The organism is Kribbella sp. NPDC050124 (assembly GCF_044460355.1).
Classification (GTDB): Bacteria; Actinomycetota; Actinomycetes; order Propionibacteriales; family Kribbellaceae; genus Kribbella.
Window position 1 is genome coordinate 1 of sequence record NZ_JBITJU010000042.1, and the last position, 42,422, is coordinate 42,422.

General features: G+C 68.8%; 44 protein-coding genes. 24 read left to right on the top strand and 20 right to left on the bottom strand.

Going from position 1 to position 42,422, the window contains the following annotated elements; genetic code table 11:
* Window positions 1–402: 402 nt before the first annotated feature.
* The gene (locus tag ACIBL3_RS45060; protein ID WP_396360187.1) at window positions 403–900 is read right to left on the bottom strand and encodes a MarR family winged helix-turn-helix transcriptional regulator; all 498 of its coding nucleotides are present in this window, start codon (window positions 898–900) and stop codon (window positions 403–405) included.
* 96 nt (window positions 901–996) lie between these two features.
* On the opposite strand from ACIBL3_RS45060, the gene ACIBL3_RS45065 reads away from it, so the two are divergent.
* The gene (locus ACIBL3_RS45065; RefSeq protein ID WP_396360188.1) at window positions 997–1,785 is read left to right on the top strand and encodes a methyltransferase domain-containing protein; all 789 of its coding nucleotides are present in this window, start codon (window positions 997–999) and stop codon (window positions 1,783–1,785) included.
* 3 nt (window positions 1,786–1,788) lie between these two features.
* Window positions 1,789–2,136 (top strand): VOC family protein, encoded by a 348-nt coding sequence (locus tag ACIBL3_RS45070; protein WP_396360189.1) that lies wholly within the window; start codon window positions 1,789–1,791, stop codon window positions 2,134–2,136.
* Between the two features lies 1 nt (window position 2,137).
* Here ACIBL3_RS45070 and ACIBL3_RS45075 read toward each other — a convergent pair whose 3' ends face one another.
* The 8 genes from ACIBL3_RS45075 to ACIBL3_RS45110 all read right to left on the bottom strand — a co-directional run bounded on the left by ACIBL3_RS45075 (window position 2,138) and on the right by ACIBL3_RS45110 (window position 10,834).
* Window positions 2,138–4,600, bottom strand: coding sequence for an ABC transporter permease (locus tag ACIBL3_RS45075; RefSeq protein ID WP_396360190.1), 2,463 nt, complete (start codon window positions 4,598–4,600; stop codon window positions 2,138–2,140).
* Window position 4,601: 1 nt separating this feature from the next.
* On the bottom strand, window positions 4,602–5,381 hold the full coding sequence (locus ACIBL3_RS45080; protein WP_396360191.1) for an ABC transporter ATP-binding protein: 780 nt from the start codon (window positions 5,379–5,381) through the stop codon (window positions 4,602–4,604).
* A gap of 98 nt (window positions 5,382–5,479) precedes the next feature.
* Window positions 5,480–6,148 (bottom strand): response regulator transcription factor, encoded by a 669-nt coding sequence (locus tag ACIBL3_RS45085; protein WP_396360192.1) that lies wholly within the window; start codon window positions 6,146–6,148, stop codon window positions 5,480–5,482.
* Window positions 6,145–7,329: a sensor histidine kinase gene (locus ACIBL3_RS45090; RefSeq protein WP_396360193.1), complete on the bottom strand. Its 1,185-nt coding sequence runs from the start codon at window positions 7,327–7,329 to the stop codon at window positions 6,145–6,147. Before ACIBL3_RS45090 ends, ACIBL3_RS45085 begins: the two co-directional genes overlap by 4 nt.
* 610 nt (window positions 7,330–7,939) lie before the next feature.
* Entirely contained in the window at window positions 7,940–8,581 is a 642-nt protein-coding gene (locus ACIBL3_RS45095; RefSeq protein WP_360525273.1) for a TetR/AcrR family transcriptional regulator, read from the bottom strand.
* Between the two features lie 57 nt (window positions 8,582–8,638).
* On the bottom strand, window positions 8,639–9,640 hold the full coding sequence (locus ACIBL3_RS45100) for an acyl-CoA desaturase (RefSeq protein ID WP_396360194.1): 1,002 nt from the start codon (window positions 9,638–9,640) through the stop codon (window positions 8,639–8,641).
* Between the two features lie 446 nt (window positions 9,641–10,086).
* Window positions 10,087–10,410 (bottom strand): hypothetical protein, encoded by a 324-nt coding sequence (locus ACIBL3_RS45105; protein ID WP_396360195.1) that lies wholly within the window; start codon window positions 10,408–10,410, stop codon window positions 10,087–10,089.
* A 76-nt stretch (window positions 10,411–10,486) separates the two neighbouring features.
* Window positions 10,487–10,834 carry a VOC family protein gene (locus tag ACIBL3_RS45110; RefSeq protein ID WP_396360196.1) on the bottom strand — a complete coding sequence of 116 codons (348 nt, stop codon included), beginning with the start codon at window positions 10,832–10,834 and terminating at the stop codon, window positions 10,487–10,489.
* Window positions 10,835–11,028: 194 nt separating this feature from the next.
* Here ACIBL3_RS45110 and ACIBL3_RS45115 point away from each other — a divergent pair, with 194 nt between their 5' ends.
* A complete protein-coding gene (locus ACIBL3_RS45115; RefSeq protein ID WP_396360197.1) occupies window positions 11,029–11,529 on the top strand; it encodes a GNAT family N-acetyltransferase in 501 nt (166 codons plus the stop codon).
* A gap of 73 nt (window positions 11,530–11,602) precedes the next feature.
* On the opposite strand, the gene ACIBL3_RS45120 is transcribed toward ACIBL3_RS45115, so the two are convergent.
* Complete coding sequence (locus tag ACIBL3_RS45120; RefSeq protein WP_396360198.1) at window positions 11,603–11,962, bottom strand: YciI family protein; 360 nt, start codon at window positions 11,960–11,962, stop codon at window positions 11,603–11,605.
* Window positions 11,963–12,101: 139 nt separating this feature from the next.
* Here ACIBL3_RS45120 and ACIBL3_RS45125 point away from each other — a divergent pair, with 139 nt between their 5' ends.
* Window positions 12,102–12,752: a GNAT family N-acetyltransferase gene (locus tag ACIBL3_RS45125; RefSeq protein ID WP_396360199.1), complete on the top strand. Its 651-nt coding sequence runs from the start codon at window positions 12,102–12,104 to the stop codon at window positions 12,750–12,752.
* A 335-nt stretch (window positions 12,753–13,087) separates the two neighbouring features.
* Here the strand turns inward: ACIBL3_RS45125 and ACIBL3_RS45130 are convergent, their stop codons facing one another.
* Window positions 13,088–13,603: a hypothetical protein gene (locus ACIBL3_RS45130; RefSeq protein WP_396360200.1), complete on the bottom strand. Its 516-nt coding sequence runs from the start codon at window positions 13,601–13,603 to the stop codon at window positions 13,088–13,090.
* A gap of 153 nt (window positions 13,604–13,756) precedes the next feature.
* On the opposite strand from ACIBL3_RS45130, the gene ACIBL3_RS45135 reads away from it, so the two are divergent.
* Window positions 13,757–14,497, top strand: a complete 741-nt coding sequence (locus tag ACIBL3_RS45135; RefSeq protein WP_396360201.1) for a DinB family protein — start codon at window positions 13,757–13,759, stop codon at window positions 14,495–14,497.
* 72 nt (window positions 14,498–14,569) lie between these two features.
* On the opposite strand, the gene ACIBL3_RS45140 is transcribed toward ACIBL3_RS45135, so the two are convergent.
* The 4 genes from ACIBL3_RS45140 to ACIBL3_RS45155 all read right to left on the bottom strand — a co-directional run bounded on the left by ACIBL3_RS45140 (window position 14,570) and on the right by ACIBL3_RS45155 (window position 16,531).
* Complete coding sequence (locus tag ACIBL3_RS45140) at window positions 14,570–15,223, bottom strand: uridine kinase (protein WP_396360202.1); 654 nt, start codon at window positions 15,221–15,223, stop codon at window positions 14,570–14,572.
* A gap of 31 nt (window positions 15,224–15,254) precedes the next feature.
* Window positions 15,255–15,503 (bottom strand): hypothetical protein, encoded by a 249-nt coding sequence (locus ACIBL3_RS45145; protein ID WP_396360203.1) that lies wholly within the window; start codon window positions 15,501–15,503, stop codon window positions 15,255–15,257.
* A 4-nt stretch (window positions 15,504–15,507) separates the two neighbouring features.
* Window positions 15,508–15,840, bottom strand: coding sequence for a VOC family protein (locus tag ACIBL3_RS45150; RefSeq protein WP_396360204.1), 333 nt, complete (start codon window positions 15,838–15,840; stop codon window positions 15,508–15,510).
* 76 nt (window positions 15,841–15,916) lie between these two features.
* Window positions 15,917–16,531 (bottom strand): hypothetical protein, encoded by a 615-nt coding sequence (locus tag ACIBL3_RS45155; protein WP_396360205.1) that lies wholly within the window; start codon window positions 16,529–16,531, stop codon window positions 15,917–15,919.
* Between the two features lie 175 nt (window positions 16,532–16,706).
* On the opposite strand from ACIBL3_RS45155, the gene glmU reads away from it, so the two are divergent.
* The 3 genes from glmU (at window position 16,707) to ACIBL3_RS45170 (ending at window position 20,028) form a co-directional block, all read left to right on the top strand.
* Window positions 16,707–18,182: a bifunctional UDP-N-acetylglucosamine diphosphorylase/glucosamine-1-phosphate N-acetyltransferase GlmU gene (gene glmU, locus ACIBL3_RS45160; RefSeq protein ID WP_396360207.1), complete on the top strand. Its 1,476-nt coding sequence runs from the start codon at window positions 16,707–16,709 to the stop codon at window positions 18,180–18,182.
* Between the two features lie 13 nt (window positions 18,183–18,195).
* The gene (locus ACIBL3_RS45165; RefSeq protein WP_396360208.1) at window positions 18,196–19,176 is read left to right on the top strand and encodes a ribose-phosphate diphosphokinase; all 981 of its coding nucleotides are present in this window, start codon (window positions 18,196–18,198) and stop codon (window positions 19,174–19,176) included.
* Between the two features lie 90 nt (window positions 19,177–19,266).
* Window positions 19,267–20,028 (top strand): NAD(P)-binding domain-containing protein, encoded by a 762-nt coding sequence (locus ACIBL3_RS45170; RefSeq protein WP_396360209.1) that lies wholly within the window; start codon window positions 19,267–19,269, stop codon window positions 20,026–20,028.
* Here ACIBL3_RS45170 and ACIBL3_RS45175 read toward each other — a convergent pair.
* A complete protein-coding gene (locus tag ACIBL3_RS45175; protein WP_396360210.1) occupies window positions 20,021–20,674 on the bottom strand; it encodes a hypothetical protein in 654 nt (217 codons plus the stop codon). The two genes, ACIBL3_RS45170 and ACIBL3_RS45175, sit on opposite strands and share 8 nt — an antisense overlap.
* A 302-nt stretch (window positions 20,675–20,976) precedes the next feature.
* Between ACIBL3_RS45175 and ACIBL3_RS45180 the strand changes: the two genes are divergently transcribed.
* Genes ACIBL3_RS45180 through ACIBL3_RS45200 form a run of 5 tightly spaced genes read left to right on the top strand, consistent with a single transcriptional unit; the run spans window position 20,977 to window position 27,537 of the window.
* Window positions 20,977–21,630, top strand: coding sequence for a 50S ribosomal protein L25/general stress protein Ctc (locus ACIBL3_RS45180; protein ID WP_396360211.1), 654 nt, complete (start codon window positions 20,977–20,979; stop codon window positions 21,628–21,630).
* A gap of 40 nt (window positions 21,631–21,670) precedes the next feature.
* A complete protein-coding gene (gene pth, locus ACIBL3_RS45185; RefSeq protein ID WP_396360212.1) occupies window positions 21,671–22,246 on the top strand; it encodes an aminoacyl-tRNA hydrolase in 576 nt (191 codons plus the stop codon).
* Window positions 22,247–22,259: 13 nt separating this feature from the next.
* Window positions 22,260–25,886 (top strand): transcription-repair coupling factor, encoded by a 3,627-nt coding sequence (mfd, locus tag ACIBL3_RS45190; protein WP_396360213.1) that lies wholly within the window; start codon window positions 22,260–22,262, stop codon window positions 25,884–25,886.
* A 31-nt stretch (window positions 25,887–25,917) separates the two neighbouring features.
* The gene (locus tag ACIBL3_RS45195; protein WP_396360214.1) at window positions 25,918–26,538 is read left to right on the top strand and encodes a hypothetical protein; all 621 of its coding nucleotides are present in this window, start codon (window positions 25,918–25,920) and stop codon (window positions 26,536–26,538) included.
* A 9-nt stretch (window positions 26,539–26,547) separates the two neighbouring features.
* Window positions 26,548–27,537 (top strand): MazG family protein, encoded by a 990-nt coding sequence (locus ACIBL3_RS45200; protein ID WP_396360215.1) that lies wholly within the window; start codon window positions 26,548–26,550, stop codon window positions 27,535–27,537.
* 6 nt (window positions 27,538–27,543) lie between these two features.
* Here ACIBL3_RS45200 and ACIBL3_RS45205 read toward each other — a convergent pair whose 3' ends face one another.
* Both ACIBL3_RS45205 and ACIBL3_RS45210 read right to left on the bottom strand, forming a co-directional pair.
* Window positions 27,544–28,218, bottom strand: a complete 675-nt coding sequence (locus ACIBL3_RS45205; protein WP_396360216.1) for a hypothetical protein — start codon at window positions 28,216–28,218, stop codon at window positions 27,544–27,546.
* Window positions 28,218–29,816 carry a helix-turn-helix transcriptional regulator gene (locus ACIBL3_RS45210; protein WP_396360217.1) on the bottom strand — a complete coding sequence of 533 codons (1,599 nt, stop codon included), beginning with the start codon at window positions 29,814–29,816 and terminating at the stop codon, window positions 28,218–28,220. The genes ACIBL3_RS45205 and ACIBL3_RS45210 overlap by 1 nt, the downstream gene beginning before the upstream one ends.
* A gap of 590 nt (window positions 29,817–30,406) precedes the next feature.
* Here ACIBL3_RS45210 and ACIBL3_RS45215 point away from each other — a divergent pair.
* From ACIBL3_RS45215 to ACIBL3_RS45225, 3 genes are read left to right on the top strand one after another with little or no spacing between them, the layout of a single operon-like run.
* On the top strand, window positions 30,407–31,546 hold the full coding sequence (locus ACIBL3_RS45215) for an OmpA family protein (protein WP_396360218.1): 1,140 nt from the start codon (window positions 30,407–30,409) through the stop codon (window positions 31,544–31,546).
* A 12-nt stretch (window positions 31,547–31,558) separates the two neighbouring features.
* Window positions 31,559–32,938: a hypothetical protein gene (locus tag ACIBL3_RS45220; RefSeq protein ID WP_396360219.1), complete on the top strand. Its 1,380-nt coding sequence runs from the start codon at window positions 31,559–31,561 to the stop codon at window positions 32,936–32,938.
* Window positions 32,939–32,979: 41 nt separating this feature from the next.
* The gene (locus ACIBL3_RS45225) at window positions 32,980–33,816 is read left to right on the top strand and encodes a phosphotransferase enzyme family protein (RefSeq protein ID WP_396360220.1); all 837 of its coding nucleotides are present in this window, start codon (window positions 32,980–32,982) and stop codon (window positions 33,814–33,816) included.
* On the opposite strand, the gene ACIBL3_RS45230 is transcribed toward ACIBL3_RS45225, so the two are convergent.
* The gene (locus ACIBL3_RS45230; RefSeq protein WP_396360221.1) at window positions 33,733–34,248 is read right to left on the bottom strand and encodes a hypothetical protein; all 516 of its coding nucleotides are present in this window, start codon (window positions 34,246–34,248) and stop codon (window positions 33,733–33,735) included. The two genes, ACIBL3_RS45225 and ACIBL3_RS45230, sit on opposite strands and share 84 nt — an antisense overlap.
* 69 nt (window positions 34,249–34,317) lie before the next feature.
* Here ACIBL3_RS45230 and ACIBL3_RS45235 point away from each other — a divergent pair, with 69 nt between their 5' ends.
* The 6 genes from ACIBL3_RS45235 to ACIBL3_RS45260 all read left to right on the top strand — a co-directional run bounded on the left by ACIBL3_RS45235 (window position 34,318) and on the right by ACIBL3_RS45260 (window position 39,136).
* Window positions 34,318–35,160 carry a LysR family transcriptional regulator gene (locus ACIBL3_RS45235; RefSeq protein ID WP_396360222.1) on the top strand — a complete coding sequence of 281 codons (843 nt, stop codon included), beginning with the start codon at window positions 34,318–34,320 and terminating at the stop codon, window positions 35,158–35,160.
* On the top strand, window positions 35,157–35,702 hold the full coding sequence (locus tag ACIBL3_RS45240) for an RNA 2'-phosphotransferase (RefSeq protein ID WP_396360223.1): 546 nt from the start codon (window positions 35,157–35,159) through the stop codon (window positions 35,700–35,702). Before ACIBL3_RS45235 ends, ACIBL3_RS45240 begins: the two co-directional genes overlap by 4 nt.
* A gap of 39 nt (window positions 35,703–35,741) precedes the next feature.
* Window positions 35,742–37,022 carry a phosphopyruvate hydratase gene (eno, locus tag ACIBL3_RS45245; RefSeq protein WP_396360224.1) on the top strand — a complete coding sequence of 427 codons (1,281 nt, stop codon included), beginning with the start codon at window positions 35,742–35,744 and terminating at the stop codon, window positions 37,020–37,022.
* A 6-nt stretch (window positions 37,023–37,028) separates the two neighbouring features.
* Window positions 37,029–37,634, top strand: a complete 606-nt coding sequence (locus tag ACIBL3_RS45250) for a septum formation initiator family protein (protein WP_396360226.1) — start codon at window positions 37,029–37,031, stop codon at window positions 37,632–37,634.
* The gene (locus tag ACIBL3_RS45255; protein WP_396360227.1) at window positions 37,631–38,113 is read left to right on the top strand and encodes a DUF501 domain-containing protein; all 483 of its coding nucleotides are present in this window, start codon (window positions 37,631–37,633) and stop codon (window positions 38,111–38,113) included. Before ACIBL3_RS45250 ends, ACIBL3_RS45255 begins: the two co-directional genes overlap by 4 nt.
* 117 nt (window positions 38,114–38,230) lie before the next feature.
* Window positions 38,231–39,136 (top strand): exopolyphosphatase, encoded by a 906-nt coding sequence (locus tag ACIBL3_RS45260; protein ID WP_396360228.1) that lies wholly within the window; start codon window positions 38,231–38,233, stop codon window positions 39,134–39,136.
* 11 nt (window positions 39,137–39,147) lie between these two features.
* Here ACIBL3_RS45260 and ACIBL3_RS45265 read toward each other — a convergent pair whose 3' ends face one another.
* Entirely contained in the window at window positions 39,148–39,717 is a 570-nt protein-coding gene (locus ACIBL3_RS45265) for a TetR/AcrR family transcriptional regulator (RefSeq protein ID WP_396360229.1), read from the bottom strand.
* A 129-nt stretch (window positions 39,718–39,846) separates the two neighbouring features.
* Here ACIBL3_RS45265 and ACIBL3_RS45270 point away from each other — a divergent pair, with 129 nt between their 5' ends.
* Window positions 39,847–41,271, top strand: a complete 1,425-nt coding sequence (locus ACIBL3_RS45270; protein ID WP_396360230.1) for an MFS transporter — start codon at window positions 39,847–39,849, stop codon at window positions 41,269–41,271.
* A gap of 213 nt (window positions 41,272–41,484) precedes the next feature.
* On the top strand, window positions 41,485–42,303 hold the full coding sequence (locus ACIBL3_RS45275) for a uracil-DNA glycosylase (RefSeq protein WP_396360231.1): 819 nt from the start codon (window positions 41,485–41,487) through the stop codon (window positions 42,301–42,303).
* Window positions 42,304–42,422 lie beyond the last annotated feature (119 nt).

Consider the following 42,422-nt stretch of genomic DNA (forward strand, 5'->3'; position numbering starts at 1 on the left):
CCCCCCCCCCCCCCCCCCCCCCCCCCCCCCCCCCCCCCCCCCCCCCCCCCCCCCCCCCCCCCCCCCCCCCCCCCCCCCCCCCCCCCCCCCCCCCCACTCCGGGTGAGCGGGCCCCGTGCCGGCCGGCGTTGTTCGGGCCCCGAGCCCCGGACACCGCGCGACCGCTTTCGGCGGACCACCTCTTGCCGCCGAAGCCACCGTAAACTTGTACGTTTCGTGGTCGGTCAACCACCGACAGTGAGGACCCTAGTGTGCTCGCTCACTCAGTGTCGATAGTCGACCGCTACAGCAGTCTCACGATCTCGTTGCAACTAGCAACGATCGAATCGGGGTGAAGTGACGGGTCGTCTTTTCGGATAATTCCGGTCTATTTCCCGGCGGTTTGTCCGGGGTCCGGAGAATTCAGTGTTTTTCCAAGTCGAAGGGCCGGACGAGTTCGCGCAGCACCCGCGCGATCTTCGCCTGGTCCCGGTCGCTGATCGACCCCAGCAGTTGCCGCTCGTGAGCCAGCAGATCGGCCATCGCGGCGTCGACCGCGTCCCGCCCGGCGTCGGTCAACTGCACCAGCACCCCGCGCCGATCGGCCGGATCGGGAAGTCGCTCGACCAGCCCGCGAGCGGTCAGCCGGTCGACCCGGTTCGTCATCGTGCCCGAGGTGACCAGGGTTTCCTTCAGCAGCTTGCCGGGGGACAGTTGGTACGGCGCTCCCGCCCGCCGAAGCGCCGCGAGCACGTCGAACTCCCAGGACTCCAGGCCGTGCGCCGAGAACGCCTGGCTGCGCGCGCGGTCCAGGTGCCGCGCCAGCCGGCTGACCCGGGACAGCACCTCCATCGGCGCCACGTCGAGGTCGGGGCGCTCCCGGCGCCAGGCCTCGAGCAGCCGATCGACCTCGTCTTCCATACCGTCGAGATTACGCCATCAAGACTCTTGACATCAAGACAAGTGACAGGTCTAGAGTATCTCGACATCAAGATAAATCCTGGGAGAGGCAGCAGCATGCGAACGTCACCGGTCTGGAGCCCGCGGCAGTACGGCACCTACGCGGAGGAGCGCGGCCGCCCGTTCGCCGACCTGGTCGGCCGGGTGTACGCCGACAACGTCCACACGGTCGTCGACCTCGGCTGCGGTCCGGGCAGCCTGACCGCCACGCTGCGTGAGCGGTGGCCGGAGGCCACGATCCGCGGCATCGACAGCTCACCCGAGATGATCGAGGCGGCCCAGAAGTACGCCGACGACAAGCTCACGTTCGAGATCGGCGACCTGCTCGAGTGGACCGCCGAGCCTGGCTCGCTCGACGTGATCGTCACCAACGCGGTCCTGCAATGGATCCCGGAGCAGCTCGACCTGCTGCCTGGCTTCGTCAAGGCGCTGCGACCGGGCGGCTGGCTGGCGATTCAGATCCCCGGTAACGGCAACGCCCCGTCGCACTCGATCCTGCGTGACCTGGCCGGGTCCGAGCCGTACGCGCAGTACGCGAAGAACGCCTCGCTGCGGGCGGAGGTCCCCGGCCCGGATACGTACGTCGATGCGCTCACGGCCGAGGGATGTGTCGTCGACGCGTGGGAGACGACGTACTACCACCTGCTGCAGGGCGACAACGCCGTACTGGAGTGGGTGAAGGGGACGGGCGCGCGGCCGGTGCTGCAGTCGTTGCCGGATGACATGCGGAAGCGGTTCGAGGACGAGTACGGCGCCCGGCTGGCGGATGTTTACGAGCAGAAGGACTACGGGACGCTGCTGCCGTTCCGGCGGATCTTCGCGGTGGCCCAGAAGCGGGAGGCCTGAGCGATGCGACTGGACCATGTGCAGGTGTCGTGTCCGCCCGGTGGGGAGGATGTTGCGCGCGCGTTCTACCGGGACGCGCTCGGGATGACCGAGGTGGAGAAGCCGCCGTTGCTGCAGGCGCGCGGCGGTTGCTGGTTCCGTGAGGGTGCGGCGGAGGTGCACATCGGAGTCGAGCAGGACTTCCAGCCGGCGAAGAAGGCGCATCCCGCGCTGGCCGTCGACGACCTGGACGCCCTGGCCGAGAAGCTCGAGAAGCTGGGCTATCCGGTGACCTGGGACAACGAGACGATCCCGGGCCGCCGGCGGTTCCACACCGCCGACGGCCACGGGAACAGGGTGGAGATCGTCTGAGCTACTCGGTGGCCAAGGCTCCGGCCGGTGCCACCTTGGCGGCCCGGCGAGCCGGGAGGACCGAGGCCAGCAGGCCGGCCACGGCGGCGACTGCTGCGATCGCCACGAGCAGACTCACGGGTACGGCGTACTCCACGCCGCCGTCGACCGTCTGGCCGCCCATCAACGCGCTGGTGCCGGTCCAGCCGTAGATCAGGCCGAGCGCGATCCCCAGGCCGGCGGCGACGAGTGCCATCAGCAACGACTCGACCGCGAGCATGCCGCGCAACTGGCGGCGGGTCAGGCCCATGGCCCGCAGCAGCGCGTTCTCGCGGGTCCGTTCGAGCACCGACAGGCTGAGCGTGTTGCCGACCCCGACCAGGGCGATCAGGACAGACACACCGAGCAGACCTACACCGACGAGCAGCAGGACGTCGAAGACCTGGGTGTAGCTGTTCCGCTCGGCCAGACCGCCCTCGACCCCGAGCTCCTTGACGGTCGGGATGGATTGCTCCACCGAGTCGATGACCGCCGACCCGTCCGCCTTCGGGTCGGACGCCAGCCAGAAGCCGGTGACCGGCGCCGCGGGCGCCAACTTGCGGAGGTCCGTCGAGGCGATGGTGATCGGGTCCAGCCCGGTCGCCCGGTGGGCGGTCAGCGTGAGCTTCTGCCCGGCGGCCACGACGGTCAGCGGCGCGCCGTCCTTCAGGTCGAGCATGTTCATCGTCGGCGAGTCGAGCAACGCCGTGCCCGGCTTGAGTTGGGCGGCCAGCGAGGGGTTCTGGATGACGGATCCGGCCGCAGCTTGGTCGATCCCGGTCACCGGCAGCTCCTGGCCGCCCGTCCGCACCGTCACCTTGCTGACCGGGACGACCTGGGTGATCCCCTTGATGTCGCGCAGTTGCTGCTCGGCGCCGGCCGGCATCTTCTCGTTGTACGCGGTCACGATGATGTCGACCGGGTACTGCCCGTCCATCGACACGTCGAACGTCTTCCGCACAGACGCGATCCCGACACAGGTGAGGCTGATCAGCGTGACCCCGATCAGCAGCGCTGACGTGGTGGCCGCCGTACGCTTCGGATTTCGAACCGCGTTCGCGACGGCGATCCGGGACGGGACACCGCCGCCCCGGGCGGGCAGTGTGCCGATCAGCCGGATCAACGCCGGCACCAGCAGCGAACCGATGGCCAGTACGCCGAGGAACGAGAGCACACCGCCCGCCACACCGACGATCACCTGGTGACCCGATGCACCAGCCGCCAGCAGCAGCCCGCCACCGGCCAGCAGGACGAAGCCAAGGATCAGCCGCACGGCACCGGCCCTCGAAGCGGCGGCGGGGGCGACCTCGGGCCGAAGCGCGGCCAGCGGAGCCACCTTGGTCGCCCGTCGCGCCGGTACGACGGCCGCGACGACGGTGGCCACGGTGCCGAGAGCAAGCGGTACGAACACCGACCACAGGTCAAGATGGAGCGCGATCGGCGGGAGACCCCAGTCGAACTCCCGGGCCAGCGTCAGGGCGAGCGCGGATAGCGCGACACCGAAGACGACACCGATCGCGGACGCGATCACCCCGACCACGGACGAGTCGGCGAGGACGGACGAGAACACCTGCTTGCGGGACGCGCCGACGCAGCGCAGCAACGCCATCTCCCGCGTGCGCTGAGCGATCACGATGGTGAAGGTGTTGCTGATCACCAGGCACGCGACGAACAGTGCGATCACGGCGAACATGCCGAACACCCCGCCGAGTACGTCGATGCCGTTCGTGAAGCCCTTCACCTCGTGGTCGATCCAGCCCTCGCCGGTGAAGACCTTCAGGTCCCCGGAGACGACGCCCTGGGCCGCCGACGCGAGCGCCTGCTGGTCGACGCCGGGCTTGGCGGCGAGATCGACCGACTGGACGAAGGCGTCGGGTTCGAAGATCTTCACCGCGGCCGGGGTCGCCACAGCAGCCGCCCTCCCGATCGCCTTCGAGTCGTCGAGCAGGCCGACCACGGTGACGTTCCACGACTTGCCGGTGTAGGCGTTCAGCCGCAGTGATTGACCGATCGCGACGTGATGCTTGGCGGCCTCCTTGGCCGGCAGGGCGATCTCGTTCGTCGCGGTCGGCAGGCGGCCGGACGACGTACCCGGACCGGCGATGCGGGCGGTGTCGTACAGCGCGTCGACGGCAAGGCCGTCGGGCCGGACCAGGTCGGGGAAGGCGGCGGTCAGGTACGCCGTGGTTCGCACCACGACCGAGTCGGCCTGCGGGAGATTCTGGAGCTTGGCCACGTCGGCCGGGGTGATCTGGGCGTTCTCCGGGTAGACGACCGCGTCGACACCGCGGTACTGCGCGCCGATCGACTCGTCGATGCCGTTCGACGCGGAGGCGTGCGCGGTCAGCGCCAGGGTGCCGAAACCGACCCCGAGCACGATCGCCAGGCAGGCGGCGACCAGGCGGCCCAGGTGGGCGCGCAGTGAGGAGAGGATGGAGCGTCGCACTTCAGGCCCCCAGCTGCCGCAGCGCGTCGAGGACGGTCTCCGGAGTGGGCTCGTGCAGCTCGCCGGCAAGCTTGCCGTCAGCAAGCATCACGACGCGGTCGGCGTACGACGCGGCCAGTGGGTCATGCGTCACCATGACGACTGTCTGGCCGAACTCGCGGACCGAACGGCGCAGGAAGCCGAGCACCTCGGCGCCGGACCGGGAGTCCAGGTTGCCGGTCGGCTCGTCCGCGAACACGACCTCAGGCCGGCCGACCAGCGCGCGGGCCACCGCGACCCGCTGCTGCTGACCGCCGGACAGTTCCGACGGCCGGTGCGTGAGCCGGTCCTGCAGCCCGAGTACGTCGACCAGCGTCGACAGCCACTGCTGGTCGGGCTTGCGGTTGCCGAGCTCGAGCGGGAGCAGGATGTTGTCTTTCGCGGACAGCATCGGCAACAGGTTGAAGGACTGGAACACGAACCCGACCCGGTCCCGGCGGATCCGGGTCAGCTCGGCGTCCGGGAGCCGGGTGAGCTCGGTCTCGCCGAGCAGCACCTGGCCGCTGGTCGGGGTGTCCAGGCCGGCGAGGCAGTGCATCAGCGTCGACTTGCCCGAACCCGACGGGCCCATGATCGCGGTGAACCGGCCGACGCCGAAGTCGACCGAGACGCCGTCGAGCGCAGCCACCGCGGTGTCGCCGTGCCCGTACACCTTGCGCAGCTCGTGCGCCCGGATCGCGGTCTGCGGCACGCCGTCCTGCGGCAGCCGCCCCACCGGTAGCTGACCGGTCTGCAAACTCATGTCACTCCTCAGCTCAAACTGTCGTTGGCCAAGAAGTTAGTGATTCCGCCCGCCGATCTCGTCGGACCGCAGACTGCAGTTCGCGTAGTCCCTGGGTATTACTTGTTCGGTTTCACCAGGCCGGTCTCGTACCCGAGCACGACCAGCGCGACCCGGTCGCGCAGCCCGGTCTTGGCCAGGATCCGGCCGATGTGCGTCTTGACCGTTGCCTCGGACAACGTGAAGAGCTTGGCGATCTCGGTGTTCGACAGGCCGCGGGCCACCTCGACCAGGACCTCGCGTTCCCGGGCGGTCAGCTCGGCCAGGTCCGGGCGCTCCACCTCGCCGTCCGGGAGCGATCCGGCGAAGTGCTCCAGCAGGCGTTTCGTCGTACTGGGGGAGACCACCGCGTCACCGGAGTACACCTGCCGGATCGCCGACAGCAGGTCGGCCGGCGGGGTGTTCTTGAGCAGGAAGCCGGCCGCGCCGGCCTTGATCGCGGCGAACGCGTACTCGTCCAGGTCGAACGTGGTCAGCACGATCACCTTCGGTGCCTCCGGCAACGACTGGAGCAGCCGGGTGGCCTCCACGCCGTCCAGCCGCGGCATCCGGACGTCCATCAGCACGACGTCGCAGGCGGTCACCTGGATCTTCTCGATCGCCTCGCCGCCGTCGCCGGCCTGGCCGACCACCCGCATGTCCGCCTGGGAGTCCACCAGCATCGTGAATCCGGCCCTGACCAGCTCCTGATCATCCACCAGGAAGACCCTGATCACGTCGTCGCTCACTGCTCGCCTCCGTTGGGCAGGTGGTACGGGAGCTTGGCGATCACCTCGTAACCGCCGCCCGCCTTCGGTCCGGCGCTCACCGTACCGCCGGAGATCGAGGCCCGCTGCCGCATCCCCACCAGGCCGTGACCCGGGTCGGAGCTCGGCGCGACCCCGGCGCCCCGGCCGTCGTCGGTGACCACCACGGTCAGCATCTCGCGGCCGAAGTCCAGCGTGACGGAGGTCCGGGCTCCCGGCCCGGCGTGTTTCAGCGTGTTGGTCAGGCCCTCCTGCACGATCCGGTACGCCGTCAGGCCGAGCACCGAGGGCAGATCCCGCGGCTCGCCGGTCACCTGGTAGTCCACGGTGAGGCCGGCTTCGCGGACGTTGTCGACCAGCTCGGGCAGACTGGAGACACCCGGTTGCGGGCGGGGCTGGTTCGGGTCGAGCTCGAGTTGCTCCTCCTGCTTGAGCAGACCGAGCATCTTGCGCATCTCGGTCAGCGACGCGCGACCGGTGTCGCCGATCGTGGCGAGCGCCTTCTTCGCCGCCTCCGGCGACTGGTCCGCGGCGTACAGGCCGCCGTCCGCCTGGACGATCATGATCGACAGGCCGTGCGCGACCACGTCGTGGATCTCCCGCGCGATCCGGGTGCGCTCGTTGGACACGGCCAGCTTGGCCTCGCGGTCGCGGTCGCGTTCGAGTTGGGCGGCCCGCTCTTCCAGTTGAGCGACGTACAGACCTCTCGTACGGCGGCGCTCGCCGAAGGCCCACACGCCGAAGACCAGGGCGCCGAGGGCGACCATCATCGTGACCTGCTGGCGCCAGTCGGAGTTCGACCAGTAGCGCGAGACCGCCATCAGGACGCCGAGGCCGCCGACGCCGAGAGCGATCCGGCTGAACGGCACAGCGCCGTACACGGAGATCGTGTAGAGGGCGACCAGCAGGCCGGCGTTGCCGGGCATCAGGTCGACGCCGGCCAGCCACTGCAGGACCGCCACCGACGCGACGGCGAAGAAGACCAGTTCAGGGTGTGTGCGGCGCCAGATCAGGGGGACCAGCATGCCGAAGGCGAGGATGCCGCCGTACCCAGCCTGTGCGAGGGACAGGAAGCCGCAGAACATGCACAGGCCGCCGGCGAGCAGCAGGTCGAACGCCTTGCTGCGGGCAGGCACGGGCCGCGCGGTCAGGATCCCCGTCATGCGGGCCAGGGTACGGCGAACGGCCGCCCCGCAGGTCATGCCACGGTCGGATGTCGTCCTACGACCCCGGTCGCCCCACCCCTACCCGCGGTCGCCCCACGACCCCCTCGCCCCGCATTCGAGGGGATGTCCGGCTCTTGTGTTGGATGTGTGGGTGCTGCGGGCACGTCGGGTTCAGCGTGCAGCTCGACAGGTAGTGCACCGCGTCACGCCGTACACCCCGCAGACGCCCACGCTCAGGTGCACTACCCAGCCCCGGACACTACCTGTCGATCCCGCCGCCGATCCGATCCACGCGAGCGCCGCGACAGCCACCGGGGGCTCGGACAGGAAGCCGTGGGCGGGGACCCTGCTATTTCCTGCCCCCACCCACCAGACGGTGTTCAAGCCCCGCCTCCCCCTTCACCCCCGCACCGGCCGGCATCCGGGGACAGGCAGGACTGCTGCGGCGAGCGCACCAACCTGCACGGGGACAGCAGGACTTCTGCGACCAACACATCCAACACAAGAGCCGGATATCCCCTCGAGTTGTGCCTTCTCCCCTCTCCCACCAGGGGAGAACCCGAAGTTCGAGGGGACATCCCCTCGAACTTCGGTACGGCGGGAGGGGCTACTTGTGGGGGCGTGTGGAGAGGGTCGGCTTGGCTTCCAGGCCGGAGAGGCCGTTCCAGGCGAGGTTGACCAGGTGGGCGGCGACGTCCGGCTTCTTCGGCTTGCGGGCGTCCAGCCACCACTGACCGGTCAGCGCGACCATGCCGACCAGCATCTGCGCGTACATCGGCGCGTTCTTCGGGTCCAGGCCGCGGCGCTTGAACTCCTCGGCCAGGATGTGCTCGACCCGGGTCCCGACATCGCTCAGGATCGAGATGAACGAGCCGCTCGACGACCCGACCGGCGAGTCCCGGACCAGGATCCGGAAGCCGTCGGAGTTGTTCTCGATGTAGTCCAGCAGCGCGAGCGCCGCCTGCTCGACCAGCTCGTGCGCGCGCCCGGCGGTCAGCGACTGGGTGACACCGTCGAGCAGTGCGCGGACCTCGCGGTCCACGACGACGGCGTACAGGCCCTCCTTGCCACCGAAGTGCTCGTACACGACCGGCTTGGAGACCTCGGCGCGCGCCGCGATCTCCTCCACCGACGTGGCCTCGTACCCCCGCTGGGCGAACAGGCCGCGGGCGATGGTGATGAGTTGTTCGCGACGTTCGGCACTCGTCATCCGGATCCGGCCGGACCGCCGCGGTTTGGGTTCCGTCACGTCGAGATCACGTCAGCATCATGCCGTACTTCGGTGTTGCAAGTGGCAGGTTTACGGTCAGGCCGCTTTCAGAGTACGAGTTGCGGCATCGGTGCGGCGAGCTTCCAGGCGCTCCTTGACCGGCCAGCGGACGTCGCTCACCCAGCCCATCTTCTCGAAGAACCAGATGCACCGGGCGGACGTGTCGAGCTGTCCGCGGAGTACGCCGTGCCGCGCGCAGGTCGGGTCGGAGTGGTGCAGGTTGTGCCACGACTCGCCCTGGCTCAGGATCGCCAGCCACCACACGTTGCCGGACTTGTCCCGGCTCTTGAACGGCCGGTCGCCGATCGTGTGGCAGATCGAGTTGATCGACCAGGTCACGTGGTGCAGCAGCGCGATCCGGACCAGGCTGGCCCAGAAGAACGCGGTCAGCGCGCCCTCGATCGACCACGACCACAGCCCGCCGATGACGGCCGGCAGCAGCACCGAGATCGTCACCAGCAGCGGGAACAGCCGCGACACCTTCACGATGTCCTTGTCCCGCAGCAGGTCCGGCGCGTACTGCCGCTGCGGCGTCTGCTCGGTGTCGAACAGCCAGCCGACATGCGCGTAGATGAAGCCCTTGGTGAGTGCTCCGAGGGTGTCGCCGTACCGCCACGGGCTGTGCGGGTCGCCGTCACGGTCGGAGAACTTGTGGTGCTTGCGGTGGTCCGCCACCCAGCGGATCACCGGTCCCTCGATCGCCAGCGAGCCGGCGATGGCCAGCGCGTACTTCATCGGCCGGTTCGGCTTGAACGACTTGTGCGTGAACAGCCGGTGGAAACCGATCGAGATGCCGTGCCCGGCGATCGTGTAGAACACCACGGCCAAGATCACGTCCCGCCAGCCCAGGAACCCGCCCCAGGCGATCGGTACGGCGGCCAGCACGGCGAGGAACGGGATCCCGATGAACAACGCCAGCGCCACCTGCTCCCAGGGGCGCTTCTGTTCGCCTCCGAGCGTCCCGGTGTGCACGTCGAGCTCGTCGGCCTGCGCGGCGCGGGCGGGCGCCTCCGGTGCGGCTACGGCGGGTGGAGTCATGGCGTAATTCCCTCAGCTGGAGGACTGCTTACCTACGCCACCGTAACCTACGGAGGCGTAGGTAAGGAACCCCACAGCGTGTCGCTCACACCACTCCATGGCAGACTGTCCCGGCGACCACGATCCCCCGTGGGGTACTCGGCAGCCCGCGAGACTTTGAATCTCGAAGACCTGGATCGAAACCAGGCGGGGGAGCTCTTTCCTGGTGGACCCGCTCGCGCGGGTCCTACCTCACGCACGTCCTACCCACGCGCCACCACGCGCGGCTCCTCCGTCGCCGTGCTCGCCACCGCTCCCACCCACCGCGGGCGGTGCGTGCTCCCGCGCGCTCCTTGGCGCTTTTCGCGCGAGATGTCGCGGGGCTCATCCCCCGCACCTGCGCGCTGCCGCGCGCCGTCACCGCCGCGTGGTGCCGCCGACTCGTGATGTGTGGTCGGGTGGCGTTCTCAGGGGACGTTCCAAGAGACGACCACAAGGGCGCCGAGTACCAGGCCTAGGTACCAACCGGCTGTTACGCCGACCACGAAGCTTGCAGCCCACAGCCGGACGTGTCGTATTGCACAAAGACCTGTCCCGATGACGGCGGGTGTGACGAGCGGCAGGTAGATCCCCACCACGGCATCCAGCGTGCCGGCGTCGGCAGGCATGCCGATTGCGTTCACGAGCAGGCCAATACCCGTCAACCAGCAGGCAGTAACCCCGATAACCATGCCCGCCGCAATGAACCCAGGTTCTCTCAACCACCTGGGGTCCGCCGACGGTTCCTGCACGCAGCACACCGTCTCACATCGACCCCGGTCCGCTGCCTCATCCGTCGAGTCGGAGGCCAGGGAGCCGTCGATCAGCTCATTCGTTGCGCACGAACCCGAGCTCGTTGCCGTCCGGATCAGCAATCGTGAACTTCCGCGTTCCGTAGGGCGTGTCGAACAGCGGCTCGACCACCACGACCAGGTCCTTGACGTCGTCCCACAGGGCGTCCGGGTCGTCAACGGTGAAATTGAACCGCCCGCCTCGCCCCTCGGCCTCCATCACTGCGAACGTCGCACCAGAACCCGTCACGAAGTGCGCGTAGTTCGGCACGTCAGGTGGCCAGTACGCCTCGACCTCGAAGCCGAGAACCGTCGTGTACCACTCGACCGCAGCGTTCAGGTCAGCCACATTCGCCCGGACATGCTCGAGTCTCGTCCCACCCATCCCCGCAGCCTGCCACAGAACTCGCGCGCGATGGCTAACCGATTGCCAATGAACGCCATGGACAAGCATGGAGTGTGATCCGCGTCGGTTTGTGTGGTCGGGAGGTGTTTGCGCCCAAAGGCTGAGCCGTGGTGGGTAGAAACCTGTTGTCCCGTCGGCGTCACCACACCAGGCTGCACGAGGAGGTGGTGAGGATGACCGCAGTCGTACTCGACCTGACAGTGAGAGATCTGGCTGACACCGACCTGGCCGCGTGCGGCTTTGCCGGCAGCGAACTGCACCTGACGCAGGTTGCCAAGCAACTCGACCGAGCACGTGACGGGGAGGTCGACTACCTTGCCGTCTGCACGAAGACCGACGTACCCGTAGCTATCGGCGGGGTCGGCTATCTGCCGCATCCCGGTGCAGGTTCGCTGTGGCAGTTGTCCGTGCATCCAGCGTTGCAGTCCTGCGGGATCGGGACGGTGCTCATTGGAGCTGCTGAGGCGCGGATTGTGGCGCGAGGTCTTGATCGGGCCGAGATCAGTGTCGAGCTGAGAAACCCCCGTGCACGAAACCTGTACGAGCGGCTGGGTTATGTCGCATACGACGAGAGACTCGAAGCTTGGGACCAGCAATACCCTGACGGCTCCATCACGCGGTACGAGACGACCTGCGTTCAGATGCGCAAGGAGCTGACGGAGCGCATTACGTAGGACCCGTCGATCCAACGGGTCCTACTCAGTCCTCGGTAACGCTCTCTCGGAGCGAACCAGCGCGGTGATGGATCTATTTGGCTTGGGGTTGGGGTTTGAAGCGGCGGACTTCGTGGGGCCAGCCGCAGGCTTCGGCGACTTTGCCTGCCCATTGCTTGGCGGTCTCGTCGTCGGGTACGTCGACCAGGGCGAAGCCGCCCAGGTACTCCTTGGTCTCGACGTACGGTCCGTCGGTGATCAGTACGTCGCCACTCGTGGGGTCGGCGTGGTAGATCGGGCCGTCCTCCTCCTCGAGTCCCCCCGCGAAGACGTAGACGCCGGCAGCCTTCATTTCGTCCACGACCGCCCGGGCGAGTGGTCCGCGCCCGCCGAACCACTCCTCGGTGTGGTCACCCACCCACTGCTGATTGAAGTAGATGAGGTACTCGGGCATGTCTGCTCCTTCGGCTCGAGCGGACCCGCTGTCCGCCTCCACCCACGCTACGAACGGCGTCCGGTGGATCCGACAACCGCGGCAAGAGTTTTCCAAATTGAGTGTGTCTGCGCCGCGGATGGCTGGTAGACCTCTGAGGGTGTCCCTACCTGCCCCCACACTGCCTACCGCTCGGCTGCGACTGCGTCCGTTCGACGACGCGGACGCGGACGCTCTCTTCGCGCTGCACAGCAGCGCTCACGTGTTGCGCTATTGGGACTCGCCGCCCTGGAGCGAGCGTGGGCGCGCCGAGCGGTTCATAGCGGCTTGCCGGCAGATGGCTGACGAAGGTACCGGGGCGCGGCTGGCCGTGGACCGTACTTCCGACGGGGCGTTCATCGGCTGGTGCAGCCTGAACCAGTGGAACCCGGAGTACCGCAGCGCGTCGATGGGTTACTGCTACAACGAGGCGGCCTGGGGCCACGGCTACGGCACGGAGGCCGCGCGCGCCTTGCTGCAGTGGGCGTTCGACACGTTGGACCTGAATCGAGTGCAGGCCGAGGCCGACACGCGCAACGTGGCATCCGCCCGCGTCCTGGAGAAGCTCGGATTCGTGCGTGAGGGGACTTTGCGGGAGGACTGCATCGTGAACGGCGAGGTCTCGGACTCATGGGTGTACGGCCTGCTCAGACGGGACTGGCGGCCATCGCCCGACCCAGTTCGGTCCTGGTACGGCGGAGCGCAAGGAGATGACGCGGGTGTTCGAGACTCCGCAGCCGTTCGCGAGGGAGATCACCCAGCGGGAGGCTGAGCCGGGTAGGGCGTGGCTGGATGCATTGCCGGGCCTGATCGACCACGCGCTGGACACCTGGGCCCTGACGCCGTCGGGTCCGACGATGCACGGTGCGGTCGGCGTCGTCGTACCAGTGCATCGGGCCGATGAGACCGCTGCTGTCCTGAAGATCTCCTTTCCCCATCCTGGCAATGCCGCCGAACCGACCGCTGGGTGCAGGCGTGCGCGGTCAAAGACGCGCTCTGGAGTGTGGAGTTCGGTGAGCCGCCTGAACGGGCCGCAGTGAACGAAGCCGTTGCCGGCATCGCTTGCTGACGGGGTTGCCATAAGAACGGCGTGCGGCCCTGGTGTGGTCAGGAGCAGGGGACCGTTTGGAAGGTGGTCAGTGGCGTGGTCATGACGCTTGTGTCCGGATCTGCGAAGGCGCCGCCTAGGCGGACTTCGCCGTACCTCAGCTTCATCAGACCGGCCAGTGAGAACCTTGTGTGGCCCGTTCGCGGGGAGCCCTCGTTGCTCCAGGCATGCAGGGAGTACTCGGTGCCGGGGCGCAGCTTCTTCCGGGTGCCCTGGAGTTTCCATTCGCCACCGCCGGACAGCGGGAACTGCACGTATCCGGAAGCCGCCGGCGTGCGTACCCATGTCGCCACTGGGATCCGGTTCGGCGACTGGGACGGACTCGCCAGCGGGTTCTCGGCGTAGATCGTCACACCGTCGACGTGCTCGCAGGTCTGCATCACCGCGACGGGTTGCCCGGCCTCGTCGACAGTCAATCCCATCAACCCGTCGATGGGCGGACCGCAGCCGACCTGGAACCCACTAGCGCAAACGACCACGGCAGCCACCAACGCGCGCCCACCCCTGGATGCCATGCGCGCACGCTAATCGACGACACCGGCAATCCGAACCAGTCGTGAACCCCTTGGAGCCCGACCGTTATCCACCCGCCATCAAGTAGTCGGTCTGCGGGAGTTGTCGGAGGGGCGTGGAACGATGGCGTGGCCGGTGATCGAAGGGAGAGGTTTATGGCGCGCTTTGGTGCGGCGGATGAGTTGCGTGGGGCCGAGTTCGTGGGGGTGAACCTGCGCGGGGCTCGGTTTGTCGAGTCTGATTTGTCCGGGGTGGTGATGCGGGGCGTCGAGGTGCGGGACGTGGATGTCGACGCGCCGTGGTTGGCCGAGGGGGACGCGTTCTTCCGGGTGAATGGGGTCGATGTGACGCCGTTCGTCGAGGCTGAGCTCGATCGCCGGTTTCCGGGGCGGAGCGAGCGGCGGGCGCAGGATCCGGACGGGCTGCGGGCGGCGTGGGCTGCGAGCGAGAGAGCCTGGGCAGCGGTGCTCGAGCGGGTCGCTGCGATGCCGGACGGCGTCGTTGACGTGTCAGTGCATGGTGAGTGGTCGTTTGCGCTGACGCTGCGGCATTTGGTTCATGCCACGGACATTTGGCTGGGCAAGGCGGTTCTGGAGCTCGAGCAGCCGTTCCACCCCATTGGTCAGAAGTACACCGATCCCGAGGACGAGCCGGTCGTCACGACGGTCAAACCGTCGTACGGCGAGGTGCTCGAGGTCCGCGCGGGTCGGGTGGCGATGGTGCGCGACTTCCTGGCCAAGGTCACACCGGAGGCGCTGGACGAGCCGCGCAGGAATCCGCACAACCCCGCCCATCCGGAGACCGTCCGCTCCTGCCTGCACGTGATCCTCAAGGAGGAATGGGAGCACCAGCGCTTCGCCCTCCGCGACCTCGACACAATCGAAGCCCGCGGCTGAGGCCGGGAGGGCGGAAGCTCTTGGCGAAGGGCTTTCCGTTGCCGTCGGCTCCTGGTCTCGTGCGAGTAGGTGCTAGGGGCGGACGAGGTGTGGTGCTTCGGGGATGGTGTTGTCTATGACCACGGTGGCGCGGGATCGGGGGGTGCAGGTCTTGGAGTACCGGTGTTGGGCGGTGATGTAGCGCTGGATGGTGGGGTGGTTGGGGTCTGGGTTGGTGCCGTCTCGGGCGGCCATTCGTTGGGTGGTCACGTCGAACGGGACTGACAGGAGGATCGAGAAATCCCAGCAGGCGGCGAGTTCGTCGCGGTGGAGGAAGAGGCCGTCGGTGATGAGGACAGCGTTGGGCGGAGCGGTTTCGTACGGCGGGTTGAGGACGCGGTCCGTGGTCAGTTCATGGGCGGCTCGGCGGTACTGGCGGGAGCCGGCTGGGCCGAGTGGGTCGAGGACATCGGCGCGTAGACGGTCGTAGTTGAAGGCGTCCAGCCAGAAGCCTTCAGGTGAGAGGCGGCCGCGGCGGTACCTGATCTCGCGGACGTTGTGAAAGTCGTCCACTGATACGCGGATGACGTGTCGCCCCAGAGACCGCAGTACGTCGGCCAGCTCGTCAGCGAAGGTGGTCTTGCCGGAGGCATCGGGACCGTCGACGCCAACCCGTACACAGTCCTGACCGACCGCGCCCGGCACTAGGTCAGCCACCTGCCGGAGCAGGTCCGTTCGGGACGTCATGGCTCACAGCCGTCTCGGCTTTGTTGAGGGGTCATTCGGCTGAGTCTGTGTAGCCGTAGGTGTGGAGGATCGTGATGAGTTCCTGCTGCCAGGCTGGCTCGTCGGGGTCGTGCCAGTCGTGGTGATTGCGGCAGGAGCGGTTTGGTGGATCGTCCGGGACCAGGCAGCCGGCGAGGATGATGCGGTTGTCGTGGCCGGCACTCACCGCCTCGGGGACGGGGAGGCCGAAGAGGACTGGCCGGCCGGGCTCGCCGCACTGCGGGCATCGTCGGGCGTCCAAGGGGTCAGCCGATGATGCAGAAGGTGGTGCCGTCGGGCGCTTGCATGACTATGAAGTCGGCGTCGGGTGGGTAGGTCCAGCCTTCGACTCCATGGGCGCCTAGGGCGGTCAGGCGCTCGACTTCGGCGTCGGGGGTGGAGATGGTCTTGTCGACCCAGAGGTCGAGGTGGGTGCGGTCGGTTTCGTCGAGGTGGATGCGGGAGCCGTGTCCGTTGCGGGGGCCGAGGAAGTCGGGGTTGCCCGGGTCGGGGTCGTACGCGAGGGCCTGGCTCCAGAAGGCGGCCGAGCGCACCCGGTCCGGGACATTCAGAACGATTGCTCCTAGCGACAAACTCATGAAAGCTCCTTCGTCCGATCGCTGACTCACCCAGGATGGCAGCCGGGGGTGCGAGCGAAGGCGGTGATGTACGCCGTCAGAGCGGTTGGACCAGGAGGGTTATCAGGATGCTGGCCAGGAGGCCGGCGGCGAAGAAGAGGAGGTTGGCGTAGAGGGCCTTGCGGTCGGCGGATTTGGCGGCGGCGGCGAGCTCGGCGCGCAGCGCCGTGATGATCGCGGCCTGCTGGGCGGGGGTGAGCGTCGCGAGGGGGTCGGCGGCGACGGGTGGCGCCGGCGGTGCGCTGCTGACTGGTGGTGCTGGGGGAGCGCCGGCCGATTGTGCCGGGGGAGCGCCGACCGATTGTGCCGGGGCAGGACTGGCCTGTTGGGCTGGGGGAGGGCCGGCCTGTTGGCCGGCGGAAGCGCTGCCAGGTGCGGGGGCGCGGCGGCGTTCGGTCGGGGGTTGCCACGGTCCCGGGTCGGCAGGGGGTTCCCACGGTCCCGGGTCGGCTGGGGGCTGCCGGGGGCCTGGTTTGGCTGGTGGCGCGGGGTACGAGGGCCGCGACCGGTCTGGGGGCTGCGAGAGGGCCGGGCGGCGGCTGGTGAGGAAGGGAAGGTCGCGGGTTCGGCGGGACTGGCGGGTGAGGGTTACGGCGGTGGTCAGGGCAGCGGCCAGGGCGATGAGGGTGGCGAGGGCGGCGGCGAAGTCCACAGGGTGATCGTAGGGAAGATACGGAGCGTCAGCAGCGCGTGAGGCGGGTCACGGTGTGCGGGTGGGGCCGGTGAGGGGTGCGCGGGGGAGCAAGTAGGCTTGCGCGGGCACCGTTTCGAGTGCCCATGCTGATACTGGCTCCAGAAACTTGCAGGGAACTCGAGGAGAAGACCGCGTGACTTCCCATCGTCCCGCGGCGGTCGTGATCATGGCCGCCGGTCTGGGAACCCGGATGAAATCGGCGACCCCGAAGGTGTTGCACGAGATCGGCGGGCGCAGTCTCGTCGGGCACGCCGTGGTCACCGCCCGTGCACTCGCCCCGGAGCACCTGGTGGTCGTGGTCGGCAACGGCCGCGAGCTGGTCGAGGCGCACCTCGCCACCGTGGACCCCGAGGTGAAGACCGCCGTCCAGGAGCAGCAGCTGGGCACCGGTGACGCGGTCCGTTGCGGCCTGAGCGCCGTACCGCAGGACTTCGACGGCTCGGTCATCGTCACGTCGGGTGACGTGCCGCTGCTCGAGGCGGAGACGTTGCAGGAGCTGGTCGCCGAACACGACAAGCAGGGCAACGCGGTGACCGTGCTGACCGCGCGGGTGCCCGACCCGACCGGGTACGGGCGGATCATCCCGGGCGAGGACGGCACCGTCGCCGGGATCGTCGAGCACAAGGACGCGACGTCGGCGCAGCGGCAGATCGACGAGATCAACGCCGGGATCTACGTGTTCGACGCGGCTACGCTGCGCGACGGGCTGAGCCGGATCACCACCGACAACGCGCAGGGTGAGCTGTACCTGACTGACGTCCTCGCGATCGCGAGGGAGGACGGCAAGCGGGTCGGCGCGTACGTCACCGAGGACGCGATGCAGACCGAGGGCGTCAACGACCGCGTCCAGCTGGCCACGCTCCGCGCCGAGCTGAACCGCCGTACCCTCGACAAGCTGATGCGCGCGGGCGTCACGATCGTCGACCCGAACACCACGTGGGTCGACCAGACCGTCCAGCTCGCCCGCGACGTCACCCTGCTGCCGAACACCCAGCTGCACGGCGCCACCACGGTCGACGAGGGCGCCACGATCGGCCCGGACACCACGCTGACCGATGTGAAGGTCGGCGCCCAGGCGACGATCATCCGGGCGCACGGCTCGCAGTCCGAGATCGGCCCGCAGGCCTCCGTCGGCCCGTTCGCCTACCTTCGGCCGGGCACCAGCGTCGGCGTGAAGGGCAAGATCGGCACCTTCGTCGAGACCAAGAACACCAGCATCGGCGACGGCGCCAAGGTGCCGCACCTGACGTACGCCGGTGACGCGACGATCGGCGAAGGCGCGAACATCGGCGCCGGCACGATCTTCGCCAACTACGACGGGGTCGCCAAGCACCCGACGCACGTCGGCAAGCACTCCTTCATCGGCAGCAACTCCGTGCTGGTCGCGCCGCGGACGATCGCGGACGGCGCCTACCTGGCCGCCGGTACGGCGCTGACCGAGGACGTCGGCCCGGGTGAGATCGCGGTCGCGCGCGGCCGGCAGCGCAACATCAAGGGCTGGGTGGCTCGCAAGCGAGCGGGTACCAAGACGGCGAAGGCGGCCGAAGAGGCGCTTGCGGCGCAGCAGACGGACGACGCTGCTGTGGGCGACACTGGCGAGAAGGCGTAACGGGAGGCCGGCCATGAGCGGCATGAAGCGAACCACCGAGAAGAACCTGATGGTGTTCTCCGGCCGGGCTCACCCCGGTCTGGCCGAGGAGGTCGCCGAGCAGCTCGGCTCCGGCCTGGTCCCGACGTCGGCGTACGACTTCGCCAACGGCGAGATCTACGTCCGGTTCGAGGAGTCGGTCCGGGGCAGCGACGCGTTCGTGATCCAGAGCCACACCTCGCCGATCAACGAGTGGATCATGGAGCAGCTGATCATGGTCGACGCGCTCAAGCGGGCGTCGGCCAAGCGGATCACCGTGGTGCTGCCGTTCTACGGGTACGCGCGGCAGGACAAGAAGCACCGCGGCCGGGAGCCGATCTCGGCCCGGCTGATGGCCGACCTGTTCAAGACCGCGGGCGCGAACCGGCTGATCTGCGTCGACCTGCACACCTCGCAGATCCAGGGCTTCTTCGACGGCCCGGTGGACCACCTGATGGCGCTGCCGATCCTGAGCGACTACGTGCAGCAGAAGTACGGCGACCAGAAGCTGGCCGTGGTGTCGCCGGACGCCGGCCGGATCAAGGTGGCCGAGCAGTGGTCGGCCCGGCTGAACGGCGTGCCGCTGGCCTTCATCCACAAGACCCGCGACATCGACCGGCCGAACGAGACGGTCGCGAACCGGGTCGTCGGTGAGGTCAAGGACCGGGTCTGCATCCTGGTCGACGACATGATCGACACCGCCGGCACGATCACCAAGGCGGCCGACGCGCTGTACGCCGACGGCGCCGCCGGGGTCGTGATCGCGGCGACCCACGCGATCCTGTCCGGCCCGGCGGTGGACCGGCTGAAGAACTGCCAGGCCAGCGAGGTGATCGTCACCAACACGCTGCCGATCGCGGAGGACCGCCGGTTCGACAAGCTGACCGAGCTCTCGATCGCGCCGCTGATCAGCCGGGCCATCCGCGAGGTCTTCGAGGACGGCTCGGTGACCAGCCTGTTCGACGGCCGCGCCTGATTCGGTCGAGCTCGTCGCGAAGCACCGCCGGGTGCTCGCCGTACTGGCATATCTTGGGGAGCACTGACCGCTCACCCTGAGGACCACTCCATGCGGATCGCTGTGTTCCACCCCGGCGCGATGGGTTCGAAGCTGGCCGCGCAGTTGGTTGCCGCGGGCCACGAAGTGCACTGGGTGCCGGAGGGACGAAGCCCGGACAGTACGGCGCGCGCCGCCGACGCGGGCCTGATCGGCACACCGTTCGCCGAGGCGGTCGCCCAGGCCGAGGTGGTGCTGTGTTCGTGCGCACCCCAGGGCGCGGTGGACATCGCCGTACAGGTGGGGCAGGCCGGGTTCGACGGGCTGTACATCGAGGCGAACCCGCTGTCGCCGAAGTCGTTGCGGGAGGCGCAGGAAGCGGTCGCCCGGGCGACGTTCGTGGACGCCGGCGTGGTCGGCCCGCCGCCGACGGGGGGACCTAGTCCGACGCACCTGATGCTGTCCGGCGCGGCCGCCGAGCAGGCCGCCGGGCTGTGGGCCGGGACCGCGGTCACACCGATGGTGGTCGGCAACGAACCAGGTGCGGCCAGCGCGGCCAAGTCGTCGTACGCGCTCTACAACAAGGGCAAAGCGGCACTGGCCGTTCTCGCTTTTCAACTGGCCGAGAAGTATGGCGTGACCGAGGCGCTGACCGCCCAGCAGGTCCGGGGAGATGCCGGCTCGCTGAGCGACCCGGCTCTGCCTGATCAGCTCCGCCGCGTCGCCTGGCGCTGGGGCCCGGAGTTCGACGAGCTCGCCGAGACCCTGGACGAGGCCGGGCTCGAAGGCGACGCCGCCCGAGCCCTCCGCCAGGTCTGGACCAAGCTCACCTAGCCGGCGGCGCGTAGTCGCGGAACACCTGCGGCGGGATTCGCTCGATCACGCCTTCCATCGCCTCCAAGCGGGCCAGCACGTCGCGGACGACGAACCGGTTGTCGCCCCAGGAGACCAGTGCGTTGCCGGCGACCTGCCACTCCAGGCCGCCGTTGAACAGCATCCACTCCATCATCCGCGGCGTCAGGACCGCCGAGGCGAACCGGTCGTCCGCGCAGTCGACCTGGAACCTGTCGTTGAACGCCTGGTTCTCGAATTCTTGGTCACCGCCGCCGAGAACCCGCTCCTTCGTCAGTGTCAGCGGTGGAAGGGGGACCGGCAGGTTCAGGGCGACCACGTGCACGATCCGCCGCTGGACCTGACCGTTCGCCCCGGCGGTCGAGAAGACGTAGTCCAGCACGCACATCCCGCGACCGCGGAACTGCCCGGCGAACATCTCCCCGGGCTCGCCGTACGTGAACAACCGCGCGGCGACGTCCATCAGCCACGGATTCGGCGGCGCCAGGACCCAGCCGGACTGCGCCGCCTCCGCCGCCCGCCGTCGCAGCGCGGCAGAGCCCTTCTTGTGGATCACCACGATCGACACGACCAGCAGCGTGATCAGCAGAAGGACGAACAGCGGGAGGAGCAACGTGGCCGCGAGCACGCGAGCACGCTAGCGAACCGGCGGGCCAGCCGATTCCGGTATAGCCCCGCGGCGAAAAGTCACCGTCCGGACCGGCGATTGCGCAGCCGAGGAACGGATTTCCTGTCCGGGCGGGGTGATGGGTAGACTGTTTTGGTTGCCTCGGCGAGGGACGCCCCCCGAGAACTGTTGGGCGCGGCTCCGTGATCGACGCGGTGGTTCGTTGCCTGACGCCTTCTCCGGGGTCACAAGGCGCCCGCTGAGGCCGCAGCCGAGTTCCATCTAGACAACAGATCACCGCAACGCACTGAGGAGTTCATCTCGTGGCCGAGGTCAAGATCCAAGCCGAATCGCGCACGGAGTTCGGCAAGGGTGCTGCCCGCCGAATCCGCCGGGACAACAAGGTTCCCGCAGTCCTGTACGGCCACGGCAGTGACCCGGTGCACATCACGCTGCCCGGTCACGACACCATGCTGGCCCTGAAGACCGCGAACGCCCTGCTGCTGATCGAGGTCGCCGGCGGCGAGAGCCACCTGGCGCTGCCGAAGCAGGTCCAGCGCGACCCGCTGAAGGGTTTCATCGAGCACGTCGACCTGGTGATCGTGAAGCGCGGCGAGAAGGTCCAGGTCGAGGTCGCGGTCCACCTCGAGGGCGAGGCGGCCAGCGAAACCCTGGTCGTCACCGAGCACGCCACCGTGCTGGTCGAGGCCGAGGCCACCCACATCCCGGAGAGCATCACCGTGTCGATCGAGGGCCTCGAGGTCGGCGCCCAGATCCACGCTTCCGACCTGTCCCTGCCGAACGGCACCACGCTGATCACCGAGCCGGACGCCCTGATCGTGAACGTGACGGCCCAGCAGACCGCCGAGCAGCTCGAGGCCGAGCTGTCCGGCGCCGAGGCCGAGGCCGGCATCGAGAAGGACGAGAAGACCGAGGAGGCTCCGGCCGAGGAGCCGGTGGCCGCCGCCGCGGAGTAGTCTCCTCAGCGCAGCAGAACTTTCAGGAGGGCCGGGATCCGTGGCGGACGACGTGTGGTTGGTCGTCGGACTGGGGAATCCCGGCCCTTCGTACGCCCGCACCCGGCACAACGTCGGCCACCTGGTCGCCGACGAGCTGGCCGCCCGCACCGGCGGGAAGTGGAAGCAGCACAAGCAGGTCCGGGCCGAGGTGATCGAGACCCGGATCAGCGGCATCCGGACCGTGCTGGCCAAGCCCCGCTCGTACATGAACGAGTCCGGCGGCCCGGTGTCCGGGCTGCTGAAGTTCTTCAAGGTCGAGCCCACCGGCCTGGTCGTGGTGCACGACGAGCTGGACATCGACTTCGGCGTGCTGCGGGCCAAGTTCGGCGGTGGCGACAACGGCCACAACGGGCTGAAGTCGCTGCGGAAGTCGCTTGGCACCGGTGAGTACTACCGAGTCCGGTTCGGTGTGGGTCGTCCACCGGGCCGGCAGAACCCCGCCGACTTCGTCCTGAACGAGTTCTCCTCGACCGAGCGCAAGGACCTGCCGTTCGCGGTGGACCGGACGGCGGACGCGGTCGAGTCACTGCTCACCGACGGCCTCGAAGCAACCCAAGGGCGGTACAACTCATGAGGCGGGACAACTCGTGAAACTGGGCGGTCTCGTCGACACCCTGGTCACCGATCCGGTGGTGGCCGAGGCCGTTCGCGACGCCAAGAACGATGTCGTCACCACGCTCGACCTGAGTGCCCCGGGCCCGATCCGCCCGGTCCTGCTCGCGGCGCTGGCCTCCGAGCAGAACGGCGCCGATCGCCCGGTGCTCGCGGTCACCGCGACGTTCCGCGAGGCCGAGGAGCTCACCGAGGCCCTCCAGTGCCTGGTCGACCCCGCGACAGTCGCCTACTACCCGGCCTGGGAGACCCTGCCGCACGAGCGGCTCTCGCCCCGTTCGGACACGGTCGGCCGCCGCCTCGCCGTACTGCGCCGCCTGGTCCACCCGGACCCGTCGGACGAGACCACCGGGCCGATCAAGATCCTGGTCGCGCCGGTGCGGTCCGTGCTGCAGCCGCAGGTCGCCGGGCTGGCCGACCTCAAGCCGGTGCAGCTGCACGTCGGCGACACAGTCGAGCTCGAGGAGGTCGTCGAGGCGCTGGCCGGGGCGGCGTACCACCGGGTCGACCTGGTGGAGCGCCGAGGTGAGTTCGCTGTCCGCGGCGGCATCATCGACGTGTTCCCGCCGACCGAGGAGCACCCGCTGCGGGTCGACTTCTTCGGCGACGACGTGGAAGAGGTCCGGTACTTCGCGGTCGCCGACCAGCGCTCCCTGGAGATCGCCGAGCACGGTCTGTGGGCCCCGCCGTGCCGCGAGCTGCTCTTGACCGACCAGGTCCGGTCGCGGGCCGCCGTACTGGCGAAGGAGCACCCGGAGCTCGCCGAGCTGTTCGAGAAGCTCGCCGAAGGGCATGCCGTCGAGGGCATGGAGTCGCTGGCGCCGGTGCTTGTCGACGAGATGGAGCTGCTGGTCGACCTGATGCCCGCCGGTACGCACGTCGTGGTCAGCGACCCGGAGCGCGTCCGGGCCCGTGCGCACGACTTGGTCGCGACCAGCCAGGAGTTCCTCGAAGCGTCCTGGGCGGCTGCTGCCGGTGGTGGCGAGGCGCCGATCGACCTGGGCGCGGCGGCTTACATGTCACTCGGGGATGTCCGGTCGCATGCGCTGAGCAACGGCCTGGCCTGGTGGAGCATGTCGCCGTTCGCGGCGGCGCCGACCGACGGCCCGGAGCTGCGGGACTCGATGGGCGAGCGGGTCGCGTTCGACATCGACACCGAGGCCGGTGCGGTCCGGAGCCGGGCCATCGCAGCGCACGAGGTGGACCCGTACCGCGGTGAGACCTCGGCCGCGGTCGAGGACATCCGCGGCTGGCTGCGGGACGGCTGGCGTGTCGTCTGCGTGACCGAGGGTCACGGTCCCGCGCAGCGTCTGGCCGAGGTGTTCTCCGAGGCCGAGCTGCCCGCCCGTGCGGTCGACGGCATCGAGGAGATCCCCGATCCGGGCGTCGTACTGATCTCGCAAGGCCAGCTCGACCACGGGTTCATTGCCGAAGGCATCAAGTTCGCGGTGCTCACCGAGAACGACCTGGCCGGTCAGCGGTCCGCGGCCGAACGGCGTTCGCAGCAACGGATGCCGAGCCGGCGGAAGAAGACCATCGACCCGCTCGAGCTGCAGCCCGGCGACTTCGTCGTGCACGAGCAGCACGGCGTCGGCCGGTACGCCGAGATGATGCAGCGGACCGTCGGCAGCGGCGCGCAGAAAGCCACCCGTGAGTACGTCGTCATCGAGTTCGCGCCGAGCAAGCGCGGTCAGCCCGGCGACCGGCTGTATGTGCCGACCGACCAGCTCGACCAGGTCACCCGGTACGTCGGCGGCGAGCAGCCGACCCTGGACAAGATGGGCGGCGCCGACTGGGCCAAGCGCAAGGGCCGCGCCCGCAAGGCGGTCCGGCAGATCGCCGGTGAGCTGATCAAGCTGTACGCTGCCCGCCAGGCGACCAAGGGGCACGCGTTCGCCGTGGACACCCCGTGGCAGCGCGAGCTCGAGGACGCGTTCCCGTTCGTGGAGACGCCGGACCAGCTGGCCACCATCGACGACGTGAAGCGCGACATGGAGCGCGTCATCCCGATGGACCGGATCGTCTGCGGCGACGTCGGCTACGGCAAGACCGAGATCGCCGTCCGGGCCGCCTTCAAGGCAGTGCAGGACGGCAAGCAGGTCGCCGTACTGGTGCCGACGACGCTGCTGGTGCAGCAGCACTACGCGACCTTCGCCGAGCGGTACGCCGCCTTCCCGGTGAACGTGGCGCCGCTGTCGCGGTTCCAGACCGACAAGGAGGCCAAGGCCGCCACGGACGGGCTGGCCGACGGGACCGTGGACGTCGTGATCGGCACCCACCGGCTGCTGTCCGGTGAGATGCAGTTCAAGGACCTCGGCCTGGTGATCGTCGACGAGGAGCAGCGGTTCGGCGTCGAGCACAAGGAACAGCTGAAGCGGTTGCGGACGGCGGTCGACGTACTCACGATGTCGGCGACGCCGATCCCACGGACGCTGGAGATGTCGATCACCGGCATCCGGGAGATGTCCACGATCGCCACCCCGCCGGAGGAACGGCACCCGGTGCTGACCTTCGTCGGCGCGTACGAGGAAGGCCAGATCACCGCCGCGATCCGGCGCGAGCTGCTCCGCGAGGGCCAGGTCTTCGTCGTGCACAACCGGGTGAACACGATCGAGAAGGCGGCCGCCCGGATCCGCCAGCTGGTCCCCGAGGCACGGGTCAGCGTCGCGCACGGCCAGATGAACGAGCACACGCTCGAGCAGGTCATCCAGGACTTCTGGGAGAAGCGCTCCGACGTGATCGTGTGTACGACGATCGTCGAGTCCGGGATCGACATCTCGAACGCGAACACGATGATCGTCGAGCGCTCGGACCTGCTCGGCCTGTCCCAGCTGCACCAGCTCCGCGGCCGGGTCGGCCGGGGCCGCGAGCGCGCGTACGCGTACTTCTTCTTCCCGCCGGAGAAGCCGCTGACCGAGACCGCCCACGACCGGCTGGCCACGATCGCCCAGCACGCCGACCTCGGCGGCGGGATGGCGGTCGCGATGAAGGACCTGGAGATCCGCGGCGCCGGCAACCTGCTCGGCGGCGAGCAGTCCGGGCACATCGCCGACGTCGGCTTCGACCTGTACGTCCGGCTGGTCGGCGAGGCGGTCGCGGAGTACCGCGGCGACACCCAGGCCGAGGAGCCCGAGGTCAAGATCGAGCTGCCGATCGACGCGCACCTCCCGCACGACTACATCCCGTCGCAACGGCTGCGACTCGAGATGTACCAGCGGCTGGCCGCCGTACGCGACGACGACGGCATCGCGGAGCTGGTCGAGGAGCTGCACGACCGGTACGGCGACATCCCGCAGCCGGTGCTGAACCTGATCGAGGTGGCGAAGTTCCGCAACCACGCCCGCCGGGCGGGGCTGCACGACGTGACGCTGCAGGGCAATCTGATCCGGTTCGGGCCGGTCGAGCTGCCCGACTCGAAGGTGCTGCGGCTGAACAGGCTGTACCCGAAGAGTCTGGTGAAGCCGCAACTGCGTACCATCCTGGTGCCGAGACCTGCCACCCGGCCGGTCGCCGGTCAGCCGCTCCGTGACCAGGAGCTGCTGCAGTGGTGCACCCGGCTGATCGACGACGTGATCGCCGAGCCGGTCGGGGCCTCGGTGTAGTTTCGACGGACAAAGGCGAGGAGACAGTTCGGTGAGCAGAGGGCGACGGCTTCGGGCCATCGGTGCGGCAGTGGCGTCGGTGCTGCTGGTCGGCGGCTGCGCGGCGGGGACGCACCCGGGTGCGGCGGCTGTGGTCGGCGATTCCGAGATCACCGTCGGCGACGTCGACGAGACCTCGCGTGCGGTCAGCTCGGCGCTCGGGCAGCAGTTCAGCACCGCGGTGGCGCTGAGCGAGCTGGTCAACAACGCGCTGGTGTCGCAGGTCAGCGAGCAGCGGTCGATCAGCGTGAGCGACGCCGAGACGGCCGAGGCGGCCAAGCTGGTGGTCAACGACCCGACCGCGTTCGCGAAGTTCGAGGCGGACCCGGTGGCGCGCGAGTTCCTGCACGAGGTGGCCGCGTCCGCGGTCGCCACCATCAAGCTGGGTGGCGGCAGCGGGGTCAAGGACCCGAACGTGCAGCAGGCGCAGCAGGCCGGGATCCAGCAGGTCAAGGAAGCCTCCAAGGACGTGAAGGTCGAGATCTCGCCGCGCTTCGGTCAGTGGACCGACGGGGCGATCGACAACAAGGTCTCCGGCTCGCTGTCCGAGGAGTCCGCCCAGGCCAAGGCGAAGCGCGAGGCCGCCGAGAACGCCCAGCAGGGCCAGGGCTGAGGCCCCTGCATGCCTGGTGACACCACGGGCGGCGCGATCAAGGTCGTCCTGACCAGCCCCCGAGTAGCCCCGGGCATCCTCACCCACGCCGCCTGGCAAGCCTTCACCGGCGCTGACGCGATCGGTGCCGCTGACCTGCGCCCGGACGTGCAGGCCCTGGTGGGTTCCGGGCTGGTCGTCACCCAGGTCGAAGGTGGCGTCGCCGAGCACTGGGCTTGGCTCAGCGATGCGGCGGCGTCGGGTCGACAGGTCGCCTGGCTGGTGGGGGACGACGGCGAACCAGGGCTGCTGCGCGTGGTGGCGGATCAGGTGAGTCGTGAGCCGCGGCCGCCGTACGACGTGGAGATCCTGCACGGGTCGTACGACGTACCCGGCGCGCGGCTGATCGACCTCGTGCGGGTGATGGACCGGCTGCGGCGCAACTGCCCGTGGGACCAGGAGCAGACCCACGAGAGCCTGGCGAAGTACCTGCTCGAGGAGACCTACGAGACCCTCGAAGCCATCGACACCGGCGACCGGGTCCACCTGCGCGAGGAGCTCGGCGACCTCCTGCTCCAGGTCGCCTTCCACTCCCGGATCGCCGAGGAACACCCCGACGAGGACTACTCCATCGACGATGTCGCCGGCGACATCGTCGAGAAGCTCATCCGCCGCCACCCCCACGTCTTCGGCGACGAGACGAACAAGGACCTGGCAGCGGTCGAGGCCAACTGGGAGACCATCAAAGCGGCCGAGAAGCAGCGCACTTCGGTCCTGGAGGGGATCCCGCTGACCTTGCCTGCGCTGGCGCTGGCGGACAAGGTCCTGTCCCGCGCGTCCCGGGTGCTGCCGGAGTCGGCAGAGGTCGTCACGGCAGGCACGGGCGACCACGAGAAGGTCGGCGCCGAGCTCCTGGGGCTGGTCCAGCGCGCCAGGTCGTCCGGAGTGGACCCCGAACAAGCACTCCGCGATGCGGTCCGAACGCTGGCTGAACGGATCCGCACCGCGGAGCAGAGCTGACGTAGGTCAGGAAATCAGGGCCTCGGCGGTGGCCTCGAGCATGGCCGCCGTACTCAAGGTGCACAGACCGTAGACGAGTGGCGTCTCGGCTCCGAAGGACACCCCCAGGACGTCCGCGTCCCGCCGCTGCACGGCCTGCGCGTGCCGTTCCTCGTCCACGAATCCGATCCACGAGTACGACGCCGTCGTCCGCGGGAACACCTCGACACCAGCCGGTACCGCGATGTGCGCGTTGATCATCGTCAGCGCCTCGGTCACCGGCCGCCCGCTGGCGATCCCGATCACGCTGTGAGCTTGCCAAACCTGCACGATGTCCGGCGCCAGGCCGGCCGTCAGGTCACTTGCCGCCGCCAGCTTCCCGCCCAGTAGCTGGTCGACATGAGCGCCCAGCCACGCCGGCACGCCCTCCGACACCCGCCCGGTGGGCAGCCCGGACAGATCGTCGATCCCCCGAACCCGCACCGTCGGCGAGCTCAGCACCCCCGGGTGCGTGCGGTTCTCCTGCGGAGAACGCACACACGCCAGAACCTGTCGCGAACCCTCGGCCTCACGGGTGATCGTCAGGGCGAGGACCGGAGCGTACGTCGCAACGGGTTCGGCAGACCCCGCGGTCAGTTCCAGCGCGTCGAGCCACTCGCGCGGAACCCGCCTGAGGTCATGGTCAACACCAGTAGTGTTCATCACTCCATCACAATCTTGAGGTCTTGCAGCACGGAATTGAACCAGTCCTTCGTCTTCGTGCGGGCCGTCTCCAGGAAGTCGTTGAGTGGTTCGGTCGGGGTCAGCAGGTCCCGCTGGCCGAACGCCACACTCTCCGTGGTTTCCAGGAGCGCCGCTTCGAGGCTGTCGACGGATGCCAGCCAGTCGTCGAGCCTCATCGTTCCCACCTCTCCAGCGCCCTCGATCCGGGCTCTGTACGCCTCGTCCTGGTAGTTGCGAGGTGTCAGATCGAGATGGAACAGTCGTGGCACCACCGGCATCAGCCGGTTGCCGTCCGGATCCGTCTTCTCAACGATCCAGAGCGGCTCAGGCAAGAAAATCTCCTGCAGGGCGCCGGCCGGTACGTCGGCGCCGAGCTCGTCCAGGAGGCCGTGCCGGGCGGCGCGGATGAACGCGGGCGAGTTGACGGCCGCCTCCCGGTCGCCTTCGATCAGCCGGCGCCGTGCCGACCGGTGCGTCGCCGTCGACCGGGCCCCGCGTTCCCCGGTCCGTTCGAGATCCTCGTCCGAGATGTGCGTGCTGAACAACTGGAAGGTCGCGGACTTCGAATCTTTCGGCAGCAGGACCCGGCGGCCCAGTGGGCGGCCGGTCCGCTCGAAGTAGCCGTGGATCAGGATCAGCGATACGCCGAAACCGAAGCGCCCGGTGGTGTCGTCCTCACCCGCGGCCGCCACCTGCTCGGAGTCGGTGCCGAGCCGGAAGTAGCTGGACAGCCGGTGCTGGGCGACCGGGCCGGCTGAGGTCGACTCGGTGCCTCGGTCGACCACCACCACGGCTTTCAAGTGGGTCAGCGGCTGCTTGTCGGCCTTCAGCGCGGTCAGGTGATCCTCGATCAGCCGGATGTAGGCCGAATCCCTGGACACCAGGACCGGGATGGCGTCGACGTCGGTCGGCTTGACGTTGGGCAGGGCCGGCCAGACGGCGCATTGGAGGCCGTCCTTCGAGCTGACCAGCACGAAGGACTGCCGGACGTCGTCCGACTCGTACAGGTTGATGTCGGAGCCGAGCTCGCCGTCGGCCGGATGGAGCCGCCCGCCGACCGCGAGTGCCTCGAAGATCCTGGTGATCTGGTTCTGCACGGCCCACGTCGCCGCGTTCGGCCCGACCGGCCCGCGCAACTGCTGCTGGCGGGCGTGGGTCGGGAAGATGATGTTCACGGTGGGCGGCAGGTCGAGGAGGACGCCCTCGAGCAGCTTGATGATGTCGAGCTCGTCACCGACGACGATCTCCAGCCGATCGAGCCCCGGTGCGTTCAGCAGCTCCTTGAGCCGGGCGTCCCGGGTGTTTGCGTGCCGGATCCGCGGCGAGGACTCGAACTGGGCGCGGGTCAGGTTCTCCAGGTCCGGAAGGTCCAGCACCCCGGCGAGCTTCGCGGCGAGATCGAGCGGAAGATCCTGGTTCTCGCCCTCGATCCGGTTGATCACGTAGCGACTGACGTCGACGCGGGCGCCGAGCGAGGCCTGGCTCAGGCCGCGCTGGTTCCGCGCGAGACGGATCTGGCCGGCGATCAACCGGCGGGCTTCGCGCTGGTCGTCCACGACAGGGGGTGTCTCGGTCACCGCCTTCTCCTTCGAGAATCCTCGCTGTTTGACCGCGCTTCGCGCGCTGAGACTAGGGACGGTGCCGCACGCCGTGCAAGCGCGACGGACCGCCTTCATTCAACCGTGATCCGGTAATCGGCTGTTTCACATTGTGCGCCAAGTGTGCACGTGTGCAAAGAGACGCGCACATGTGTTGACCAGTCGTGCGCGGCCCAATTACGCTGAGGTCGAGGCTCTTATACGCAAAGAGGCGGCCCGGTTGCACCCGAGCCGCCTCTACATCACCGACAACCCGCCGACTTCAGCCAAAGTGAGGGTCGAGCCGTGATGACACACAAGCCTAACGCATGCCGTGCTGTGTGCAACACAGTGCGCGCAGATCGGTTCAAGGAAGCGGTGGCACCGGTTTCGGGGTCACTGTCATCGGCTGGGCGGCCGTCGGTCGCCGGCCCTGTGGAGCACCTCCGGCCCACTCCGGCCGGGGGTGCGTGATGCGATCCAGGACAAGCAGGTACCGCACCTCCCGCCGGCGCCCGATGCGGCTGTCCGCACGCCGGAGCAGTCGCCGCCGGGGACGCCGCGGATCTCGCCGCTGGACTCTCGCCCTGGTGATCGGGCTGGTGGTCGCCGCCCTGTCCGCCTCGGCCGCCGTATCGGTCGCCCGGCAGCGGCACGGATCTGCGCCGGTGCTGGGCGGGACCATCGTCTACACGGCGCCGACCGCGAATCAGGGCGCAATCCGGATCGATGGCGCCGCGCGGACGATGGTCGAGCAGGCCGGACTCGCGCACCAGTCGGTCCGGCTGGTCCGGATCGAGGGCAACGGAGCGGTCGGCTACAACACGGCGGACATGACCCCGCGGCTCGACGGTGAGCCGGACGGGGAGCCGCTCAAGGTGCCGGAACGTGCCGCGGAGGAGATCGCGCGGTCGATCTCGAAGCTCGAAGGGCAGTTGAACGAGAAGAGCTCGGTCTTCGCCGGGCAGGCGTTGTTCGCGGGATTGTCGAAGGCCAGGATCGACACCTCGCGGCCGGTGTTCGTCTTCTCGTCGGGATTGGACACCACCGACCCGGTCGACTTCCGCAAGCTCGCCTTCGACGTGGCGCCCGCGGGCCTGATCCAGGACCTGAAGGCTGCCGGTGAGTTGCCGGCTCTACGGGGTGCCGTGATCACCTTCGTGGTCTTGGCCGAGTCCGGCCGGCAGCCGGTCCTGCGCCGTCCGCAGTCCGTCTATCGAGAAACCCTTTGGGGCGGGTTGCTGCGCGCAGCCGGAGCGCCGATGGTCCGGTTCGAGTACCCGGACGCGACGCCGTCCGAGTCGACTCTCGCAGCTCCGGTGGTGGCAGTGCCGCCTCCGCCGGGGACTCCGGTGCCGGCGCGGACCACGCGAGTACCCGGCGAGAAGACGTGCACGCTGAGTGCTGCGACCTACTTCGCCTCGGACAAGGCCGTCCTGCTGGACCGTCAGGCGACCCTGCGAGCTCTCCGGCCGTGTGCCGCCACGATCGGTTCCACAGCTCGCGTGTCCGTCGAGGGTCACACGTCGTCGATGTCGAAGCGGCCGAACAACCCGGTGGCGTTGCGGCTCAGCACCCAACGCGCCCAGGTTGTGGCCGGTCTGCTGGTTCAGCTCGGCGTCGCCCGGAACCGCATCGAGGTCAAGGGGTACGGCAATGCGCGGCAGCCGTACTCCGATCCCAGCGACCCCAGGAATCGCTGCGTGGTCGTTCGCTTCAACACCATCTGACAGGAGCAGGAGATGGCCGGTCACGCGATTCCGTTGCCGGACAACGGAACTGAGAATCTCCGGGGACCGCAGTACACGCGACGGGAAGCCGTCCGGGCGGACCTGTGCACGAAGGCGGAGTACGTCATCGCCGCCACCTATTACGACTACGTCATCCGCAATCACCAGGCCAGTGGCACGCCGCGGAACGAGTGGGAGCCGCAGGATGTCGTCGGCCGCCAGCTGAGTGCGCCGTACGGGCGAGACGCGCAGGATCTGATCGTGGTGCGGCTCAAGAACCAAGCCGACCCGGCGCTCGACGCGATCGACCGGCTGTGCGACGACGTACAGACGACAATCGACGCCGTCAGCAAGCTCCCGGGCGACCTGAGCACGCCGGAGACCAACAAGGTCTACAGCGGCTGGACCGCCGTAGAGCGGGTCGACTGGCTGACGGACCGGGTCGAGTCGGACCGGGCCGAGGGCCACCGTCACCACGACCGGGCGCCGGCCTGGCTGCGGCTGATCTCGCACGTTGCGCCCTGGGCCGAGGCCCTTGGTTTCCTTGCTTTCCTCACCTATTACCTGAACGTCCCGATCCTCAGCCCGTGGCGCGACTGGATGGGCTGGACGTTCTCGTTGATCCTGGTCGTTTACATCATGCTCGGCCAGACCTGGCTGGTGGATCACGCCGCTCGCGCGCACAACCACGCGCGAGAAGCCCTCGCCGATGGACAGAAGCATCACGCGGAGGTCAGCAAACGCCAGCGGCTCTGGTACCTGGTCGTGACCGCGACAGTCGCGGTCGGAATCACCACCGCGCTGATCGAACGCGGGCTGGACACGCTCGGCCAGGCCGAGTCGGCGGTCACCGTCGTCATGGTGATGCTGGCGGTCACGACCGGCCTGCTGATGCCTACGCTGGCGTTCCTGGGCAAGGCGCTCGACGGGAGCAAGGTGTCGCGCGAGCGGGACGCGTTGTCGGACGACCTCGACGCAGATCGGGAGCAGTACGACGAACTCGTCGAGCAAGCCGAGGCGGATCTGGCCACCGCCAGGAGTCTCGACCGCGAGTTGGTCGAGAAGGTGATCCCGGCTGTCCTCGGTGATGCGCAGAAGGTGCTCGACCAGGCACGGGCCCCGTACGACTTCCTGCGGCTCCAGATCGGTGGGTTGTCGAACCGCCCGGAGCGGCGGTCGATCGACGTAGCCGACGGAACCAGGGCCCGGACGCCGCTCCACAACGGCATCCCGGGGGCTGAGCCGGTGAGTCTGCAAGTGGTGATCGACCGGGAGAACCGGCTGGCGGCGCTACGCGCGCGGCTGGCCGAGCTCACGTTGCGTCTGCAGAAGGTTCCGCCGCACCCGTGGGATCACTCCTCACCGCGCCTGACAGCCCCGTTCGCGCGGTAAACCGGATGCGATTCGCCGGCGCCACTGGCAAGGTGGCGCCGGTGGACGTCGCTGGGGTGCTGTCGGAGCATTGGGACCTGAAGCCTGCGCGGGTCGAGGCGTTGTTCGGCGGGATGGGTTCCGAGACGTGGGTTGCCGCCGCCGACGGCTGGCGGGTTGTGGTCAAGACGGTGGACGTCAGGGACGGGGGATTCGAGCCTGGGCTGGAGTTGGCGGTTCGGCTTGATGACGCGGGACTGGTGACGGGGCGGCCTCGGCCGAGCCGAGCCGGACGGGTGGTCGAGCGGGTCGGGGATCGCCAGGTCGGGGTGCTCGAGTTCGTTGACGGCGTGCCGCTGACGAGTGTCGATGCCTGGGCGGTCGGCGAGACGCTGGGGCGGGTGCACCGAGCGTCGGCGACTGCTGCGGGCGAGGTGGAGGAGTGGCTCGATCTGCTCCGGCACTTCGACTTGTGGCTGGATCTGGAGGCGTGGATTCGGCCGGCGGTCGAAGGGGCGGCGGCGGGCGTACGGCGCCTCGGTCCGCTGACGTGGGCGTGGTTGCACGGGGATCCGGCTCCGGAGGCGTTCCTGCGGCAGCCGGACGGGACGATCGCGTTGATCGACTGGGGTGCGGCGATGCCCGGGCCGGTGTTGTACGACGTGGCCTCGGCGGTGATGTACGTCAACGGGGCCGATCGGGTGGTGCCGGCGTACCTGGAGCAGCGGCCGGAGCTGACCGCCGAGGTCGAGCACTTGGAGGCGTTTCTGCAGGTGCGGTACGCCGTACAGGCCGGGTACTTCGCGTGGCGGTGCTCAAACGACATTCGCACCGGAATCGCCGACCTGGCCGAGAACCGCAAGGGGCTCGACGATGCGCGACGAGCCTTCGGCGCCTAGGTCTCGCCGGATCGCCGCCTCGGTGGAGCGCCAGTTCTTGAAGAGGTAGCGGTGCGGAACCACCGGGGTGATAGCGGCGATCACGTCCGGCTTGTCGTCGACGAAGTACGTGATCCCCAGCTCCGCGCAGTGGATCGCCTTCTCCGGGCGACGCAGGCAGAACCGGACGTTGCCCTCGGCAATCCCGGTCCGCTCGAAGAACCGGTGGTGCCGCAACCACTCCAGCGACCGCTGCTGCACCCGCGGCCCGCACTTCGAGACCAGCCACGCGTCCTCGAACAACGGCACCAGCCGCGCGATCGCCTCGAAAGCCCCTGGTACGGCGGGGGTCCGCAGCATGGCCGCGGTGTCGCCGGAGAAGAACGACGTGTCACCGGTCCCCGAGGACCCGTCGATGATCACCCGGCCGATGTCGATTCCCAATCTGTTCATGTCACCAGGCTGACTGCGTCGACTCTTCAGCAGAACTAGTAATCACTCAGGCAGCTATAGTTTCCGTCAATGGAACTGGTGGCTGAGGATCTGGAAGCGTTCGCGGTGTTCGCGCAGCACCGGAACTTCACCCGCGCGGCCGAGGACCTCCATGTCAGCCAGCCGGCCCTGCACACCCGGATCCGCAAACTCGAAGCCCGTCTGGGGCGTCCGCTCTACGCCAAGCGGGGGCGGGTCCTGCAGTTGACCGAAGCCGGCGAGCGGCTGGCCGCGTTCGCCAATGAGACGCGCGACCGCGCCACCGACTTCCTGAGCTCGCTCGACGCCGCCCCGCCCCGACCGCTGGCGGTGGTGGCCGGCTCCGGCGCCTACCTCTACCTCCTCGGCGACCCGATCCGGCGGTTCCTCGCGCGAGGCCATGAACTGCGGCTGCTGAGCGGTGACGCCACAGAGACGTTGGCGGCGGTGCGGGACGGGACGGCGGATCTGGGGGTCACCGCGCTCGCGGTCCCGCCCGACGACCTCGAGTGCACGCTGCTGGCGCAGTACCCGCAGACCCTGATCACCCGGGCCGACCACCCCCTCGCCGACCGACGCAGCGTGCGGCTGAAGGACCTGCAGGACGAGGCGCTCGTCGTACCGCCGAAGGGGCGGCCGCATCGGCAGCAGCTGGAGCGGAGCATGCTGGACCAAGGCATCCGGTGGTCCGTCGCGGTGGAGGCGGAGGGGTGGGAACTGCTGGTCCACTTCGTCCGTCTAGGAGTAGGTCCGGCGGTCGTGAACGGATCCGTTCGTACGACGGGCGCCGTACGGAAGATCCCGGTCAAGGACTTGCCGCCGGTGCGGTACTACGTCGTCACCCGAGCGGACCGTGGTGACCGGGTCGAGGAGCTGAAGGGGATGTTGCTGTGAGCAGGGACAGCCGGAGGATCTCCAGGCTGCTCCGTCACACAGCAGGTGAACGCGGCCTCACGATGAGTGCGGACGGGTGGGCCGCGGTCGCGGACGTCTTGCAGGTGCTGGGGATGGACCGGCGTTCGTTGGAGGTTGCGGTCCAGCAGAACGACAAGCAGCGGTTGCAGGTCGACGGCGACCGGATCCGCGCCTGCCAGGGGCACTCGCTCGACGGGATGCCGGTGACACGTGAAGCCTTGGAGAACAGTTGGGAACGGGTCTATCCCGACCACCTGCTCTGGCACGGGACTCAGGCCGCGGCATTGGACGGTATCCGCGTGCACGGCTTGCTGCCGGGACGGCGTACTCATGTCCATTTGGCGCCGTCCAAGGACAGTCACGTCGGCCGGCGATCGGCCGTGGAAGTCTTGCTGGGTGTGGATCCCCGTGATTTGACCGTCTATCGGGCTCCCAACGGAGTGTTACTCACGCGCTTCGTCCCGGCTGATGCGATTGTTAGGGCCGACGCGGTCCACCCTGCCCGCTGGTCTGCCAGCTAGGCTCAGAACCGATTCGTCATCGAGAACTTGGGAGTCAATGTGGCCACCATCGAGGCCGTCGGCGCCCGCGAGATCCTCGACTCGCGCGGCAACCCCACTGTCGAGGTCGAGGTTCTGCTCGACGACGACACCGTAGCCCGGGCGGCCGTGCCGTCGGGCGCGTCCACCGGCCAGTTCGAGGCCGTCGAGCTGCGCGACGGCGACAAGGCCCGGTACGGCGGCAAGGGTGTCCAGAAGGCCGTCGCGGCCATCCTGGAGGACATCGACAAGGAGATCGTCGGGTACGACGTCCACGAGCAGCGGCTGATCGACCAGGCCCTCCTCGACCTGGACGGCACCCCGAACAAGGCCAAGCTGGGCGCGAACGCCATCCTCGGCGTCAGCCTCGCCGTCGCCAAGGCGGCCGCGGACTCGGCCGGCCTGCCGCTGTTCCGGTACGTCGGCGGCCCGAACGCGCACGTCCTGCCGGTGCCGATGATGAACATCCTCAACGGCGGCGCGCACGCGGACAGCAACGTCGACGTGCAGGAGTTCATGATCGCCCCGATCGGCGCGCCGACATACGCCGAAGCCGTGATGCAGGGCGCCGGCGTCTACCACGCGCTGAAGGCGGTGCTGAAGGAGCGCGGCCTGTCCACCGGTCTCGGTGACGAGGGCGGCTTCGCGCCGAACCTGGCCAGCAACCGCGAGGCGCTGGACCTGATCGTGATCGCGATCGAGAAGGCCGGCCTGCAGCTCGGCACCGACATCGCGCTGGCGATGGACGTGGCCGCGAGCGAGTTCCACACCGACGGCGTCTACGCGTTCGAGGGCGGCAAGAAGTCGGCCGACGAGATGATCGCTTACTACGCCGACCTGGTCGCGTCGTACCCGATCGTCTCGATCGAGGACCCGCTGAACGAGGAGGACTGGGACGGCTGGAAGGCCATCACCACCGAGCTCGGCGCCAAGACCCAGCTGGTCGGCGACGACCTGTTCGTCACCAACGTCGAGCGGCTGCAGCGCGGCATCACCGAAAAGGCGGCGAACTCGCTGCTGGTGAAGGTGAACCAGATCGGCTCGCTGACCGAGACCCTGGACGCGGTCGACCTGGCCCACCGTAGCGGCTTCACCTGCATGATGAGCCACCGCTCCGGCGAGACCGAGGACACCACCATCGCCGACCTCGCGGTCGCGACGAACTGCGGCCAGATCAAGTCCGGCGCCCCGGCCCGGTCCGACCGCACCGCGAAGTACAACCAGCTGCTCCGGATCGAGGAGGAGCTCGACGACGCGGCGAAGTACGCCGGTCGCTCGGCCTTCCCGCGGTTCAAGGGCTGACCTGACGTGCCGCCCCGTCGGGAATCCGGTTCGCGCCCCGGCTCGCGTCCGTCGAGCCGTACCCAGTCGCGTCCACCGGCCCGGCGGGGCGACCAGCCCAAACGCCGTACGACGGGAACCACGCCCGGCCCGGCCCGGACCCGCGGCTCCCGCAACCTCACCGGCCGGGCGGCCGTCGTGTTGCTCGTGCTCGGTGCGCTGATCGTGTCGTACGCGCAGAGCCTGCGGGTGTGGTTCGACCAGCATCAGCAGATCACCGCGCTGCAGCAGGAGATCCGCGACCGGGAGAAGCGGGTCGCCGAGCTGAACGACGAGATCGCCCGCTGGGACGACGACGCCTACGTGAAGGCGCAGGCGCGGCAGCGGCTCGGCTGGGTGATGCCGGGCGAGGTCGGCTACCGGGTGATCGGCGCGGACGGCAAGCCGGTCGGCGCACCGCCGGAGCCCGCGACCCCCTCGGACGGTACGGCGGAAGCCGAGAAGCCGAACTGGTACACCAAGTTGTGGGGGAGCGTCGAGGGAGCCGGCAAGCCCGCGACCCCGGCCACGCCGGCACCGGCCAAGCCGACCCCGAAGCCCATCCTCACCCCGTCGCCGAAGGCAACCCGTTGAGCGTCAGCCCAGAAGACATCGAGGCTATCGGCAAGCAGTTGGGCCGGACCCCGCGTGGGATCCGCTCGATCGCCCACCGCTGCACCTGCGGCCTCCCCGACGTGGTCGAAACCGAGCCCCGCCTCCCGGACGGCACTCCCTTCCCCACCACGTACTACGTGACCTGCCCCCGCCTCGCCTCCGCCATCGGCACCCTCGAAGCCGAGGGCCTGATGAAAGAGATGACCGACCGCCTGGCCTCCGATGAGGACCTCGCCAAGTCGTACCGCGCAGCCCACGACGCGTACCTGGCTCACCGCGAGTCCATCGAACATGTAGAAGAAATAGCCGGCATCTCAGCCGGCGGCATGCCCACCCGAGTCAAATGCCTCCATGTCCTAGCCGGCCACTCCTTGGCAACCAGCCCAGGCACCAACCCTCTAGGCGACGAAACCCTGGAAGCCCTGGACGACTGGGGCCGCCGAGGCCCGTGTGTCTGAGCACGCCGCGGCCAACCCCACCACCTCCCGGCCCCCGGCCGCTCCTCCCGCCTCCCGGCGCCGCGCCGGTTCCGCCTCCCGGCCCCCGGCTTTCTGCCCGCCCCCGCAGGGGGCGTTGTGACGCGGGTTGCGGCTGTTGACTGTGGGACCAACTCGATCCGCTTGTTGATCGCCGACTTTGTCGGTGGTGAGTTGGTGGAGGTGGATCGGCGGATGACTATTGTGCGGCTTGGGCAGGGGGTGGATGCGAGTGGCGCGTTTGCGGCCGAGGCCTTGGAGCGAGTGTTTGCGGCTTCGGATGAGTTTGCTGGGGTGATTCGGGCGGCGGGTGCGGCGCGGACTCGGTTTGTGGCGACTTCGGCGGCGCGGGACGTGAGCAACCGGGACGAGTTCTTCGCGGGGATCTCCAAGCGCTTCGGCGTCGAGCCCGACATCATCTCGGGCGCCGAGGAAGCTGAGCTGACCTTCCGCGGCGCGACCGAAGCACTCCACGTCCCCGGCCCGTACCTGGTCGCCGACATCGGCGGCGGATCCACAGAACTCGTCCTCGGCGACACCAGCGGCGTCATCGCCGCCGAGTCCCTCGACATCGGCTCAGTCCGCCTGACCGAGCGCCATGTCAGATCCGACCCGACGACCCCGGCCGAGCTCGCCGCCATCACCAAAGACGTCGACGCCCTGCTCGACTCCACCACAGTCCCGCTCACGGAAGCCCGCGCCCTGGTAGGCGTCGCCGGCACCGTCACCACAGTCGCCGCCGTCGCCTTCAACCTGCCCGAGTACGACCGGTCGCGCATCCACCACGCCCGCATCTCCGGAGCAGACCTCCGCGCCACCACCGCCTGGCTGACGAACTCGACCCGCGCCGAGCGTGCCGCCGTACGGTCGATTCATCCGGGACGAGTGGACGTGATCGGCGCCGGAGCGCTGATCCTGCAGCGGTTGTACGACCGGATGGCCGTGGACGAGGTGCTGGTGTCCGAGCACGACATCCTGGACGGCGTCGCGCTCTCCATCACCTGACGGACGCGCGCTTAGCGGACGCGGATCCCGTCCAACGCGATCGCCAGCACCCGATCGCGCTGCGCCTCGTCGACGAAACTGCCCGCGGTCAGTCCACTGACCATCCGCAGTACGTCGTCGAAGTTCACGTCGGCGCGGGCGTCGCCGGACTTCTGCGCCTGCTCGAACAACGGCGTCCCGGCCGCGTACATCGCCTCCCGGGCAGCCTTGAAGCTCTCCGACTCGCGGTTCAGCGACTCCCAGATCGCCCGCTTGGTCGCGGCGTACCCGACGAACCGGCGCAGCCAGGTGGTCAGCGCCTCCCACGGCGGCAGGTCGGCGACCTCCTCCGCCGCGATGCACAGCTCCTCGATCTCGCCGAAGTAGACCGCGTTCAGCAAGTCCTGCCGGGTCGGGAAGTTGCGGTAGAGCGTGCCGATGCCGACCCCGGCCTGGCGCGCGATCTCCTCGAGCGACGCCTCGACGCCCTTCGCCGCGAACGCGTCCCGGGCGGCGGCGAGCAGCGCGTCGAAGTTCCGCCGCGCGTCGGCTCGCTGCGGCCGCCGTACGTCGACCTGCAACGCCGGCCTGGTCTGATCCACACTTCACCCTATCGACTTGGAACCGGAGGTATGCCTCCGTTATAGTGGAGGCATACCTCGACTTTACCAGGCCGGGGACTTCGCACGCCGCTGCGCGCGGCGACCCACACCTCTTTGAAGGACTTCTGCATGCCTGGAAATGGCACTTCACCACGGCTCACGCTGGCCGTGCTGGCGACCGTCGTGGCCGCGTTCTCGATGTTGCAGTCGCTGGTCAGCCCGGCTCTCCCGGTCATCCAGCGCGACCTGGGTACGACGGCGAGCACCGTCACCTGGGTGTTCACCGCACTGCTCCTGTCGGTCTCGGTGGCAACCCCACTGCTCGGCCGGATCGGTGACATGGTCGGCAAGGAACGCACCTTGCTGATCGCGCTGGCCGCGCTCGCGGTCGGCTGTCTGCTTGCCGCGGTTGCCCCGAACATCGGCGTACTGATCGGAGCCCGGGTGGTGCAGGGGCTCGGCGGGGCGGCGTTTCCGTTGGCGTTCGGCATCATCCGGGACGAGTTCCCGGCCGAGCGGGTCCCGTCGGTGGTCGGCGTACTGTCCGCCGTCATCGCGGTCGGCGGTGGGCTGGGGATCGTGCTCGCCGGACCGATCGTCGAGGCGCTCGGGTGGCGCTGGCTGTTCTGGATTCCGCTGGTCGTGATCACCGTGGCCGGCGTTCTGGTCCGCCTCTACATCCCGAAGTCGCCGCATCGCGTGCCCGGCCGGATCGACTGGCTGGCGGCTGCGTTGCTGTCGGGCTGGCTGGTCGCCTTGCTGCTGCCGTTGAGCGCCGGCCGGTCGTGGGGCTGGAGTTCATTGTTGACAATCGGATTGTTTGCGACGGCCGTCGTACTGCTGGTCTCCTGGATCACTGTCGAGCTCCGGTCGCGGAACCCGTTGATCGACATGCGGATGATGCGGCTGCCCGCGGTCTGGACGACGAACCTGGTGGCGCTGCTGTTCGGTGCGGCGATGTTCGCCGTGTACGCGTTCGTGCCGCAGTTCATGCAGATCCCGACGGTCGCCGGCTTCGGATTCGGCTCCAGCGTCACCCAGGCCGGGCTGCTGATGCTGCCGATGCTGGTCACGATGGCGATCAGCGGTTCGCTCAGCGGGCCGATCGCGCCGTGGTTCAGCGTCAAGGCGCAGGTCGTGTGGGGATCGGCGCTCAGCCTGGTCGCGTCCGTGGCCTTCGCCGAGTTCCACGACCGGCCGTGGCAGGTGGCGCTGTCGACCGCCCTGTTCGGCCTCGGGCTGGGGCTGGCCTACGCGTCGATGACCAGCCTGATCGTGCAGAACGTGCCGCGCGAGCAGACCGGCGCCGCGACCGGCATGAACGCGAACATCCGCACCATCGGCGGTTCGATCGGTACGGCGATCGCCAGCTCGATCATCACCGGTCACCTGCAACCCGGTGGCCTCCCTGCCGAGTCCGGCTTCACCGACACCTTCCTGCTCCTGGCCGGCTTCTGCGCGGTCGCCGTACTGCTGGCGCTAGCGATTCCCGCCGCGCGCCGTGCTCAGCGTGCTGCACCCGAGCCCGTCCTAGAGGAGGAGCTTGTCAGCTGACTCGAGAATGCGGTCCCAGGGCAACGACCGTCCGCCCTCGGACCGCGGCTCGAGCAACTCCCACTCCACCAGCACGACACCCGCCGACCTGAGCACATCCAGATGACCGCCCCACGCGGGATGCCCCGCGTGGGCCGCATTGTTTCAACTGCTCCACTCCGCCGGCTGCCGAGGCGACCACACCAATCACGCTCACGTCTCTAGTCTGAACGCATGAAGCTTCCGCATCCGCTGACGGGCGAGTTGTTCGACAGCCCGGTCCCGCCAGGTACGGGGTGGCCCGAGGATCCCGCCGTACGACGGACTCCGGTGGCTGCCGACGCTGCCGACGTACTGCGGCTCGCGGAGACCGACGAGTTGGGGGAGCTCGAGGCCCGGGTGTCGGTGTGCCGAGCCTGTCCGCGGCTGGTCGAGTGGCGTGAGGAAGTTGCCTTAGGCAAGCGGAAGTCGTTCGCGGACCAGCCGTACTGGGGCCGTCCGATCGCCGGCTGGGGCGCCGCCGAGCCACGGATCCTGATCGCCGGCCTCGCCCCGGCGGCGCACGGCGGCAACCGTACCGGCCGCGTCTTCACCGGCGACCGCTCCGGCGACTGGCTCTTCGCCGCCCTCCATCGCGTCGGCCTCGCCAACCAACCCACCAGCGAACACGCCGGCGACGGCCTTCACCTCATCGCCACCCGCATGATCGCCGCCGTCCGCTGCGCCCCACCCGCCAACAAACCCACCCCCACCGAACGCGACACCTGCGCACCCTGGTTCCGCCGCGAACTCCAACTCTCCCTCCCCACCACCCAAGCCATCATCTGCCTGGGCAAATTCGGCTACGACGCCCTCCTGACCGCCCTGGCCTCAACCGGCGTCGCTGTGCCCAAGCCCCGCCCCCCATTCGGCCACGCAGTAGAACACCAAATCGGCCACGTCACGGTCCTAGGCTGCTACCACCCCAGCCAGCAAAACACCTTCACCGGCAAACTGACCGCCCCCATGCTCGACGCAGTCCTGAATCGCGCCAAGTCCATCGCGGGCCTCTGACGCCCAGGCCGATGTGCTGGGGGTCGCTGCGTGTCAAGATTTTTGAGGCGGGTTGGTTAGGGATTCATTGAGTCAACCGAGTTCTCCTGCTGCTGGCCTTCGGTGGGTTTGTTGATCCA

Bases quoted from the DNA above. Each gene is read 5' to 3' on its own strand.
- ACIBL3_RS45165 (WP_396360208.1), top strand. From the start codon at position 18,196: ATGAGCGGCATGAAGCGAACCACCGAGAAGAACCTGATGGTGTTCTCC.
- ACIBL3_RS45140 (WP_396360202.1), bottom strand. From the start codon at position 15,223: ATGACGTCCCGAACGGACCTGCTCCGGCAGGTGGCTGACCTAGTGCCG.
- ACIBL3_RS45230 (WP_396360221.1), bottom strand. From the start codon at position 34,248: ATGAACAGATTGGGAATCGACATCGGCCGGGTGATCATCGACGGGTCC.
- ACIBL3_RS45070 (WP_396360189.1), top strand. From the start codon at position 1,789: ATGCGACTGGACCATGTGCAGGTGTCGTGTCCGCCCGGTGGGGAGGAT.
- ACIBL3_RS45090 (WP_396360193.1), bottom strand. From the start codon at position 7,329: ATGACGGGGATCCTGACCGCGCGGCCCGTGCCTGCCCGCAGCAAGGCG.
- ACIBL3_RS45235 (WP_396360222.1), top strand. From the start codon at position 34,318: ATGGAACTGGTGGCTGAGGATCTGGAAGCGTTCGCGGTGTTCGCGCAG.
- ACIBL3_RS45065 (WP_396360188.1), top strand. From the start codon at position 997: ATGCGAACGTCACCGGTCTGGAGCCCGCGGCAGTACGGCACCTACGCG.
- ACIBL3_RS45270 (WP_396360230.1), top strand. From the start codon at position 39,847: ATGCCTGGAAATGGCACTTCACCACGGCTCACGCTGGCCGTGCTGGCG.
- ACIBL3_RS45220 (WP_396360219.1), top strand. From the start codon at position 31,559: ATGGCCGGTCACGCGATTCCGTTGCCGGACAACGGAACTGAGAATCTC.
- ACIBL3_RS45150 (WP_396360204.1), bottom strand. From the start codon at position 15,840: ATGAGTTTGTCGCTAGGAGCAATCGTTCTGAATGTCCCGGACCGGGTG.
- ACIBL3_RS45100 (WP_396360194.1), bottom strand. From the start codon at position 9,640: ATGACTCCACCCGCCGTAGCCGCACCGGAGGCGCCCGCCCGCGCCGCG.
- ACIBL3_RS45135 (WP_396360201.1), top strand. From the start codon at position 13,757: ATGGCGCGCTTTGGTGCGGCGGATGAGTTGCGTGGGGCCGAGTTCGTG.
- ACIBL3_RS45200 (WP_396360215.1), top strand. From the start codon at position 26,548: ATGCCTGGTGACACCACGGGCGGCGCGATCAAGGTCGTCCTGACCAGC.
- ACIBL3_RS45130 (WP_396360200.1), bottom strand. From the start codon at position 13,603: ATGGCATCCAGGGGTGGGCGCGCGTTGGTGGCTGCCGTGGTCGTTTGC.
- ACIBL3_RS45060 (WP_396360187.1), bottom strand. From the start codon at position 900: ATGGAAGACGAGGTCGATCGGCTGCTCGAGGCCTGGCGCCGGGAGCGC.
- ACIBL3_RS45115 (WP_396360197.1), top strand. From the start codon at position 11,029: ATGACCGCAGTCGTACTCGACCTGACAGTGAGAGATCTGGCTGACACC.
- ACIBL3_RS45275 (WP_396360231.1), top strand. From the start codon at position 41,485: ATGAAGCTTCCGCATCCGCTGACGGGCGAGTTGTTCGACAGCCCGGTC.
- ACIBL3_RS45205 (WP_396360216.1), bottom strand. From the start codon at position 28,218: ATGAACACTACTGGTGTTGACCATGACCTCAGGCGGGTTCCGCGCGAG.
- ACIBL3_RS45120 (WP_396360198.1), bottom strand. From the start codon at position 11,962: ATGCCCGAGTACCTCATCTACTTCAATCAGCAGTGGGTGGGTGACCAC.
- ACIBL3_RS45080 (WP_396360191.1), bottom strand. From the start codon at position 5,381: ATGAGTTTGCAGACCGGTCAGCTACCGGTGGGGCGGCTGCCGCAGGAC.
- ACIBL3_RS45110 (WP_396360196.1), bottom strand. From the start codon at position 10,834: ATGGGTGGGACGAGACTCGAGCATGTCCGGGCGAATGTGGCTGACCTG.
- ACIBL3_RS45170 (WP_396360209.1), top strand. From the start codon at position 19,267: ATGCGGATCGCTGTGTTCCACCCCGGCGCGATGGGTTCGAAGCTGGCC.